Annotated in this window: 46 protein-coding genes, 1 tRNA gene and 3 pseudogenes (1 of these 50 only partly in view); 25 read left to right on the top strand and 25 right to left on the bottom strand. The window is 71.8% G+C overall.

Features of this window, described 5'->3' with window-relative positions; genetic code table 11:
* On the top strand, nucleotides 1-255 hold a 255-nt coding region (locus ACIP4Z_RS05560), incomplete at its 5' end, for a tetratricopeptide repeat protein (RefSeq protein ID WP_401305295.1).
* Between the two features lie 347 nt (nucleotides 256-602).
* Here the strand turns inward: ACIP4Z_RS05560 and ACIP4Z_RS05555 are convergent.
* Nucleotides 603-1,502 (bottom strand): hypothetical protein, encoded by a 900-nt coding sequence (locus ACIP4Z_RS05555; protein ID WP_401305293.1) that lies wholly within the window; start codon nucleotides 1,500-1,502, stop codon nucleotides 603-605.
* 255 nt (nucleotides 1,503-1,757) lie between these two features.
* Between ACIP4Z_RS05555 and ACIP4Z_RS05550 the strand changes: the two genes are divergently transcribed.
* The 3 genes from ACIP4Z_RS05550 (at nucleotide 1,758) to ACIP4Z_RS05540 (ending at nucleotide 4,020) form a co-directional block, all read left to right on the top strand.
* Nucleotides 1,758-2,171: a hypothetical protein gene (locus ACIP4Z_RS05550; RefSeq protein WP_355336547.1), complete on the top strand. Its 414-nt coding sequence runs from the start codon at nucleotides 1,758-1,760 to the stop codon at nucleotides 2,169-2,171.
* A 226-nt stretch (nucleotides 2,172-2,397) separates the two neighbouring features.
* Nucleotides 2,398-3,138, top strand: coding sequence for a class F sortase (locus tag ACIP4Z_RS05545; RefSeq protein WP_401305291.1), 741 nt, complete (start codon nucleotides 2,398-2,400; stop codon nucleotides 3,136-3,138).
* Between the two features lie 396 nt (nucleotides 3,139-3,534).
* The gene (locus ACIP4Z_RS05540) at nucleotides 3,535-4,020 is read left to right on the top strand and encodes a cytidine deaminase (protein ID WP_401305289.1); all 486 of its coding nucleotides are present in this window, start codon (nucleotides 3,535-3,537) and stop codon (nucleotides 4,018-4,020) included.
* On the opposite strand, the gene ACIP4Z_RS05535 is transcribed toward ACIP4Z_RS05540, so the two are convergent.
* The gene (locus tag ACIP4Z_RS05535; RefSeq protein ID WP_391158999.1) at nucleotides 3,980-4,852 is read right to left on the bottom strand and encodes an MEDS domain-containing protein; all 873 of its coding nucleotides are present in this window, start codon (nucleotides 4,850-4,852) and stop codon (nucleotides 3,980-3,982) included. The genes ACIP4Z_RS05540 and ACIP4Z_RS05535 overlap by 41 nt on opposite strands.
* A 478-nt stretch (nucleotides 4,853-5,330) precedes the next feature.
* Here ACIP4Z_RS05535 and ACIP4Z_RS05530 point away from each other — a divergent pair, with 478 nt between their 5' ends.
* From ACIP4Z_RS05530 to ACIP4Z_RS05485, 10 genes are all read left to right on the top strand, one after another.
* Nucleotides 5,331-6,107 carry a response regulator transcription factor gene (locus ACIP4Z_RS05530; RefSeq protein WP_355336754.1) on the top strand — a complete coding sequence of 259 codons (777 nt, stop codon included), beginning with the start codon at nucleotides 5,331-5,333 and terminating at the stop codon, nucleotides 6,105-6,107.
* A gap of 20 nt (nucleotides 6,108-6,127) precedes the next feature.
* The gene (locus ACIP4Z_RS05525) at nucleotides 6,128-7,768 is read left to right on the top strand and encodes a sensor histidine kinase (RefSeq protein ID WP_401305286.1); all 1,641 of its coding nucleotides are present in this window, start codon (nucleotides 6,128-6,130) and stop codon (nucleotides 7,766-7,768) included.
* A gap of 25 nt (nucleotides 7,769-7,793) precedes the next feature.
* Nucleotides 7,794-9,251 (top strand): glycosyltransferase, encoded by a 1,458-nt coding sequence (locus ACIP4Z_RS05520; protein ID WP_401305284.1) that lies wholly within the window; start codon nucleotides 7,794-7,796, stop codon nucleotides 9,249-9,251.
* Entirely contained in the window at nucleotides 9,248-11,476 is a 2,229-nt protein-coding gene (locus ACIP4Z_RS05515) for an ArnT family glycosyltransferase (protein WP_401305282.1), read from the top strand. The genes ACIP4Z_RS05520 and ACIP4Z_RS05515 overlap by 4 nt, the downstream gene beginning before the upstream one ends.
* A gap of 251 nt (nucleotides 11,477-11,727) precedes the next feature.
* Nucleotides 11,728-12,420, top strand: coding sequence for a response regulator transcription factor (locus ACIP4Z_RS05510; protein ID WP_355336540.1), 693 nt, complete (start codon nucleotides 11,728-11,730; stop codon nucleotides 12,418-12,420).
* The gene (locus ACIP4Z_RS05505) at nucleotides 12,417-13,664 is read left to right on the top strand and encodes a HAMP domain-containing sensor histidine kinase (RefSeq protein ID WP_355336539.1); all 1,248 of its coding nucleotides are present in this window, start codon (nucleotides 12,417-12,419) and stop codon (nucleotides 13,662-13,664) included. The genes ACIP4Z_RS05510 and ACIP4Z_RS05505 overlap by 4 nt, the downstream gene beginning before the upstream one ends.
* A gap of 90 nt (nucleotides 13,665-13,754) precedes the next feature.
* Nucleotides 13,755-14,279 carry a hypothetical protein gene (locus tag ACIP4Z_RS05500; RefSeq protein ID WP_401305280.1) on the top strand — a complete coding sequence of 175 codons (525 nt, stop codon included), beginning with the start codon at nucleotides 13,755-13,757 and terminating at the stop codon, nucleotides 14,277-14,279.
* Nucleotides 14,272-15,342 (top strand): efflux RND transporter periplasmic adaptor subunit, encoded by a 1,071-nt coding sequence (locus ACIP4Z_RS05495; protein WP_401305278.1) that lies wholly within the window; start codon nucleotides 14,272-14,274, stop codon nucleotides 15,340-15,342. The genes ACIP4Z_RS05500 and ACIP4Z_RS05495 overlap by 8 nt, the downstream gene beginning before the upstream one ends.
* On the top strand, nucleotides 15,339-16,280 hold the full coding sequence (locus ACIP4Z_RS05490) for an ABC transporter ATP-binding protein (RefSeq protein WP_401305276.1): 942 nt from the start codon (nucleotides 15,339-15,341) through the stop codon (nucleotides 16,278-16,280). The genes ACIP4Z_RS05495 and ACIP4Z_RS05490 overlap by 4 nt, the downstream gene beginning before the upstream one ends.
* Nucleotides 16,277-17,506: an FtsX-like permease family protein gene (locus ACIP4Z_RS05485; protein WP_391042295.1), complete on the top strand. Its 1,230-nt coding sequence runs from the start codon at nucleotides 16,277-16,279 to the stop codon at nucleotides 17,504-17,506. The genes ACIP4Z_RS05490 and ACIP4Z_RS05485 overlap by 4 nt, the downstream gene beginning before the upstream one ends.
* A 58-nt stretch (nucleotides 17,507-17,564) precedes the next feature.
* On the opposite strand, the gene ACIP4Z_RS05480 is transcribed toward ACIP4Z_RS05485, so the two are convergent.
* The 3 genes and pseudogenes from ACIP4Z_RS05480 to ACIP4Z_RS05470 all read right to left on the bottom strand — a co-directional run bounded on the left by ACIP4Z_RS05480 (nucleotide 17,565) and on the right by ACIP4Z_RS05470 (nucleotide 20,510).
* The gene (locus ACIP4Z_RS05480; protein WP_355336536.1) at nucleotides 17,565-18,026 is read right to left on the bottom strand and encodes a PPOX class F420-dependent oxidoreductase; all 462 of its coding nucleotides are present in this window, start codon (nucleotides 18,024-18,026) and stop codon (nucleotides 17,565-17,567) included.
* A 303-nt stretch (nucleotides 18,027-18,329) separates the two neighbouring features.
* A pseudogene (locus tag ACIP4Z_RS05475) lies at nucleotides 18,330-20,015 on the bottom strand (MDR family MFS transporter); the annotation flags it as partial.
* A 12-nt stretch (nucleotides 20,016-20,027) separates the two neighbouring features.
* Nucleotides 20,028-20,510 (bottom strand): MarR family winged helix-turn-helix transcriptional regulator, encoded by a 483-nt coding sequence (locus ACIP4Z_RS05470; RefSeq protein ID WP_355336535.1) that lies wholly within the window; start codon nucleotides 20,508-20,510, stop codon nucleotides 20,028-20,030.
* 263 nt (nucleotides 20,511-20,773) lie between these two features.
* Here ACIP4Z_RS05470 and ACIP4Z_RS05465 point away from each other — a divergent pair, with 263 nt between their 5' ends.
* On the top strand, nucleotides 20,774-20,959 hold the full coding sequence (locus ACIP4Z_RS05465) for a hypothetical protein (protein WP_355336534.1): 186 nt from the start codon (nucleotides 20,774-20,776) through the stop codon (nucleotides 20,957-20,959).
* A gap of 200 nt (nucleotides 20,960-21,159) precedes the next feature.
* Here the strand turns inward: ACIP4Z_RS05465 and ACIP4Z_RS05460 are convergent, their stop codons facing one another.
* From ACIP4Z_RS05460 to ACIP4Z_RS05435, 6 genes are all read right to left on the bottom strand, one after another.
* Nucleotides 21,160-22,008, bottom strand: coding sequence for a hypothetical protein (locus tag ACIP4Z_RS05460; RefSeq protein WP_401305273.1), 849 nt, complete (start codon nucleotides 22,006-22,008; stop codon nucleotides 21,160-21,162).
* Between the two features lie 53 nt (nucleotides 22,009-22,061).
* On the bottom strand, nucleotides 22,062-22,904 hold the full coding sequence (locus ACIP4Z_RS05455) for an RNA polymerase sigma factor SigF (RefSeq protein WP_093712083.1): 843 nt from the start codon (nucleotides 22,902-22,904) through the stop codon (nucleotides 22,062-22,064).
* A gap of 167 nt (nucleotides 22,905-23,071) precedes the next feature.
* Nucleotides 23,072-23,893 (bottom strand): SigB/SigF/SigG family RNA polymerase sigma factor, encoded by an 822-nt coding sequence (locus ACIP4Z_RS05450; RefSeq protein WP_391042301.1) that lies wholly within the window; start codon nucleotides 23,891-23,893, stop codon nucleotides 23,072-23,074.
* Between the two features lie 256 nt (nucleotides 23,894-24,149).
* The gene (locus tag ACIP4Z_RS05445; RefSeq protein WP_401305270.1) at nucleotides 24,150-24,443 is read right to left on the bottom strand and encodes a Dabb family protein; all 294 of its coding nucleotides are present in this window, start codon (nucleotides 24,441-24,443) and stop codon (nucleotides 24,150-24,152) included.
* A gap of 83 nt (nucleotides 24,444-24,526) precedes the next feature.
* The gene (locus ACIP4Z_RS05440) at nucleotides 24,527-24,691 is read right to left on the bottom strand and encodes a hypothetical protein (RefSeq protein WP_188284483.1); all 165 of its coding nucleotides are present in this window, start codon (nucleotides 24,689-24,691) and stop codon (nucleotides 24,527-24,529) included.
* Nucleotides 24,692-24,943: 252 nt separating this feature from the next.
* Complete coding sequence (locus ACIP4Z_RS05435; protein WP_401305268.1) at nucleotides 24,944-26,962, bottom strand: phospholipase C; 2,019 nt, start codon at nucleotides 26,960-26,962, stop codon at nucleotides 24,944-24,946.
* 267 nt (nucleotides 26,963-27,229) lie between these two features.
* Here ACIP4Z_RS05435 and ACIP4Z_RS05430 point away from each other — a divergent pair, with 267 nt between their 5' ends.
* Nucleotides 27,230-28,369, top strand: coding sequence for a Fic family protein (locus ACIP4Z_RS05430; RefSeq protein WP_355336530.1), 1,140 nt, complete (start codon nucleotides 27,230-27,232; stop codon nucleotides 28,367-28,369).
* Here the strand turns inward: ACIP4Z_RS05430 and ACIP4Z_RS05425 are convergent.
* From ACIP4Z_RS05425 to ACIP4Z_RS05410, 4 genes and pseudogenes are all read right to left on the bottom strand, one after another.
* On the bottom strand, nucleotides 28,344-28,952 hold the full coding sequence (locus ACIP4Z_RS05425) for a histone deacetylase (RefSeq protein WP_401305266.1): 609 nt from the start codon (nucleotides 28,950-28,952) through the stop codon (nucleotides 28,344-28,346). The genes ACIP4Z_RS05430 and ACIP4Z_RS05425 overlap by 26 nt on opposite strands.
* A gap of 3 nt (nucleotides 28,953-28,955) precedes the next feature.
* Complete coding sequence (locus ACIP4Z_RS05420; protein ID WP_401305264.1) at nucleotides 28,956-29,198, bottom strand: hypothetical protein; 243 nt, start codon at nucleotides 29,196-29,198, stop codon at nucleotides 28,956-28,958.
* 158 nt (nucleotides 29,199-29,356) lie between these two features.
* Nucleotides 29,357-29,686, bottom strand: coding sequence for a hypothetical protein (locus tag ACIP4Z_RS05415; RefSeq protein ID WP_355336527.1), 330 nt, complete (start codon nucleotides 29,684-29,686; stop codon nucleotides 29,357-29,359).
* 29 nt (nucleotides 29,687-29,715) lie between these two features.
* Nucleotides 29,716-30,126 (bottom strand): annotated as a pseudogene (locus ACIP4Z_RS05410) (transposase); the annotation flags it as partial.
* A gap of 268 nt (nucleotides 30,127-30,394) precedes the next feature.
* Here ACIP4Z_RS05410 and ACIP4Z_RS05405 point away from each other — a divergent pair.
* Nucleotides 30,395-31,000: a Uma2 family endonuclease gene (locus ACIP4Z_RS05405; protein WP_355336526.1), complete on the top strand. Its 606-nt coding sequence runs from the start codon at nucleotides 30,395-30,397 to the stop codon at nucleotides 30,998-31,000.
* 873 nt (nucleotides 31,001-31,873) lie between these two features.
* Here the strand turns inward: ACIP4Z_RS05405 and ACIP4Z_RS05400 are convergent.
* From ACIP4Z_RS05400 to ACIP4Z_RS05380, 5 genes are all read right to left on the bottom strand, one after another.
* The gene (locus ACIP4Z_RS05400; protein ID WP_401305263.1) at nucleotides 31,874-32,035 is read right to left on the bottom strand and encodes a hypothetical protein; all 162 of its coding nucleotides are present in this window, start codon (nucleotides 32,033-32,035) and stop codon (nucleotides 31,874-31,876) included.
* Nucleotides 32,036-32,641: 606 nt separating this feature from the next.
* Nucleotides 32,642-32,731: transfer RNA gene (locus ACIP4Z_RS05395), tRNA-Ser, on the bottom strand.
* A 31-nt stretch (nucleotides 32,732-32,762) separates the two neighbouring features.
* Entirely contained in the window at nucleotides 32,763-33,197 is a 435-nt protein-coding gene (locus ACIP4Z_RS05390; RefSeq protein WP_355336525.1) for a nucleoside deaminase, read from the bottom strand.
* Between the two features lie 32 nt (nucleotides 33,198-33,229).
* Nucleotides 33,230-33,769: a hypothetical protein gene (locus tag ACIP4Z_RS05385; protein WP_355336524.1), complete on the bottom strand. Its 540-nt coding sequence runs from the start codon at nucleotides 33,767-33,769 to the stop codon at nucleotides 33,230-33,232.
* A 271-nt stretch (nucleotides 33,770-34,040) separates the two neighbouring features.
* Complete coding sequence (locus ACIP4Z_RS05380; protein WP_401305260.1) at nucleotides 34,041-34,382, bottom strand: hypothetical protein; 342 nt, start codon at nucleotides 34,380-34,382, stop codon at nucleotides 34,041-34,043.
* 169 nt (nucleotides 34,383-34,551) lie between these two features.
* Here ACIP4Z_RS05380 and upp point away from each other — a divergent pair, with 169 nt between their 5' ends.
* Nucleotides 34,552-35,187 (top strand): uracil phosphoribosyltransferase, encoded by a 636-nt coding sequence (gene upp / locus ACIP4Z_RS05375; protein WP_355336522.1) that lies wholly within the window; start codon nucleotides 34,552-34,554, stop codon nucleotides 35,185-35,187.
* A gap of 273 nt (nucleotides 35,188-35,460) precedes the next feature.
* Here upp and ACIP4Z_RS05370 read toward each other — a convergent pair whose 3' ends face one another.
* Nucleotides 35,461-36,180, bottom strand: a complete 720-nt coding sequence (locus ACIP4Z_RS05370; RefSeq protein WP_401305258.1) for a LytR C-terminal domain-containing protein — start codon at nucleotides 36,178-36,180, stop codon at nucleotides 35,461-35,463.
* Between the two features lie 21 nt (nucleotides 36,181-36,201).
* A complete protein-coding gene (locus ACIP4Z_RS05365; protein ID WP_093712089.1) occupies nucleotides 36,202-36,498 on the bottom strand; it encodes a type II toxin-antitoxin system VapB family antitoxin in 297 nt (98 codons plus the stop codon).
* A gap of 97 nt (nucleotides 36,499-36,595) precedes the next feature.
* Here ACIP4Z_RS05365 and ACIP4Z_RS05360 point away from each other — a divergent pair, with 97 nt between their 5' ends.
* Nucleotides 36,596-38,281, top strand: a complete 1,686-nt coding sequence (locus tag ACIP4Z_RS05360) for a helicase HerA-like domain-containing protein (protein WP_401305255.1) — start codon at nucleotides 36,596-36,598, stop codon at nucleotides 38,279-38,281.
* A 30-nt stretch (nucleotides 38,282-38,311) separates the two neighbouring features.
* Here ACIP4Z_RS05360 and ACIP4Z_RS05355 read toward each other — a convergent pair whose 3' ends face one another.
* Nucleotides 38,312-38,833 carry a GNAT family N-acetyltransferase gene (locus ACIP4Z_RS05355; RefSeq protein WP_355336519.1) on the bottom strand — a complete coding sequence of 174 codons (522 nt, stop codon included), beginning with the start codon at nucleotides 38,831-38,833 and terminating at the stop codon, nucleotides 38,312-38,314.
* A gap of 216 nt (nucleotides 38,834-39,049) precedes the next feature.
* Between ACIP4Z_RS05355 and ACIP4Z_RS05350 the strand changes: the two genes are divergently transcribed.
* From ACIP4Z_RS05350 to ACIP4Z_RS05340, 3 genes are read left to right on the top strand one after another with little or no spacing between them, the layout of a single operon-like run.
* Entirely contained in the window at nucleotides 39,050-39,625 is a 576-nt protein-coding gene (locus ACIP4Z_RS05350) for a DUF5994 family protein (RefSeq protein ID WP_355336518.1), read from the top strand.
* Nucleotides 39,625-40,296: a hypothetical protein gene (locus ACIP4Z_RS05345; RefSeq protein ID WP_401305252.1), complete on the top strand. Its 672-nt coding sequence runs from the start codon at nucleotides 39,625-39,627 to the stop codon at nucleotides 40,294-40,296. Before ACIP4Z_RS05350 ends, ACIP4Z_RS05345 begins: the two co-directional genes overlap by 1 nt.
* Nucleotides 40,293-40,727 (top strand): DUF5994 family protein, encoded by a 435-nt coding sequence (locus ACIP4Z_RS05340; protein ID WP_355336516.1) that lies wholly within the window; start codon nucleotides 40,293-40,295, stop codon nucleotides 40,725-40,727. Before ACIP4Z_RS05345 ends, ACIP4Z_RS05340 begins: the two co-directional genes overlap by 4 nt.
* A 12-nt stretch (nucleotides 40,728-40,739) precedes the next feature.
* Here the strand turns inward: ACIP4Z_RS05340 and ACIP4Z_RS05335 are convergent, their stop codons facing one another.
* Nucleotides 40,740-41,813, bottom strand: coding sequence for an alpha/beta fold hydrolase (locus ACIP4Z_RS05335; RefSeq protein WP_401305250.1), 1,074 nt, complete (start codon nucleotides 41,811-41,813; stop codon nucleotides 40,740-40,742).
* Nucleotides 41,814-42,078: 265 nt separating this feature from the next.
* On the opposite strand from ACIP4Z_RS05335, the gene ACIP4Z_RS05330 reads away from it, so the two are divergent.
* From ACIP4Z_RS05330 to ACIP4Z_RS05320, 3 genes and pseudogenes are all read left to right on the top strand, one after another.
* Nucleotides 42,079-43,749 (top strand): SpoIIE family protein phosphatase, encoded by a 1,671-nt coding sequence (locus ACIP4Z_RS05330; RefSeq protein ID WP_355336514.1) that lies wholly within the window; start codon nucleotides 42,079-42,081, stop codon nucleotides 43,747-43,749.
* Nucleotides 43,750-43,797: 48 nt separating this feature from the next.
* Nucleotides 43,798-44,190, top strand: a pseudogene (locus ACIP4Z_RS05325) (DUF1992 domain-containing protein); the annotation flags it as partial.
* A gap of 162 nt (nucleotides 44,191-44,352) precedes the next feature.
* On the top strand, nucleotides 44,353-44,934 hold the full coding sequence (locus ACIP4Z_RS05320; protein ID WP_355336513.1) for a hypothetical protein: 582 nt from the start codon (nucleotides 44,353-44,355) through the stop codon (nucleotides 44,932-44,934).
* Here the strand turns inward: ACIP4Z_RS05320 and ACIP4Z_RS05315 are convergent.
* On the bottom strand, nucleotides 44,922-45,493 hold the 3' portion of the coding sequence (locus tag ACIP4Z_RS05315; RefSeq protein ID WP_401305247.1) for a hypothetical protein. 502 nt of this gene lie beyond the right edge of the window; the window shows 572 of its 1,074 coding nt (coding positions 503-1,074); its start codon lies beyond the right edge, outside the window — the gene reads right to left on this strand; its stop codon occupies nucleotides 44,922-44,924. The genes ACIP4Z_RS05320 and ACIP4Z_RS05315 overlap by 13 nt on opposite strands.

The raw sequence follows: 45,493 nt of genomic DNA, 5'->3' as shown, positions 1-45,493 counted from the left end.
CACCCCAGCACCCTGAGCAGCCGCAACAACCTCGCCTACGCCTACCAGGCGGCGGGCGATCTGGGGCGGGCCATCCCCCTGTACGAGACCACCCTCACCCAGCACGAGCAGGTTCTGGGCGACACCCACCCGACCACCCGAATCGTGCGCGCCAATCTCGCCGGGGCCCAAGCTGTACAGCAGCGAAGTACAGCAACCTCGTCGACCGCAGCTGACCCGGGACACCCGTCAACAGGCGAGCAGAGACCTGTATGACCACCGTTGACCGTTCCGGCTAGAGCTACGGATCAGAAGGTTGCAGGTTCGAATCCTGCCGAGTGCACCACAGGTCAGAGGCCCTGCGCCCCTTCGGGGGTGCGGGGCCTCTCTCACAATTTCTCACAATCGCCGAATGATCTTGCGTCAGCGCAACAGCTCGGCAAGCTTCTCCGAACCGGCCCGCAGTGACTGAGGGTCAGGGTGCACGTAAGTCCGCTTCGTGAACGACAGATCTGAGTGACCCGCCCACGCCGACACGGAGGTTTCCGGGCGCCGGGCGGGCAGCGGGCGGGCCTCGAAGCTGGGCACTGGGTTCGGGTATTGATGGTGCTTCGGATCGAGGCTCACGACATCCTCGCTTTCAGGTCGCTCTGGATTCGGGTGGCTCGGAGCTGGCCGACGCCGTAGCGGTCCTTGAGTACGCGGATCGACGCCGCGCGGCCCTGCGGGTGGCAATCCGCGTCCACCGGGCACGGGTGATCTGCGCCGCGTCCCGCCGGGCCAACAGCGCCATGGAGAACAGCGCCACCTCGGCGGCGGCGAACATCACCACCCGCTCCGTACCGGACGCTCATGGGGCGCTCCGAGACGGGTCGGAAAGGCCCGCTACGGTGACAGCCATGGAAAAGCGGGGGGACGGGTCGCCGCTGAGCGCGATCAAGTGGGCGTTGGTCACCGGGGTGGTGCTGGCCGCGGGGGCGCTGGTGCCGATGCTGTGGGGCAACGCCACCTGGCCGCAGTCGCGGCACGCGCTCTGGGTCACCGTGCCGGTGCCGGTGGTGGCGGTGCTTGTCGTCAGGCTGGTGCTGCCCTGGCGCGAGCGGCGGGCGGCGGATCGGGCGGCGGATCGGGCTGCGTTCACTTCGTCCTCCGGATCGAATGACCAGTGATTCGCGGCCGGGCCAGCTGGCGAACGCGACGGTGTCGGCGCGGTTGGTGGTCCGCAGCAGGTCGCGGCCGTCGTTGCCCTCCCAGATCACCAGGTGCGTGGTCCGGTCCTCCTCGGAACTGACGTTGACGACGAGCGCCGCGCCCGGCGTGGTGATGTCGGCGAAGGTCGCCTCGCACACCCCTTCCTGGTGCCACACGCCGTCGCAGCCGCCGGGGATGCGGTGCTGGTCGACGGTCTGGTCGACGGCGACCATGTCCGGCCGAGCAACGGTTGCGACGTAGTCGGCGATCCGCGGGTACGTGGCGAACGCCTTGTCGAGCACGGCGGCCTCGTCGGGCAGATAGCCGTTCACGCGGCGCCACTCGTGTCGGCCGTGGCGTTCGCGTGGCGGTGTGAGGTGACGGTCCGGCAGATGTGAAGAGGGGTAAGCACAGTCGGGGGCGGCGGGGGGTGAGCGACGCGCCGGGGGGTGTGGTCTGAACGGGGCAAAAATGCTGTGAAGGTGTGTGAATAAGTCACATTATTCGTATCTATGACTTCGTTGGGCACGTACGTCCCCCTTCTCGGGCCATCAGGGTCCGAGGGCGTGCCCTCGCGAAGGAGTCCCATGCGTTCCGCTCGTGCTCTCGCCGCTCTCGCCATCTCCAGCATTGCCCTCAGCGGCGGCGCTCTGGCGCTCTCCGCCCCGATGGCGTCCGCCGAGACGGGTCCCCACTCGGAGATCTGTGAGCAGGCCCAGGTCAAGACCCATGAAGCGCAGAAGGAGCTCGACCGGCTGGAGAAGCTGCCGAACAAGACGCCGGAGATCCGTAAGCAGATCGCCACGGCCGAGGAGATCCTGGAGCAGGCGCAGGTCGGCGAGCGGGACGCGTGCGCGAGCGTCACCGGTCCGGTGCACGCCGGTTCCGGCGGCCTGGCGGGCGGGATCAGCGGCACCGAGATGACCGCGGGCGCGGCTGTGCTCGCCGTCGCGGCCGCCGGTGGCGTCGTGATGATGCGCCGCCGTTCCGTCGAGGGCTGACCTCGGTTCCACCTCCGCCCCTTGTGGCCGCGCGACCCGCTCGAAGCGGAGCGCGCGACCGCAGGGGGCGTCATACGTCCGCAGCTCGTTCGGCACCAGGCACCAGGCATCAGGCATCAGGCGCTAAGCACCAATCGCCAATCGCCAATCGCCAATCGCCAGGCGCTCATCGCTGGGCCCCGGCCAGAGGCGGACGGACGCAGACTTCGAGAAAGGCCCGCCCCGCATGCAGCACCCCCGCGCCGCCCACCGCCGCCGCCAGGCGGGCCTCGCACTGCTCCTGGCAGGCATGGCCGTGGGCGGCTTCCTCGTGGTCGACAGCGCCTCCGGCACCGGACTCACCCCGCCCAGGCCCTCGGCCGCCGACGCCTTCTCCGGCCCCGCCGCACCGGCCGTCCCGGCCCCCGCGGTGGATCCGCTGCCGCCGTCGCCGCCCACCCGCATCACGATCCCCGAGATCGGCGTCGACGCGCCGATGACCGGTCTCACCACGGACAAGGACCACACCCTGCAACCCCCGCCGCCGGACGACAAGAACCTCGCCGGCTGGTACCGGAACGGCCCCACGCCCGGCAGCACCGGCACCGCGGTCGTCGTCGGACACCTCGACACCCACAGCGGCCCCGCCGTCTTCTACCGCATCGGCCAGCTCCACAAGCAGAACACCCTCACCGTGCGGCGGCAGGACGGCCGCACCGCCGTCTTCACCGTCGACGCCGTCGAGCAGTACGAGAAGAGCGACTTCCCCAGCGAGAAGGTCTACCGGCAGGCCACCCGCCCCGAACTCCGCCTGATCACCTGCGCCGGCACCTACTCCCGGGCCACCAGCTACAGCGCCAACATCGTCGTCTACGCCCACCTCACGAAGGTCGGCCCGCCCGCTCCCGCCCCGGTGGCGTCTCCCGTGGCCACGGCGGCCTCGGCGCCTCCGGCCTCTCCCGCCGCTACGTGGACCGCGCCGTGGTGAACGGGAGGAGCTGAGCCGCGGTCTGCGGCGGCGACGCAGCCGCAGCCGCGGCCTCGTCCGCGTCGACCACTTCGCCGCCGGGGTCGGCTGGAGCCGCGAGCGCCTGTGGACCCGCTACCACGCCCAACTCGGCTTCCTGCCCGAACCGTTACGGCGCGGGCGCGGGCGCGGGCCGTCGCGGCGGGCGAGGTGATCCTCAGTGGCGGAGCCGAACCCGGCGCCCTCGTGGCCTCGTTGACCCGCCTCTCCTACCCCCCCGGCCTCTCCTGCCTCCCCGGCCTCGCCCCGGACGCCGCCCGGACGATCGCCCACCGCCTCGGCGCCCGGCTCCGGCGCGCCGCGTACCGCCCGTAAAGCCCTCGCGTCCCGCCCGACCGGGTCCGTAGCATCCGGCCCGTGCTGACGATCCCCAGTCGGGAACTGACCCCCGCCGACCACGAACTCATCGCGTACGCCCGCGCCATCGTCGACGAGAACACCGACGGCGACGGCGGCGTCCACACCATGGGCGCCGCCGTCCGTGACGCGGACGGACGCATGCACGGCGGCATCAACCTCTACCACTTCACCGGCGGGCCCTGCGCCGAACTCGTCGCCCTCGGCTGCGCCCGAGCCTGCGGGGCGCGGCAGTTGACCACCATCGTGGCCGTCGGCAACCTCGGCCGCGGCCCCGTCGGCCCGTGCGGCCGCGACCGCCAGATCCTCTTCGACTACCACCCGTCCATCCGCGTCCTCCTGCCCACCCCGGACGGCGTCCGGAGCGCCCGCGTCACCGACCTGATGCCCCTCGCCGCCCTCTGGACCCCGGACGAGGGCACCCAGCCCTTCGACCCGGCGCTCTTCACCGACCCCGCGCCGGAGGATCCTCCACCTGGAAGGTGACGCCTTCGGCCTCGGCCGCGCCGCAGACGCGGAGCATGCGGTGTTGCGACGGGGTGCAGCGCACCGTCGTGCCCCGGGGGAGGCGGAGGGTGGTGCCGGCGCAGTGGGCGTCGAGGAAGGAGAGCGGGGTGAGGTCGAGGAGGGCGGGCGGGGGGTCGCTGGTGAAGGCGGCGCGGAGGGCGAGGTCGAAGTGGAGGCGGGTGGCGAGGTCGGCGGTGCCGGTGAGGCGGAGGCAGGAGCCGGTGCGGTCGGCGTGGAGGGTGTCGAGGGAGGGCAGGACGGCGAGCGGGTGCAGGGCGGCGATACGTGAGAGCAGGGGCGCCGGGACGGCGCCGTGGTCGTACTCGCAGATCGCGGTGAAGCCGGTCCTGGCCGAGAAGGGCGTCAACTCCGCTTCGTAGGAAGAGAGTTCGGACTCGGGGAGGCCGGAGTGCGCGGCGGCGGCCCACGTCATGTCGCCGACCACCCGCATGCCGGTGAAGCCGCGCCGCCGCGCGGTGCTGGTGCCCGCCGCCCAGAAGGCCGTACGGGCCGCCGGGTCGAAGGCGCCGGACGCGGGGTCGTAGCCGGGGGCTTCGGAGGAGAGCGCCAACTGCCCGGTGCGCGCGCAGCGTTCGGCGGGGACGCCGTGCGCGGAGAGATGGGCGAGGGCGTCAGGACCGGCGGTGTCCCCGCCGGTGAAGATCATGACGCGCTCACCGAGGGCGAGGCCCGCGACGGTGAAGGCGGCGCGCACCGCCCACCGGTCGTCGTCGCCGTGGATTCCGAGGCAGGCGTGGTCACCGGGGCCCATACGGTCGACCGCGACCGCCCGCGGTATCGCCTCGGCCACCGACGTACACCCGGCCCCGCTCCCGTCATGGCCGCCTGCCGCGACCGACCGGTCGCGCTCCGCGCCCACGGGGTCACCGCGGCCACCCCCGCCGCCCGCCATGCCACCTCCCATGGACCGAACGTACGCCGCCCGCACCAACCTTTCGGCCCGCGCATCGCATATCGGCCGCCGATGACGAAAAGTGCCCAGGAAGATGCCCAGAACGACCGCCGAACCGTCCGCCTCCGACCGTTCACCCCCTGATCGTTCTCCGCGCCCGAGTCGGCACCCGGTCCCGCGCGGCACCCGCCGCCGTGCGCACCGCCGTGCGCAACTCCGTACACACCGCCGTACGGCCCGCCGTGCGCAACTGCGTACGCACCGCCGCGCGCACCGCCGCAAACAACCCTCACCCCGATTCTCAGACGATTCACAGAATCGGCCAAGGCTCCTCTCATAGCGCGCGCACAGGGTGAACACCATGCCTTCCACATCGATGAGCACCGCCACCGCAGCCCCCGCGACCGCGCACGCGGCCACCACCGCCACCGCCACCGACCTCGCGCGCCCCGACGGCTCGCCGGTGCGCGTCCTCGTCGTCGACGACGAGGCGCCGCTCGCCGACCTGCTGTCGATGGCGCTGCGCTACGAGGGCTGGCAGGTACGCACCGAGGCCGACGGCGCGGGCGCGCTGCGGGCGGCCCGCGAGACCCGGCCCGACGCGGTCGTGCTCGACGTGATGCTGCCGGACATGGACGGCCTGGAGGTGCTGGCGAAGCTGCGCCGCGACACCCCGGACGTCCCCGTGCTGTTCCTGACCGCGAAGGACGCGGTCGAGGACCGGATCGCCGGGCTCACCGCGGGCGGCGACGACTACGTCACCAAGCCGTTCAGCCTGGAGGAGGTGGTGGCCAGGCTCCGCGGCCTCCTGCGCCGCTCGGGCGCCGCCGCCGTACGCAACGAGTCGCTGCTGGTCGTCGGCGACCTCGTACTGAACGAGGACAGCCACGAGGTCAGCCGCGGCGGCGACAACGTCCACCTCACCGCGACCGAGTTCGAGCTGCTGCGGTACCTGATGCGCAATCCGCGCCGGGTGCTGAGCAAGGCGCAGATCCTCGACCGCGTGTGGTCGTACGACTTCGGCGGTCAGGCCAACGTCGTGGAGCTGTACATCAGTTACCTGCGCCGCAAGCTCGACGCCGGCCGCGCCCCGATGATCCACACCCGGCGCGGCGCGGGCTACCTGATCAAGCCCGGCGAGCCCGCCGCCTGACGACCCCGGAAGCCGAGACGATGCCCCACGCCTCCCCGCCCCCTACTCCCCACGCCTCCCCGCCCCCCACTCCGCGCGCCGACCCGAAGCCCAACTCCCGTACCCGCAAGCGCCCCTGGTCCCGCCCCTGGTCCCTGCGCCGCAGGCTCGTCGCGTCCTGCGTCGCGCTCGTCGCCGTCGTGTGCGCGGTCATCGGCGCGGTCACCATATTCGCGCTGCACGACTTCCTGTACGGGCAGCTCGACGGCAAGGTGCAGGACGTGGCGGTACGGGCGGCGGGGCCGCACGGCGGCCCCGGGGACGGCCCGGAGGCCAACCGGGCGGCACGGCTTCCGCAGAGTCCGCTCACCGAGCGGCCGTTCGGATTCCTGGCGGGCGGCGGCCAGCCCGGCGAGACCGTCGGGGCGATCGTCGGCGCGAACGGCACGGTCACGCGGGCCGCGGTCAGCGCGACACCGTCCGGCGGCGGCCTGCTCGAAGCGGACCCGCTCACCGCGCGGCAGACCGCCGCCTTCGCCTCCGTACCGAGGGACGGCAAGGCCCACACCCTCAGCGTCCCCGGCCTCGGCACGTACCGCGTCGCGTCGGCGCAGCAGTCCTCGGACGGCAGCACCGTACTGGTCGGCCTGTCCACCAGCGGGATCGAGGACACCCTCAACACCCTGATCTGGGTGGAGTTCTCGGTCGCCGCCGCCGGTCTCGTCGCGGCGGGCCTCGCGGGCGCGGCGCTGATGCGGATCGCCCTGCAACCACTGCGCCGGGTCGCCGCGACCGCCACCCGCGTGTCCGAACTCCCGCTGCACAGCGGCGAGGTGGCGCTGCACGAACGCGTTCCCGACTCCGACACCGACCCGCGGACCGAGGTCGGCCAGGTCGGCGCGGCGCTCAACCGCATGCTGGGGCACGTGGGTTCGGCCTTGCACGCGCGGCAGGAGAGCGAGACACGGGTCAGGCAGTTCGTCGCGGACGCCAGCCACGAGCTGCGTACGCCACTGGCCTCGATCCGCGGCTACGCCGAACTCACCCGCCGGGGAAGGGAACCCGTCGGCCCCGACACCCGGCACGCGCTCGGCCGGATCGAGTCCGAGGCCGGGCGGATGACGACCCTCGTCGAGGATCTGCTGCTGCTGGCCAGACTGGACGCGGGCCGCCCGCTCAGCTTCGCCGAGACCGACCTGTCCCCGCTGGTCGTGGACGCGGTCAGCGACGCCCGGGCGGCGGGCCGCGACCACGTCTGGCGGCTCGACCTGCCCGACGACCCGGCGACCGTGCACGGCGACGCGCAGCGCCTCCACCAGGTGCTGACCAATCTGCTGGCCAACGCCCGCACCCACACCCCGGCCGGTACGACGGTCACCGCCCGCGTCGTACGCGACGGGCCCGGCGTCCTGCTCCAGGTCCAGGACGACGGCCCCGGCATCCCCGCCGACCTGCGACGCCATGTCTTCGAGCGGTTCGCGCGCGGCGACGCCTCCCGTACCCGGACGGCCGCCGCCGCGCGGTCCGGCAGTACGGGGCTCGGCCTGGCGATCGTGCGCTCGGTGGTCACCGCGCACGGCGGCGAGGTGTCCGTGGACAGCGTGCCCGGGCGTACGGTCTTCACCGTCCGGCTGCGCGCCGCACACTCACAGCCGCCGCTCAGGCTCGCCACAACGTCGTGACAGCGCGCCCGCCGAGGGTCGGATCATGCGAACCCAACTCGGCAATCTGCCCGCCCGGCAGCACCTGCCGGCCGCGGGCACAGCTCCGGAACACCCGGCCGGGCCCGGTGCCCAGGCGGCCCCGGTCCTCGATGTCGTCATCCCCGTGTACAACGAGGAGAACGACCTGGAGCCCTGCGTCCGCCGCCTGCACGCGCATCTGTCGGGCACCTTCCCCTACCCGTTCCGGATCACCGTCGCCGACAACGCCAGTACGGACCTGACGTCCGCGGTGGCGAAGGCGCTGGCCGCGGAACTCCCCGAGGTCGAGTCCTTCAGGCTCGAACAGAAGGGCCGCGGAAGGGCGTTGAGGACGGTGTGGTCCGCCTCCGACGCGCCCGTGCTGGCGTACATGGACGTGGATCTGTCCACCGACCTCAACGCGCTGCTCCCGCTGGTCGCGCCGCTGATCTCCGGCCACTCCGACCTGGCGATCGGCTCGCGGCTCGCCCGCTCCTCGCGGGTGGTGCGCGGCGCGAAGCGGGAGTTCATCTCCCGCGCCTACAACCTGATACTGCGCGGTTCGCTGGCCGCGCGCTTCTCCGACGCGCAGTGCGGATTCAAGGCCATCAGGGGCGATGTCGCCCAGCGGCTGCTGCCGATGGTCGAGGACACCGGCTGGTTCTTCGACACCGAGATGCTGGTGCTCGCCGAACGCGCGGGCCTGCGCATCCACGAGGTGCCGGTCGACTGGGTCGACGACCCGGACAGCAGCGTCGACCTCGTCCGCACCGCCACCGACGACCTGCGCGGCGTCTGGCGGGTCGGCCGGGCCCTGGCCACCGGGCAGTTGGCGCTCGACCGGCTGCGGCGGCCCTTCGGGGACGACCCGCGCGACCGCGAACTCACCGGCGTGCCCGCCGGGTTGGCGCGGCAGCTCGTCGGCTTCTGCGTCGTCGGAGTGCTCAGCACGCTGGTCTACCTGGCGCTCTTCTCGCTCTTCCGGCTCGGCACCGGCTCCCAAGTGGCCAACGCCCTGGCGCTGTTGCTCTCCGCCTTCGGCAACACCGCCGCCAACCGGCGGCTGACCTTCGGCGTACGCGGGCGCGACCAGGCCGTACGCCACCAGGCGCAGGGCCTCGTCGTCTTCGCCATCGGCCTCGCCCTGACCAGCGGTTCACTGGCCGCCCTGCACGCGGCGACCGCCCACCCGGACCACGGCACGGAGCTGGCCGTCCTGATCGCGGCGAACCTCGCGGCGACGGTGCTCAGATTCCTGCTCTTCCGGGCGTGGGTCTTCCCCGAGGGCGCGACCGGCGGCGCGGCCTTCCGCGACGGTGAGACGGTCACGGCGGCCTTCCGCGACGGTGAGACGGTCACGGCGGCCTTCCGCGACGGTGAGACGGTCACGGGGGCCGGCCCCGTCTCGTACGAGGCCCGGTCCGCCGACCTCCCGGCCCACGAAACCCCTTCCCCCCGCGACGACTTGAGGAGGGCGCGATGAGCGCGCCGGGCAACACCACAGTGGACACGGACGTGTTCGGGCATCCGGTCGCGGAACCGGCGCCGCGGCCAGCGGGGCACCGGGGAGGGCTCGCGCGGCGGACCTGGCGGGGCCGGGCGGAGGACGCCGCCTGGGTGCGCCCCGCGTTCTTCGCGCTGCTGCTCGGCACCCTGGTCCTCTACCTGTGGAATCTGAGCGCCGCCGGATACGCCAACTCCTTCTACTCCGCGGCCGTCCAGGCCGGGAGCCAGAGCTGGAAGGCGTTCTTCTTCGGCTCCTCCGACGCCGCGAATTCCATCACCGTCGACAAGCCGCCCGCCGCGCTGTGGCCGATGGCCCTGTCGGTGCGGCTGTTCGGCCTCGGCTCCTGGCAGATCCTCGTGCCGGAGGCGCTGATGGGCGTCGCCACGGTCGGCGTGCTCTACGCGGCCGTACGCCGCCGGTTCAGCGCGGGCGCGGGCCTGATCGCGGGCGCCGTCCTGGCGCTCACCCCCGTCGCGGCGCTGATGTTCCGCTTCAACAACCCCGACGCGCTGCTGGCGTTGCTGATGGTCGTCGCCGTCTACGGCGTGCTGCGCGCGCTGGAGGACGCCCGGACGAAGTGGCTGCTGATCGCGGGCGTCGCGCTCGGCTTCGCCTTCCTCACCAAGACCCTCCAGGCGTGGCTGATCGTGCCGCCGCTCGCACTGGTCTACGCGGTCTGCGCGCCGACGACGCCGCGCCGCCGTATCGGCCAACTCCTCGCCGCGGGCGGTGCGATGGTGGTGTCCGGCGGCTGGTGGGTGACGATCGTCGAGTTGTGGCCGACGTCGTCCCGCCCGTACATCGGCGGCTCGCAGGACAACAGCTTCCTGTCGCTGACCTTCGGCTACAACGGCTTCGGCCGCATCACCGGCAACGAGACCGGCAGCGTCGGCGGAGGCGGCGGGGGCCGCGGTGGCGGCGGTGGCGGTGGCGGGATGTGGGGCGAGACCGGCATCGGGCGGCTCTTCAACTCCGAGATGGGCGGCCAGATCGCCTGGCTGCTGCCCGCGGCCTTCGTCCTGCTCGCCGCGGGACTGTGGCTGACCTGGCGCGCCAAGCGCACCGACACCGTCCGCGCGGCGTTCCTGGTGTGGGGCGGCGCGCTGCTGATCACCTTCGCGACCTTCAGCTTCATGTCCGGGATCTTCCACCAGTACTACAACATCGCCCTCGCCCCCTACATCGCCGCCGTCGTCGGCATGGGCACGGCACTGCTGTGGGCCCGGCGCACGCACATCGCCGCCGCGGCCGTGCTCGCCGTGACCGTCGCGGGCACCGGCGTGTGGTCGTACGTACTCCTCGACCGTTCCTCCGACTGGCTCCCGTGGCTGCGCGGCGCGGTCCTGATCGGCGGTTTCGTCGCCGCCGCGGGGCTGCTCGCGGGTGCGATGCCCGGGGTACGGGTCGCCGCCCGGCTCGGCGTGATCGCCGCGTTCGTCGGCGTCGCCGCGGCGCTCGGCGGGCCCGTCGCGTACACCCTCAACACCGTGAACACCGGTCACTCCGGCTCCATCGTGACCGCGGGGCCCGCCGTCCAGGGCGGCATGGGCGGCTTCGGCGGCGGCGGACGTCCCGGCGGCGGTGGCGGTGGCCGCGGCGGCATGCCGCCCGGCATGGGCGGCGGCCCCACCAACGGCCAGGGCCAGGGCCAGGGCCAAGGTCAGGGGCAGGGCATGCCCGGCGGCCAGAACGGGCAGACCGGCCAGGGCGGCCCCTTCGGCGGCGGCCAGAACGGTCAGACCGGCCAGAACGGCCAGACCATGCCCGGCACCGGCCGCACCGGCCAGGACGGCGCCCCGGGCGCCCCCGGCGGCAACGGCGGCGGCATGGGCGGCCTGCTCAACGGCACCCAGGTCAGCTCCGCCATGAAGAAGCTGCTCCTCGCCGACTCCGGCGACTACACCTGGGTCGCCGCCGCGATCGGCTCCCAGAACCAGGCCAGCTACCAGCTCGCCACCGGAAAGCCGGTGATGTCCATCGGCGGCTTCAACGGCAGCGACCCGTCGCCCACCCTCGCCCAGTTCCAGAAGTACGTGGCCGCGGGGAAGATCCACTACTTCCTCGGCGGCGGCCAGGGCGGCGGCGGTGGCATGGGCGGCAGCGGTACCGCGTCCGCCATCACCACCTGGGTCGAGGCCCACTACACGGCCAAGACCGTGGGCGGCACGACGGTCTACGACCTGACCGCGCCCACGTCCTGACGCTCTCGTCCCCCGACCGCGCCGCGGCGGCGCCCCGCACACCCGGGGGCGCCGCCGCGGCGCATTCCTTTACGGCTTCGCAATCCCCCCCATGTTTAGCTGAATCCGGCCCGACGGTTGCGACGGCCACGACGTACCCCCACGCACGCCGTACGCGGCACGCACGCCGTACGCGGCACGCGTGCCGTACGCGGCACGCGTGAGCGCGCCAGGACGTACGGAACAGCGGAACAGGCGGAAGCGAGGAAGCCATGCGGGTGCTCATCGTCGAGGACGAGGTGTTCCTGGCCGAAGCGATCCAGACCGGCCTGCGCCGGGAGAGCATCGCGGCCGACGTGGTGCACGACGGCGACACCGCCCTCGAACACGTCGCGGTCAACGACTACGACGTGGTCGTCCTCGACCGCGATGTCCCCGGCACGCACGGGGACGACGTCTGCGCGCGGATCGTCGCCGACCACCCCCGTACCCGCGTGCTGATGCTCACCGCGGCGCGGACCCTCGACGACAAGGTCACCGGCTTCGAGCGGGGCGCGGACGACTACGTCGCGAAGCCGTTCGACTTCCCCGAGCTGGTCCTGCGGCTGCGCGCCCTGGAGCGGCGCAATCAGCCCGCCGCGCCCCCGTCCCTGGAGGCGGCCGGGGTCGGCCTCGACCCGTACCGCCGCGAGGTGAGCAGGAACGGACGGCAGGTACGGCTCAGCCGCAAGGAATTCGCCGTCCTCGAACTGCTCATGCGGGCCGGCGGCGGTGTGCTCAGCGCCGAGCGGCTGCTGGAGAAGGCGTGGGACATGAACGCCGACCCGTTCACGAACACCATCCGCGTGACCATCTCCAACCTCCGCAAGAAGCTCGGCAAGCCGTGGGTGATCCAGACCGTCCCCGGCAGCGGCTACCGCTTCGGCGCCCCCGTACCCGACGCGACCGACCGGGACCGGCCGTGACCGACAGGACGTCCCCCCTCGGCATGCTGTCCTGGCGCCCGCGGATGACGATGCGCGCCCGCCTGACCCTCACCTACGCGACCCTTCTGACGGCCACCGGCGCGCTGATGCTGGGCACCGTGTACGTCTTCATGCGGTACGTGCCGACGTACGCGATCCTGCCGTCGAAACTGGAGGAGGGCATGTCCGTGCCGGGGGTGAAGGTCGTCCCGTCGCCGGTCAGCCCCACCAACGGTGACGCCGACACGGCCTCGGCCCTGCACCTGAGCAGCGCCTCCGACATCCTCAACACGCTGCTGATCGTCTCGGCCGTCGTGCTCGTCGTCCTCGCGGTGATCGGCGCGGTGATCGGCTGGGTCGTCGCGGGCCGGGTGCTGCGCCCGCTGGCGGCGATCAACTCGGCCGCGAAGCTCGCCGCGACGGGCGCGCTCGACCACCGCATCGGCATGCGCGGCCCCGGGGACGAGGTGCACGACCTCGCGGACACCTTCGACGACATGCTCGAAAAGCTCGACAGCTCCTTCCAGGCGCACCGCAGGTTCGCGGCCAACGCCTCCCACGAGCTGCGGACGCCCCTGGCGGCCAACCAGACGATGCTGGAGGTCGCGCTGGCCGACCGCGAGCCCGATCCCGAGGTCGGCTACCCCGAACTGCGCGAGGTCGCCGAGCGCGTCTACCGGACCAACCGGCGCAACATCGAGACCGTCGACTCGCTGCTGACCCTCGCCGAGATCGGCGCGCGCGGCGTCCGCCGGGACGGCCTCGACCTCGCCCGGATCGCGGCGGACGCGCTGCGCGACCTGCACGACGAACTCGACGCCTCGGGCGTCCGGGCCGGCCTCGACCTCCGCCCCGCCGCGGCCGTCGGCGATCCCGTGCTCCTGCACCGGGCGGTCGCCAATCTCCTCCAGAACGCGGTGCGGCACAACGTGGCGGGCGGCTCGCTCCAGGTGCGTACGGGACCGGCCCCGGAAGGCGGCGCCGAGGTGCGCGTGGTCAACACCGGACCCGTGGTGCCGGAAGGCACCGTCGCCTCCCTCACCGAGCCCTTCGTGCGCGGCACGGGACGTACGGCCGGGCGGTCTGAGGGGCGCGCCGGCGGGCAGCGGCATCACGGCCTCGGGCTGGCGATCGTCGCCGCCGTCGCCGACGTGCACGACGCGGCGCTCGGCATCGCCGCGAACCCCGGCGGCGGGCTCACCGTGACCTTCGCGCTGCCCGCGCGCGGTGTCATCAAAAGCTAAAAGAATCCCTTGACTCCCTCGCAACCGCGCGATCGATGGACTGTCCGGGACGAGCGGCACCACGGGGTGCCGCGCCGAAAGGACGACACCATGTTCCTTACGAAGCAGCGCCGGCGCCTGCTCGGGTCCGTGGCCGCGGTACCGCTGACGATCGTGCTCCTCGGGGCCTGCGGCGGCGGCACCGACGGCGGAGGCACGGCTGACACCGGCAAGCCCACCGCCAAGACGAAGAGCTTCGAGGACTGGCAGCTCGCCTTCTCCACGTGCATGCGCGACGAGGGCATCGACTTCCCCGACCCGGGCAAGGGCGGCCTCGCCGTCACCGAGTCGCAGGACGCCTCGGAGATGGCCGCGCTGGAGAAGGCCAGTACGAAGTGCCGCGGGACGCTCGGCGACCCGCCGCCCGTACCCGGCATGGAGAACAAGACGGACGAGCAGTTGCAGGAGGACGCGCTCAAGAGCGCCAAGTGCTTCCGCGACAACGGCGTGGACGTCCCCGACCCCGGCAAGGGCGTCATCGGCCTGACCGTCCCGCAGGACGCGCCCAAGGACGTGGTCGCCAAGTGCGCGAGCGGCGGCAACGCGGACATGGGGGGCGTGCGCCCCAATGGCTAGGAAACGCTTCGCCGTGACCGGCGCCGCCCTCGCGGTCGTCCTCCTGCTCGGGGGCGGCGGCGCCGCCGGGATCTACGCGTACGGCAGTGACCGCTCGCCCGCGACCGCCAAGGAGACCCCGCACGTCGAGACCGCGCCGGTCGAGCGCGGCACGCTCACCGGTACGACCAAGAACTCCGGCACCCTCGCCTTCGCCGTCGCGCGCGACATCGCGGGCGGCCTGGACGGCGTGGTCACCCAACTGCCCGCCACCGGCACGCGGATCAGGCTCGGCCAGCGGCTCTTCGCGGTCGACAACGTGCCGGTGTTCCTCTTCCGCGGGCCGCTTCCCGCCTGGCGCGCCTTCCGCGCCGGGATGGACGACGGGCCCGACGTCAGGCAGTTGGAGCGCGGCCTCGCCAAGCTCGGGTACTTCGGCCTCGCACCCGACGAGAAGTTCACCGCGCGCACCGCGGAGGCGGTCCGCGCCTGGCAGAAGGCCACGGGCCAGCGCCGTACCGGCACCGTCGAACTCGGCCGCGTCGTCTTCGTGCCGGGGGACGTACGCGTCGCCGCCGTGAAGGTGTCCGTCGGCGACCGGCTCGGCGCGGGCGCGCCGGTCCTCGGCATCACGGGACTCGACAAGAAGGTGGACGTCGACCTCAAGCTCGCCGATCAGCAACTGGCCGTCGTGGGCGGCAAGGTGACCATCGACCTGCCCTCGGGCACGTCCACGAAGGGCACGATCACCGGTGTCGGGGTGCCCACGGAGAAGGAGGGCGGCACCGGCAAGGCCGTGGTGATCCCCGTCGTCGTCTCGCTGGCCGACCCCGCCGCGGTGGGCGCGCTCCAGCAGGCGACGGTGACCGTCAACTTCCCCTCGGCGAAGCGCGAGCACGTGCTGTCCGTACCCGTCGGCGCCCTCCAGGCCCTCGACGGCGACCGGTTCGGGGTCGAGGTCGTCGGACCCGACGGCAGGACCACGCGCGTCCCCGTGAGGACCGGCCTGTTCGCGGGCGGCCGGGTGGAGATCTCCGGCGACGGCGTCGCCGAGGGTCAGAGGGTCGTGGTGCCGGGACTGTGAGCGACACCAGGGAACTCAGCGGCGGCCGCGACGAGTTCGGCGGCGGCGACAGCGGCGACAGCGGCGACAGCGTTGGCATCGTCGTACTGCGCGATGTCGAGCGCGGTTACGGCGAGCCTCCGGTACTCGCGTGCGCGGGAGTGAGCCTGACCGTGCGGAAAGGCGAACTGGTCGCGCTCGTCGGCCCCAGCGGCTCCGGCAAATCGACCCTCCTCAACCTGATCGGGACCCTCGACCGGCCCACCGCGGGCTCGGTCGCCATCGAAGGGGCGGATGTGAACGACCTCTCCGACCGTGCCCTGTCCGCCTTGCGCGCGCACCGGATCGGCTTCGTGTTCCAGCAGTTCCACCTGGCCGACGGCGTCACCGCGCTCGACAACGTGGCCGACGGGCTGCTCTATTCGGGCGTCCCCCGCTCCGAGCGGCGCGAGCGCGCGCGGGCCGTCCTCGACCGCGTCGGGCTCGCCCACCGCCACGACCACAAGTCGAACCAGCTCTCCGGCGGCGAGCGGCAGCGCGTCGCCATCGCACGCGCCGTGGTCGGCGACCCGCCGCTGCTCCTCGCGGACGAGCCGACCGGCAACCTCGACTCGGCCTCCGGCGCGGGGGTCGTCGAGCTCCTGCACGAGATCAACGCCCAGGGCACCACCGTCCTGGTCATCACTCACGACGCCGAGCTGGCCGCCCGCCTGCCCCGCCGGATCGCCATCCGCGACGGACGAGTCCTGTCGGACTCGGGCCCGGCCGGGGCGTCCACAGCGCCCCGGCCTGCCGGAGCGGCCGAAGCGGCCGTGTCTGCCGGAGCTGCCAAAGCGGCCGGAGCTGCCAAAGCGGCCGGAGCGGCCGGTGGTGCGGGAGCCGTTGGGGACAGCGGGCCCTCCGGGGGAGTGGCGCGAGGGGCGTCCTCTGTCGCCTCCGGCGAAAGGGCGTCGGCGTGAGCGCCCAGGCCACGGCGGCGGCCTCTCCACCGCGTCCGGGCCGGAGGCCGCCCCGCTCGCGCCTGCTCGGCCGCGACCTGCTGCGACTCGGCACGGTCGGGCTGCGCACCCGTCCCGCCCGCGCGCTCCTCTCGGCGCTGGGCATCGCGATCGGCATCGCCGCCATGATCGCCGTCGTCGGCATCTCCGCGTCGAGCCAGGCGAAGCTCAACGCCCAACTCGCCAAGCTCGGTACGAATCTGCTGACCGCGCAGGCGGGCAAGAGCCTCTTCGGGCAGGACACGAAGCTGCCGCAGGACACGATCGCGAAGGTCGGCCTCCTGGACGGCGTCGAGAGCACCAGCGGCTACGGCGACCTCAGCGTCCCGGTGTACCGCAGCCACTTGTCCGACAAGGACGCCACCGGCGGCATCACCGCCCGCGCGGCCGACCTCCGCCTGATCGGCACCGTGGGCGCCAGACTCGCGGCCGGATCGTGGCTCAACGCCGCCACCGCGAAGTTCCCCGCCGTCGTCCTCGGCTCGAAGACCGCCGAGCGGCTGGGAGTTGTCTCCCCCGGCTCCCAAGTGTGGCTGGGCGACCGGTACTTCACCGTGGTCGGCATCCTCGAAGCGGTGCCGCTCGCCCCGGAGCTGGACACCTCCGCACTGGTCGGCACCCCCGTCGCGCGCTCGCAGTTCGGCTACGACGGCAGCCCGACCGTGGTGTACGAGCGCTCGGCGGACGCGGCCGTGGACTCCGTACGCTCCCGCCTCGGCCGTACGGTCAACCCGCAGGCGCCCGACGAGGTCACCGTGTCCAGGCCCTCCGACGCGCTCGCCGCGAAGAACGCCGCCGACCAGGCGTTCACCGGGCTGCTCGTCGGGCTCGGCTCCGTGGCCCTCCTCGTCGGCGGCATCGGCGTGGCCAACACGATGATCATCTCCGTGCTGGAACGCCGCCGCGAGATCGGGCTGCGCCGCGCGCTGGGCGCCACCCGCCGCCATATCCGGGCGCAGTTCCTCGCGGAGGCCCTGCTGCTCTCGGCGCTCGGCGGCGTCCTCGGCTCGGCCCTCGGCGTCGCGGTGACGGCGGGCTTCGCCGTCATCAAGGGCTGGCCGCTGTCGGTGCCGCCGGTGACCCTGCTGATCGCGGTCGGCGCGACCTTGTTCATCGGCGCGGTGGCCGGGCTCTACCCGGCGATCCGCGCCGCCCGCACCCACCCGACCGCCGCCCTGAGCGGCTGAGGGCAACGACCGCTCAGGGCGCGGGAGTCGGAACCCCCGACGGGACGGGGAGTGCGCGCTACGCCAGCCGGGCCGGGAAGCCGCCGGTGGCGATGGGGCCCCACCGCTCCGGGGTGACGCGGATCAGGGACTTGCCCTGCCGCACCATCGCGGAGCGGTACTCGTCCCAGTCGGGGTGCTCGCCCGAGATGTTGCGGAAGTACTCGACCAGCGGCTCGACGGACTCGGGGCTGTCGATGACCTCGGCGGTGCCGTCGACCTGCACCCAGGGGCCGTTCCACTCGTCGGAGAGGATCACGAGCGAGGCGCGCGGATCGCGGCGGGCGTTGCGCGTCTTGGCCCGCTCGGGGTAGGTCGACACGACGATCCGGCCGGAGTCGTCGACCCCGCAGGTGAGCGGGGACGCCTGCGGGCGGCCGTCGGAACGGGTGGTGAGCAGGATCGCGCGGTGCCGCGGGCGCACGAACTCCAGCAGCTCATCCAGCGTGACGGACGTATTCGTGGCGATGTTGGGAGCCATGCCAGCACCCTATGTCGGGCACCCGCGGATGCGGCCGCAGGCGCCTTCGGCCGTACGCCGAAACGGCGTCCGACGAGAGGGGGCGGGCCGCCGTGCCGTGACATCGGCTCCGGCGGCACGCCCTTCGTGCTGGGTCCCGGTGGACGGCCTCGGCCGTCCCCTGCTCCGGCCGTCCTCCGGGACCCGGTCCCGTCCGCCGCCCTGGACCTCTCCGCTGTGGGAACAGGACAGTCGGCCGGGAGTTCCTGCGGGCCGGGTGACCGGCCCTCCCGGTTACCGGGTCTGGTCGCCCGACCGGTCCCGGACGGCTTCCGCCTCGGGCGTACCCGTCTGGGTGGCGGCGATGTCCGCCGCGCCGGTCTCGGCCGCCGCCAGCTCCGCGACGGCGACTTCCGCCGCCCGGCCCGTACCCGCCTCAGCCTGCTGCAAACCGCTGCGGGTGCGCAGGGCGGTCTCCTTGACGAAGATCACCAGCAGGAAGGAGAGCAGGGCGAAGGGCGCGGCGTACAGGAAGACGTCGCCGATGCCGTGGCCGTACGCGCTCTCCACGATCCCCCTGACGGGGGCGGGCAGTTGCTCGACATCCGGGATGCCGCCGCCGGTCCCGGCGCCGGTGATGTGGTGGTCGGCGAGGCCCGTGGTGACGAAGTGCGTGACGCGGTTGCCGAGCACCGCGCCGAGCGCGGTGACGCCGACCGCGCCGCCCAGCGAGCGGAAGAAGGTGACCAGGGAGCTGGCCGAGCCGAGGTCCGCGACGGAGACCTGGTTCTGCACGGCGAGCACCAGATTCTGCATCATCATGCCGACGCCGAGGCCCAACAGGGCCATGTAGACGGCGACTTCCCAGTACGGGGTGTCGTTGCGGATCAGGCCGAGGGTCGCGGAGCCCGCGGTGAGCAGGACCGCGCCGGAGACCAGGAACGCCTTCCAGCGGCCGGTGCGGGTGATGATCTGGCCGGAGACGGTCGAGGCGATGAACAGGCCGCCGATCAGCGGGATCGTCATGATGCCGGACATCGTCGGGGTCTTGCCGCGGGCGAGCTGGAAGTACTGGCTCAGGAAGACCGTGCCGGCGAACATCGCGATACCGACGAAGAGGCTCGCGATCGAGGTGAGGGTGATCGTCTTGTTGCGGAACAGCCGCAGCGGGACGATCGGTTCGGCCGCGCGGGTCTCGGTGTAGACGAACAGCGCGCCGAGCACGAGGGACAGCGGCACCATCACGTAGCTCTGCCAGGACACCCACGCGTAGCTCTCGCCGGCGAGCGAGATCCACACCATCAGCAGCGAGACGGCCGCGGTGATCAGGAAGGCGCCGGTCCAGTCGATCCGCACCTTCCGCTTGACCACCGGCAGGTGCAGCGTCTTCTGGAGCACGACCAGCGCGGCGACGGCGAACGGCACACCGACGTAGAAGCACCAGCGCCAGCCGAGCGTGGAGTCGACGATGACACCGCCGATCAGCGGGCCGCCGACGGTCGCGATGGCGAAGGTCGCGCCGAGGTAGCCGCTGTAACGGCCGCGCTCCCGGGGCGAGATCATCGCGGCCATGATCACCTGCGACAGCGCGGACAGACCGCCCGCGCCGACGCCCTGGACCAGGCGGCAGGCGATCAGCATGCCGGGGTTGGTGGAGAAGCCGGCCACGATCGAGCCGACCACGTAGATCACCAGCGAGAGCTGGATCAGCAGCTTCTTGCTGAACAGGTCGGAGAGCTTGCCCCAGATCGGGGTGGTCGCGGTGACCGCGAGAAGCGAGGCGGTGACCACCCAGGTGTACGCGCTCTGCCCGCCGCCGATGTCGGCGAGTATGCGGGGCAGGGCGTTGGAGACGATCGTGGACGACAGGATCGCCACGAACAGACCGAGCAGCAGCCCGGACAGCGCCTCCATGATCTGCCGGTGCGACATGGGCGCGGATTCCTGGCCGCCGTGGCCCGGTTCCGGTGCCTGCCCGTCCCGCTTGCCGGCCTGGGTTGTTGTTGCCATCTTCAGTCCTCTTCAGCCCGTCTGGGCGCGCGATATGTGGTGGGCGCCGCCGCGCGAGGCGGCGGAGCGGCAGTCGCCGAAGCTGTCACGCAGCCGGGCGAGCAGTTCGGAGAGCCGGGCCACGTCGGCGTCCGGCCAGTCGGCCAGATGGTCGGCGACCACGGCGGCGGCCCGGTCGGACGAGGACCGCAGTGTCCGCGTGCCGTGTTCGGTGAGCCGCAGCAGCCGTGAGCGGCGGTCCAGCGGGTCAGGGGCCCGGTCGATCCAGCCGCGCTCGACGCCGAAGGCGACATGACGGCTCGTCACGGACATGTCGACGTCGAGGAGTTCGGCGAGCCTGCTCATCCGCAGCTCGCCGTGGCGGTCGAGGGCGCCGAGCACCATGACCGCCGTGAGCGGGGTCTCGGGCGGCAGCCCCCGGGCGATCTCGCGGCTGACGACGAAGGTGGTGCGGAGCTGGTGTGCGAGTTCCACGCACTGCTCGCGGTCCGCCATGCGACGGTCACCTGTCCTTCCGCTGCGGGAGCTGCCTGTGAGTCCGCTGTGATCTTTGGTTGCCTGAAGCAACTGTAAAGTAGTTGGTTGTGCCAGACAAATTCTTTGCCCGGAATCGCGGCAAAGATTCAGCAAAGGAAACGCCTGTATCCGCCCAAGAGGTACGTGTCCGGGTTGCCTGAACGGCTCGGGCCGGAGGCCGTGTGGCCGCCGGGCGGGCCGGGGGTGCGGGCCCTTCCGTCGAGACGCTAGGGTCAGGCGGCATGTCGAACCCTGAGAACAACTACGACCCGGCCGGCAACACCCAGATGTTCCGTGCCTTCGTCGACGAGCAGCCGCCCGCCGCCGAGGTGCAGCGGGCGCAGGGCCGCAGCAAGGTCGGCCTGGTGATCGGTGTGATCGTGGCGGTGGCCGTGGTCATCGGAGTGGTCGCGCTCGCGATGCGCTGACCGCCCGGCCTGCCCGTCCCTACGCAGCAGGATGTGCCAACGGGGGCATATCGCCACGGATGTCCGTGGACAGGTCGGCAGGCAGGTCGGTGGGCAGGTCCGTGGACGGGTCTTGACGGGTCCGTTGTCGGGGCTGTCCTTGGGTCCACGGGCGGATCGGGGGACAGGCCGGGACCGGGTCGGCGTCAGGACGGCGCCGGTCAGGACAGCGTGACGTCCCTGGTCTCGATGTGCATGCCCAGCGGCACCCGCCAGGCGTCCACGCACAGGTCCCAGGAGGCGGTGCGCGACGCCCCGCCCGCCAGCGGCACCGGCACGGGCTTCGCCGTCTCCACGGTTGCCCAGTCGATGCCGAGCCCGCCGATGATGTGGGTGCCGAAGGTGACCGTGCCCGCCGTCACCGGCAGACCCCCGGCGTTGGTGAAGGTGACGGCGACCTTCTCGCACCAGCGGTCCGCGTCCGCCGTACGCGTGGGCGCGCTCACGGTCAGCCGCGCGGCCGTCGGCGGCGCCGTCGTGGCCCCGCCGGACCCGCCGGACCCGCCGGCCCCGCCGGACCCGCCGCCCGAGCCCGTACCGCCCGGTCCCGTACCGCCTGAACTCGTACCCCCTGAACCCGTGCCGCCGCCCGTAGCCGAGCCCGGTCCCGTACCGGAGTCCGTGCCGCCGCCCGCTTGGGCCGTCGAGCCGCTGGCCGGTCCGCCGGGGGTCGTGGGGGTCCCGTGGGGCGAGGAGGGTGTCCGGGGCGCTCCGGAGGAGGGTGTACGCGGCCCCGTGCCGGTGTCCGTGCCCGAGGGCGTACGGGACGGCTTCGCGGCGCCGGGGGCCGGGCCGTCGAGCGGGACCAGGACCACGTCGCCGTCCGGGGGGACGTCGTGGGGAGCGCTCGGGGAGGGGCCGACGCCGCCGATCGCGACATGGCCGGTGGTGCCGCCGCCCGCGCAGCCGGTGGCCATGACGAGCAGGCCCAGCGCGGCGAGCGCCGGAGCCGTGGTGCGCAGCAGTGCTTGGGTCTTCCTCAACGCGACGTACGAGACCAACGCGACCATCACGTCAGTTTACTGACGGGGTGTCAGGTCGTCATCACCCCGTCAGTGCCACCTCATGCCTCTGCGGTGAGGCCGTCACGGAGCTGTGCGAGGGTGCGGGTGAGCAGCCGGGAGACGTGCATCTGGGAGATGCCGACCTCCTCGCCGATCTGCGACTGCGTCATGTTCGCGAAGAACCGCAGCATAATGATCTGCCGTTCGCGCGGCGGCAGTTGGGCCAGCAGCGGCTTGAGCGACTCGCGGTACTCGACGCCTTCGAGCGCGGTGTCCTCGTAGCCGAGGCGGTCCGCGAGGGTGCCCTCGCCGCCGTCGTCCTCGGGCGGCGGGGAGTCCAGCGAGCTGGCGGTGTACGCGTTGCCCACCGCGAGGCCGTCGACGACGTCCTCCTCCGACACCCCGAGGCAGACCGCCAGTTCGGCGACCGTCGGCGACCTGTCCAGCTTCTGGGAGAGGTCGTCGCTGGCCTTGGTGAGCGCCAGCCGCAGTTCCTGGAGGCGGCGCGGGACCCGGACCGACCAGGAGGTGTCGCGGAAGAATCGCTTCACCTCACCGACGATCGTCGGCATCGCGAAGGTCGGGAACTCCACCCCGCGCTCGCAGTCGAAGCGGTCGATCGCCTTGATCAGGCCGATCGTGCCGACCTGGACGATGTCCTCCATCGGCTCGTTCCGACTGCGGAAGCGAGCGGCTGCATACCGCACGAGTGGCAGATTCAGCTCGATGAGCGTGTCACGTACATAGGTGCGTTCCGGGCTGTCCACCGGCAGTTCCGCGAGGCGCAGGAACAGCGATCGGGACAGCGTGCGGGTGTCGATGGCCTCGCCGTGAAGAGCATCGTGCGGTGCGGTCGCCGTGTCGGGCTTGAGCACCTTGGGACTGCCCACCTGTACGGACATGCCACCCCCTTGAGGTCGCGGACGGGTGTCGCGAGCGACGGTTGTTCCTCCACTGGAATACCGGAGGCCGGCTCGCGACAAACGCGGTACCCGCAGAATGTCACATGTCGGCAACACGCTGTAGCGCCATGTCGACATATCCGTGCAGGTGACTTAATCCTCTTCAGCTACGCTTCGAGCTGGTTTGCGGACCTCAGCCGCGCGAAGCTCCGGGACAGCAGACGGGACACGTGCATCTGCGAAACCCCCAGTTCCGCACTGATCTGGGACTGCGTCAGGTTGCCGAAGTAGCGGAGCAGCAGGATTCGCCGCTCCCGCTCGGGAAGCTGGACCAGAAGATGGCGGACGAGGTCGCGGTGCTCGACCCCTGACAGCGCCGGGTCCTCGTAGCCGAGCCGGTCGAGCAGCCCCGGCGCCCCGTCGCCCTCCTGCGCCGCCTCCAGTGAGGTCGCGTGGTAGGCGCGGCCCGCCTCCAGGCACGCCAGCACCTCCTCCTCGGCGAGCTTGAGCCGCTCGGCGATCTCGGCCGTCGTCGGCGACCTGCCGTGCAGCACGGTCAGGTCCTCGATCGCGCCGCTCACCTGGACCCACAGCTCGTGCAGGCGACGCGGCACGTGCACGGTCCGCACGTTGTCCCTGAAGTAACGTTTGATCTCGCCGACGACGGTCGGCATCGCGAAGGTCGGGAACTGCACGCCGCGCTCCGGGTCGAACCGGTCGATCGCGTTGATCAGGCCGATCGTGCCGACCTGGACCACGTCCTCCATCGGTTCGTTGCGGCTCCTGAAGCGGGCCGCCGCGTAGCGCACCAGCGGCAGATTCACCTCGATCAGCGCGGCCCGCACCCGTGCGTGCTCGGGGGTGCCGGGCTCCAGCTTGGTGATCTGCTCGAAGAGCACCTGGGTGAGCGCTCTCGCGTCCGCCGCGTTGGCACTGGGCGTACGGGTTCTGCCTCGGGGATACGTTGTTGACGCCGTATGGGCCGACACCGGCACACCACACCCCTTATCGGTCCACTCATCCGGCAAAAGCGGTCATAGCATCACAATTCATGTCCGCTTTGTGCAAGCACCGCATATTGCCGTGTTGTACGAACCGGCGGCCCGGAAGTCCCCCGTCCGGCGGTGTGAATCCGGAGCGAAGGGTGCGCGGAGGTGGCGCGCGAGGGGGCTCAAAGGGCGCGAAAACGCCCCCCGCGGGTCGGCGGGGGGCGCGTGAACGCTCGTCGTGCGCTCGGCCGGGAGGTCAGATCTCCAGGTCCGCGATCACCCAGGTGGCGAACTCCGACCAGAGCGCGACGGCCGCCCGGTGCTCCGGGTGTTCGAGATACGCCGTCAGCGCCGCCGCGTCCGCGACGGTGGAGTTGATGGCGAAGTCGTAGGCGATCGGGCGGTCCGTGATGTTCCAGCCGCACTCCCAGGAGAGCGTTTCCGGCACCTTCTCGCCGAGCTCGGCGAAGGCCCGCGCGCCCGCCTGGACACGCGGTTCTTCCTGCCGCACGCCCTCGTTGAGCCTGAACAGGACCAGATGCCGGATCATGGGACTCCCTCGCCGCCGGCATGCCGCCGCGTGCCGCTGGGTACTGGTGGTGCGCCGCCGGAGCGGCCGGGACGGCCCGCTGGTCAGTTGGCCAGGTCGTGCATGAACTTCCCGATGCTCTTCGCGGCGTTCGATATGCCCTGGAAGCCTACCTGGACGAGATCAGCGGCTCGGGCCGGCTGATTGATGATCGTGTAGAGGATGAAGATCACCAGTACGTACATGGTGATCTTCTTCGCCTGCGCCATGCGCCTTTGCCCTCCCCAGCCCGCAGCCCGCACCGACGGTCACAAGTGTGCAATCACGGAAGTCTATCCATCAGATGGCGTAATCAGACGGCCTGTTGTCCCAATCATCCTCTTAGAAGATGAAGGTCGGGCTCGGGTTTGCGGCAGGTCCGGAGCGTGGGATCGGCCTGTCGGCACCGCTTGCTGCCGCTTGCCGCTGCTTACCGCCCCTTGACCTCGCTTTGCCGTCGCTTTGTTTCCGGCCGCCGACCGTCACGTCCTGCGGCGCCGGAGCAGCAGCAGCCATGTGCCGCCCGCCGCCGCCAGCAGCACCACCAGGGCGGACCCGCCGGCGATCTCCGTGCCGGTCAGCCGGGCGTCCCGCCCCGAGGCGGTGGGCGCGCCCGTACCCGGTCCCGCCGTCGTGGCGTCCGCGGCCGACGCCGCGCCCCTGCTCGTACCGCTGCTGGTACCGCTGCTCGTACCCGTGGTCGTACCGCTGCTGGTACCCGTGGTCGTACCGCTACTGGTACCCGTGGTCGTACCGCTCGCCGTACCGCCCGACGCGCCTTCCGGGAGCGGGGTCCTGCGGCCGGGCGCCACTCGTACCGGCACGGTCTTCGCGACCGAGCCGTCCGCGCTCAGCAGCACCGCGCGCTGCTGGGGCCGGGCGAAGTCGAACATCGGGTCGAGCGGGTGCGCGGTCGCGTCGAAGGAGCCGTCGCCGATCCGGCCCGTACCCCAGTTGTCCTCGATGAAGCGCAGGACGGACGACTGGGTGGTCAGCGCGTGCTCGACGTGATCGCGCCGGGTGTAAGGGGACACGACCAGCAGCGGCAGCCGGGGTCCCGGACCGCAGCGGTCGAGGTAGCCGCCTGCCGCGGGCGGGCCGTCGGCGCACATCGCGGTGTCCGCGCCCGCGTCGGTGGAGCCGTTGGTGATCGCGGCGGCGACCTGGTCGTACCAGCCGTCGGAGTCGTCGTACGCCACGATCACCGCCGTGCTCGCCCACTGCGGCGACCGCTGGACCGCGTTGATCTCGCGGACCAGGAAGTGCTGCTCGTCCAGCGGGTCGGAGTAGCCCGCGTGCCCGTCCTGGTACTCGGCCGCCTTCAGGAACGACACCGCGGGCAGATTCCCGGCCGCGAGCGCCGTGTCGAAGTCGGTCAGGTCGTACTGGTGGTTGGCCCGGTCCTGGCGGCCGATCATCGCGGCGGACGTCGGCGGCAGGTGGTGCGGATTCGCCGTCGACTCGTAGTACTGGAACGGCTCGTGGTGCGGCGAGTAGTCCACCGACGCGTTGCCGCCGACATTGGCGTGGGTCGCGCCGCAGACCGCCGTGCCGCCCGGCGAGGACGTCGGCGCGAAGCCGCCCTGGAACCAGCCCCAGCTCACGCCCTTGTCGTTGAGCAGGTCCCCGACGTTGCGGCCGCGCATCGCGGTGAGCTGGCCGCTCGCGGTGTGGTTGTTGTCCGAGCAGTCGTCGTACGCCGGGTCCGGGTCGGTGACGACCGTGCCGACCCCGGTCGTGGGGTCGGGGCTGCGTACGGTCGTGGACCGCTCCACCGGGACCTGCTCGCCGGTCTTCGGGTCGATCGAGACGCCGCCGTGCGTCTGCCCGGAGACCAGGCCGAGCGCGCCGGGCGTGGAGGGGCCGAAGACGTCGCCGAAGCTGTTGTCGCCCAGCGTGTAGTTCTGGGCGTAGTTCCACAGCGCGGTGACGGTGTTCCCGTCGAAGTAGTCCATCGTCAGGCCCGGACTCCCGTACAGGCCCGAGCACTTGTCGCTGCTCGTGTGCTGCACGAATTGGTCCATCGCGCCGCCGTCGTACGCCTGCTGCTCGGGCGTGTAGCTGTGGTTCTGGTCGCAGGTGAGCGCCTGCGACGGGCTCAGGCGGCGCGGCTGGTACTGGTTCGGGTTGTGCGTCAGCAGCCGGGAGCCGTCGCTGAGCAGATTCACCGGGGCCGGGGTGCCGGGGGCGGCAGTGAAGCGCGTGCCGTCGGTGTTCGCGGCCTTCGGATACGTACCGAAGTAGTGGTCGAAGGAGACGTTCTCGTCGAAGATGACCACGACGTGTTTGACCGGCGTGGCCGTCGCGGCCTCGGGTCCCGGAGCGCCGGACGCCCCCGGCGCCACGGCCAGCACGGCGGCGGCGGTCAGGGCCGTCGCGGCCAGCGCGATCCGCCCCCGGTGGGCGTGTCCGCGGTGCGCGTACCCCTGGTGTGCGTGTCCCTGGTGTACGTGTCCGCGCCGGACCCGCCCTCGGCTTCTCGTCCGCTCAGCCAGGTCCATGCTCCCGATCCCACCTTCGCTCTCGTGCCGCCCACACCAGACATATCAGGACACACCGACCGTCGCGCCGTCTTCGTCGATCCGCCCTTCGGTGAACGCGACCCCGACTCCGTACGAACGTACGGAGTCCGCCCCCCAAGGGGAACGCCCCCGCCCGCCCCGGCCGCCCCCCGCGCGACGAGATCAGGCCACCCCGGCCAGCCCCGCGAGGTAGGTCGTGTTGAGGGACGGTTTGACGTATTGACGGGATGATGGTGTCATTGCGTCATGTTGTATGAAACGCCTGGCCTGGACGACGTGGATGAGCGGGTCCTCGGTGAGATCGAGGGGATGCGCGACCGCCTCCGGCTCCACCTGCGGACGCCGCGCCGTTGGGAGGGGCAGCTCCGCCGCAATCTGACAGCGCGGGCGATCGCCGGCTCGAACACGATCGAGGGATACGCGGCGAGCGTCGCCGATGTCGAAGACATCATGCTCGGCGAGGCGCCGATCGAGGCCGACCAGACGGTCTCCGCCGAGATCGAGGGCTACCGGCAGGCCATGACGTACATCCAGCGACTGACGGACGCCGGGCCGGACTTCGCCTACGGCAAGGGTCTGCTCAACGGTCTGCACTTCATGATGCAAGGCCACCACCTGCTCAAACGTCCGGGCTGGTGGAGGTCCGGTGCGGTGTACGTGACCTCACCCGAGGACCCGACCATCGCGGCCTACACCGCGCCTGACGCCGACTCGGTGCCGGATCTCATCGCGGAACTGGTCGTCTGGCTCAACGAGGGCGACCTGGAAGCACCCGCTCTGGTGCGAGCCGCGATGGCGCACCTCAATCTCGTCGCGATCCACCCCTGGGCGGACGGAAACGGCCGGATGTCCCGCGCGCTCCAGACCTTGGTCCTGGCGCGGGAAGGGATCGTCGCGCCGGAGTTCTCCAGTATTGAGGAGTGGCTGGGCCGGGCCCGCAACACCTATCGCTACTACGACGTACTGGCGGAGGTCGGCGGCCCGGTCTGGACGCCGGACCGGGACACCCGCGCCTGGGTCCGGTTCTGCCTGCGCGCCCACCATCAACAGGCCCAGGCCGTACAGCGGCAGGTCGAGACCACCCGCACGGTGTGGTCCGCGCTTGAGGAGGCCGTCGAGCGACAAGGGCTGCCCGAGCGCACGCTGTACGCCCTGTACCCGGCCCTGATGGGAAACCGGGTCCGGCGGGCGACGTACCAGGCGGACGCGGAGTTGAGCGAGCAGCAGGCCCAACGTGACATCCGTGAACTCGTCAGGGCGGGATGGCTGTCGGCCCACGGTGAAGCGCAGGGGCGCTACTACGCACAGGGCCCCGGGGTGCCGGAGGAGATCGTTCGCGGAGTACGTGATCCGCGACCGCTCATCGAGCCGTACTCCGCGACGTGAGGCCCGCGAGGTAGGTCGTGATCGCTTCGGGGGGCCAGGTGTGGGCTTCGCGGAGGCCCGCGGCGAGGTGGGCGAGGTAGGCGGGGGACGGGGGGACCGACCGGGCGTCGGGGGCGTGCCAGGGGGCGGTGAAGGTGAGGAGGGGGTGGGTTTCGAGGTCGCCGAGGTGGAGGAGGGTTTCGTAGCGGCCGGGGCCGAGGCGGTCGCGGCCCTCGGCGAGGACCCGGGTGAGGTCGAGGTCGTGGCCGGGGGCGGCGTACATCTCCTGGGCGGCGATGTCCGAGAACTGACCGAGGGTCAGGAGGTGGGCGCGGGCCCAGGCGCGACCGGGGGCCAGCGGGTCGTAGAAGGCGCGTCCGCCGTGCCAGACCGGCGACCAGGTGGCGAAGTACACCGTCCCCGGCAGCTCGATCCCCACTGAGCGCTCCGGCATCCGCGGGTCGCGGCAACCGGGATACGTACGCCCGCCGCCGTCCGCGGTGTCCTGGGCCGTGCCGCCCGTCAGGTAGCAACGCAGGCGCGCCAGCGACATGTTGGAGCCGTACGACACGTACCAGACCAGGCGCTTCGACGTGGCGGGCATCGGTTACGGGCGGGGGGTCGTCGGTTCCGTCGCGGGCAGGCCGCGCGGGAGGACGTCGGGGAAGAGGCCGAACCTCGGTTCGCCGTCGCCGGGTTCGAGGGCCTGGGGATTGCGCCGGTGCGGGCGCGAGGCGCGGGCCGCGTCACCCGGCACCGCGAGGAATTCGTCGTGCGTCGACCACCCCGGCCACCGCGGCGCGCCCGGAGCCGCGCCTTCGCCGGTCGTGGCGTTCACGGGGGAGGGCATGGCTCCGATTCTACCGGGGGAGCGGGCCGGGTTTACTGAGTAACCGCTGGTCACTGAAGAGGTGAGGCTCGGGAGCAGTGATGTCCCAGCTTCCTACTGCTGTTGTCGATGACTCCGTTCGCGGAAACGGGTTCCGACTCAATCGCCGCGCGCGGAGCTCAGCAGTGGTCCTCGACGTAGAGCATGCGGTGTCCCGGCTCGGCGCGGAACTCGTGAGCCAGGTAGCGGCCGGTCGACCATGTTCCGCCGGGGCCCATGTACTCGTCTTTGATCCGGTCCCAGAGCAGGGGACGTTCGGCCGCCGTCGTGAGCCGGGGGCTCATACCGCCCATGTCTCCCCAGAAGACAAGTGTGGTGGCGTCCTTGACCAGCCGACGGACGATGCGCAGGTCAAGCCGCTTGCGATGAAGAATCCAGCTCGTCCCTTCGTCGTCAAGGAGGGTCAGGGGTCCGCTCAGACTGTCGGGGCTGGCGGAAAAAGACTGCATACGTCGATTCTTCCATGCGCCTTCACCGCGGCGACGTCGGCGAAGGCCGCCAAGGCGTCTGGGAAGTCGAACCTGTCCAGGCTGCCACCGACGGCGGCGAGGAACTCGGCTCCGAGAGTCGTGCCGATGCCCGGGACGCTCAGCACGATGTCAGCGAGCTCGTGCTCGCGAAACCGGTCCTCGATGAGCTTGTCCAGCTCGACAACATGCTCGTTGAGGGCCATCGCCAGCCGAGTGACCCCGGCACGGCGGATCGCATGCGGAGTCTGGCAGCCCGTCAGCAGCCTGAGTGGGCCGGTGTTGGCCATGTCCAGGGCCCTCTCCAGGGCCGGGAACATGGACAGCGGGGTGCCGCGCAGGCGGTTGACCACGCGGGTGAGGACCTCCTGGCCGTGGCTGACCAGCAGCGCCAGCAGCAGCGCGGGCTCACCGCTGGTCACCCCTGGGCGACCCAACCCTACGAATGGCTCGATCAACCCGATCAAGAAGGTAGAGCCGTTTGGGGGGGCGACAGGCGCGCGGCGCGGCTTGGGAGCCATGCGCTCATGGATCGTTGTTCTTCGGCCGGTCCCGGAACGCCGCAGGCCGGGGCAAGTCCGCCTTGGCGATGGCCGCGGTGGCATGCAGACTCGCAGGAGCAACCGCGTCAGTCGGTTGCAGGCGCTTCACTGGCTCGGGTGCCGGTTGAACCCACCGTACGGAGGAGTCGTGACCGAAGCAGCGGACCCGCAGGTCTACGCACGTATGCGGAAGATCGCGGAGGAGCTCTGGCCGCTGGCGGACCGCTTGCAAGGGGCTTGGGCGATCGAGATCGGAGCTGCCGGGGTCGTCGTGATGATGAGCCCGGTCAACCGCCACGAGGCCATCGCCACCCGCGTCGTCCGCCAGCTGAACGCTCAGCTCCCGGCCACGCATCCGGACCGTGACATCGTCGCCCAGTCAGGTGCCGAAGTGGAGCACCCGGCGGTGGGGCGGATGCGCCGACCGGACGCCGTCGTCCTCCCGCTCGACATCCTGGAAGAGCCGAAACCGACAGTCGACCCCGCTGACCTGCTCGCGGTGGTCGAGGTGGTCTCCGAGTCCAACCCGGACAACGACTACGTCGAGAAGGCCGCCGACTACCCCGCGATGGGCATCCCGCTCTACCTGCTCATCGACCCTCGCAAGGGTCTCGTCTTCACCTACGCCGACCCCGCCCCCGGCTCCAGCGGCCCGCACTACTCCACCGTGCTCCCCTACGTCTTCGGCGACCAGGTCCCCTTCGGCCCCTGGACCATCGACACCAGCGACTTCAAGCGCTACGACGACGAGTAACGGCCACGAAGGGTTCCCCGGCGCACGGCCCTCCCCGTCGCCAAAGCGCTGACAACACCGCGCGTGGCGTCGTAGTTCAGAACGTTCCGCACGACCTGGCCCGACACAACCTGTGAAGCGCACGCCTCTCGGCCTCGGGTGCTCACATCGTGCGATGACACGGCCCTGGCACACTTTCGGCATGCTGGCAGGACGCGGGGTACGGCATTTCTCGCTCGAAGAGCTGCTGTTGGCGCTGCAAGCACCCCTGGACGGGTGTGATCTGGGCTACTCCGTTTTGGAGGCTTGCCTGTCGTCTGTCAGAGGGCCCTGGTATAGACGCATGGCTCCGGTGCAGGTAGAGGGCTTTCGTTGTCATTTGGCATATGCCAAGAGCCCTGTGTGGCATAATCAAGCGCGATGATCATGACTGGCATGCCTGGTCGCGCGCGGTATCAGCATTCGATCAGGCCTAGATGCACATGCATTGCGGTGGCATTATGTAGAGGCGTTGGCCATGGGACGGGGCGGTGCCAACCGAGATCAACCGTTCGAGGTATTCCTCAATGGGTGAATTTCTGGTGTTCAAGGCGCCTCAGCGACTGTGATTTGCGTCACAGTTACCCTCTTTGGCCTGCACCGATTGCACTTTGTGCGGCTTTTCCCTAGAGCCGGTTCGTCGCGTGTTCGTGGCGGACCAGGTCTCCGGCAAGGCAGTATGAGAGAGGCGCATATTTTGCGTGACGCAGGTCACATGCGGTGATTTGCGTTGCTGTCGGGAAAACTGCACAAAGAAGGAGCGCCCCGCCGCTGCATGCTTGGTCGGCCGCACGGCGAAGCGCTCCAGTCGCAAGACGTGACCCTTGCCGGGTGACCCCGGTAAGGGTCACGTCGTCACAGGTGCCGGCTGATCACCTCGATCGCGTGCGTGACGTCCGCAGCTGCGGTAACAACCGCGGCGACTGTCACGACGATGCCGACGGCAGTGCGGGCCCTGAGTCGGGTCCATGCCTGCCACTTCTTACGGTTCTTGCCACCCTCACCCTGATCGGGCATAGGGGTCCTGCCTTTCCTCTGCGCAAAGGGCTGCACGGGATCGTGGGCCCCCGGGGGTCACGTTCACCTGGTCGCGGTCCAGCTCAGAGGACGAGCAGTAGCAAGATGTTACTCGGCTCCGACGCGAACTCCCGCGTAACTTCGCGGTCTCTCAGTCGACATGTCGGCTGCTACAACGCCACTGAGTGCAAAGGGCAGTTGAGGTGTAGACCACCCCAAGCCCTTTGGCCTGCAAAGTGCCTGATGGGATCACAGGTTCCGTTACGGCACCCTGTGCCAATGCTTCGCGCAGAGTGATGAACATCGCATCGGGCTGAACCCAACGTGACTGCGACGGGACATCTCGGTGTGGCGTGGGACAGTCCGCCCACATGCCTTGAGATAGTCGCTGCTTCGCCAAAGGACGCGACGGCCTCTCTGTCACCTGATGGCGCAGGTCTGTGCCTGCCAGGGGCAGTCTTGCCGGACATCAACACACAAGGCGCTCGCACGTCATGGCCGCCGATCGTTGGGGCGCTTGTGCAAGTCAAGTTGGGTGGGAACTGAGGCGGACGTGGCTGAGGGCAACATGGAAGTTCCATGTTGCCCTCAGCCACGTGTTGCTCGTGGCGGTAGCGGTGGGATTTGAACCCACGGAGGAGTTGCCCCCTCACACGCTTTCGAGGCGTGCTCCTTAGGCCGCTCGGACACGCTACCGAGAGAGATCCTAGCCCACGCGGGGGGGTGGTCAGAAATCGGTTGTACGGAAGAAGCGGGTGAGGAGGGCGGCGGAGGGGGTGGGGAGGACGTCGGGGATGACTTCGGGGCGGTGGTTGAGGCGGCGGTCGCGGACCACGTCCCAGAGGGAACCGGCGGCGCCCGCCTTGTCGTCGGCGGCGCCGTAGACGACGCGGTCGAGCCGGGAGAGGACGATCGCGCCCGCGCACATGGTGCACGGTTCGAGGGTGACCGCGAGGGTGCAGCCGGTCAGGCGCCAGCCGCCGACGGAGGCGGCGGCGCGGCGGATGGCCAGGACCTCGGCGTGGGCGGTCGGATCGCCGGTGGCCTCGCGCTCGTTGCGGGCACGGGACAGCACCGTGCCGTCGGGGGCCAGCACGACCGCGCCCACCGGTACGTCACCGGTGAGCGGGGCCTGTGCCGCCTCTTCCAGGGCCAGCCGCATCGCGGCGACCCAGGGGTCCTTCAGAGGGTCTGTCAGCGGACCGCCTCCAGCACGTCCCCGCACCCCAGTGCGTCGGCGATCTCGCCGAGCGCCTCACCGGTCAGCGCGCCGTCACCGCTGAGCGCCAGCAGTTCCCTGGTGCTCATGCCGAGATCCGTGAGGATGTCGGTTTCGCCGAGCGGACCGGTCGGCACATGGTCTTCCGAGGGGCCCGCCACGGCGTCCTCGGTCTCGTCGTCCTCGCCGTCCTCGGTGCCGTCGAGGTCCACGAGTTCGTCCAGGTCCTCGGGGTCGCGGCCCAGCACTTCGTCGGTGAGCAGGATCTCCCCGTACGAACTGCGGGCGGCGGCAGCCGCGTCGGACACATAGATCCTGGGATCCTCTTCACCGTCCACACGGATGACGCCGAACCAGGCGTCCTCCTGTTCGATGAAGACCAGAACCGTTTCCTCCTCGTCGCCGGCCGCGCGGGCCAGATCGCTCAGATCGGCGAGGGTTTCCACATCGTCGAGATCGGGTTCGCTCGCTTGCCAACCGTCCTCGGTGCGCGCGAGCAGTGCGGCGAAGTACACCGTGACTCTCCCACAGGGTCTCAGGCCGTCCGGACCGGATGGGGGCCGCTTTCGACTTCCGTTGGCCCCACCCACTCGGCATCGTGGCAGAAACCGGGGCGTTGCGAAGGGTCTTCTGCACCGCGACGTGCCAGGTCTTCGTCACTTCTCTGGAAAGTCCGGCCATCGGGGGCCCGGAACGGTCACCCGTACGGTACTGATCCGTCACGCTGTGTACGCGGCGCGTACGCGGCGTATACGTGATCCGTACCCGGTCACCCGCGCGGCGCGGTCACCAACGGAAGGTGCGCATCCGCATTTGCTGACGGAGCCGGGCGACCCGGGCGCGTCGCGGCTGGACCCGCTCGCGCAGCTCCTTTGCCTCGTTCAGCTCCCGCAGGAACAGCGCGCGCTTGCGGCGCCGCTCGATGTCCGTGTCGCGGGCGGGGGAACGGCCGGGAGACCGGTCGGCAGTACGGTCCGCGGATCGGTCAGCAGTACGGTCCGCGGATCGGTCCGCAGCGCCGGCGGGGGCGCCGTCGGTGGCGCGATCCGGAGTGCGGTCGGTGCGATCCGCGTCACGGTCGATGGCTCGGTCGGTTGCTCGCTCGGCTGCTCGGTCGGGCTCCGGCATCTCGGGCACCATCCCTGGGGCTCGCTTCACCCGGAAGGCACACCGGGCGTATCTGGCCAGTTTCCCTCGTTCGCGCCGTTTACCCCACGCCAGGCGCAGAAGGTGCGCGGAGCCGGGCTGCTCATCGCACTGGCGACGCGCCCCCCACCCGGCGGATACAGTCATATTCATGCGTCTCCATGTTGTCGACCACCCGCTGGTCGCGCACAAGCTCACCACCCTGCGCGACGAGCGCACCGACTCGCCGACGTTCCGGCGGCTCGCCGACGAGCTGGTCACCCTGCTCGCCTACGAGGCCACCCGCGACGTGCGGACCGAGCAGGTCGACATCCGCACCCCGGTCGGCCCGACCACCGGGGTCAGGCTCTCCTACCCGCGCCCCCTCGTGGTGCCGATCCTGCGCGCCGGGCTCGGCATGCTCGACGGCATGGTGCGGCTGCTGCCCACCGCCGAGGTCGGCTTCCTCGGCATGGTCCGCGACGAGGAGACGCTGGAGGCGGCGACGTACGCCACCCGTATGCCGGAGGACCTGTCGGGACGGCAGGTGTACGTGGTCGACCCGATGCTGGCGACCGGCGGCACCCTGGTGGCGGCGATCGACCTGCTGATCGACCGCGGCGCCGACGACGTCACCGCGCTGTGCCTGCTGGCCGCGCCCGAGGGCGTCGAGTCGATGGAGCGGGCCCTGGCAGGCAAGCCGGTCACCGTGGTCACGGCCGCGGTCGACGAGCGGCTGAACGAGCGCGGCTACATCGTGCCCGGCCTCGGCGACGCGGGCGACCGGATGTACGGCACGGTGAGCTGACAATCGGCCCGGCCCGACCCGGCGTGTCGCGGACGCCCCGGAAGGGCTGAACGGTCCGGACGGGCTGAATGACCGAGACGGGCTGAACGGTCCGGACACCCTGAACGCTGTCCGGCCGCTGATCCGACAAGCGGAGGGGCGGGACCTGGCGCAGGTCCCGCCCCTCTCGCACATACGCTGTCGGCCGCCACGAAGGCAGTCACCCGCGCCAAGCCACCCGCGCCAAGCCACCCGCGCAAGCGCCACCCGCCAAGGCGGCGCCCGCCGCGGCGGCTAGTGCTTCGTCGGCGCGCCCGCCTTCGTCGTGGCCCCCGTCTTGCCGGGGGTGGCCCCCGACGCGCTCGGGCTCGGCGTCACGCACACCGGCTTCGGCGGCGGCGGGTTCGCCGCCACGATCCGGGCCTTCGCCACGTCGGTCGGACCGGAAAGCGCCGTGAAGGCCGTGCCGATCATCACATCGACGGTCTTGTCGGTCCGCTTGGGGTCGATCTTCACGGTCGAGCCCGCCACCTGGGTGCCCGCCGTGCGGGCCGCCGCCTCGCCCGCGGGCCCGGCGACGATCAGCGCGGACTCGCCGACCTTCTTGTCGTACGGGTCGGGCGCGTTGCCGAATTTGTTGACCTTGAAGCCGCGCTTGGCCAGCTCGTCGGCCGTGGTCTTGGCCAGACCGCCCTTGGCGGTGGCGTTGAAGACGTTCAGCGTGACGCCCGCGGGCTGCGGCAGCGGGGCCGGTTTACCCGTGGGGGCGGTGGGGGCCACGGTGACGCAGGGGCGGTTCTGCGGTGCCGCGTTCGCCTTCGTGTCGCCGTTGTCGTCCCCGCGGAAGACATGGACGAGTTGCAGCGCCCCGTAACCGAAGAGGCCGAGCACGACGACCGAGGCGAGCACGGCGGTGACGACACGGCCGCGGCGGCGCGGGCGGCGCATCCTCGGGTACTGCTTGCCGGTGACCCGGTACTTCCCGCCCATACCGGAGGGGGTCAGCATGCTCATGAGCGCAGCGTAAGCGGATTGTCAGTCCATCTCCAGGACCCGGGCGTGGAGCACCTGGCGCTGCTGGAGCGCGGCGCGTACCGCCCGGTGGAGTCCGTCCTCGAGATAGAGGTCGCCCTGCCATTTCACGACATGGGCGAAGAGGTCGCCGTAAAAGGTGGAATCCTCGGCGAGAAGTGTCTCCAGGTCGAGCTGTCCCTTGGTGGTCACCAACTGGTCCAGCCGCACGGGACGTGGGGCGACGTCGGCCCACTCGCGCGTACTCACCCGGCCGTGGTCCGGGTACGGCCGCCCGTTTCCGATGCGCTTGAAGATCACACGGAAAGCCTACCGGCCCGGCTTGTCCGGGCGCAGCACCGCTGCCGGGGTGCGATGGTGGCAAAAGCCTCATCGTCGTATGAATCGGGAGCATGTGATGACCGATCCCCAGCCGAATAGTTCCGCCGGTGAGGCCGTCACGGGTGAGGCGGCCGTGACACCGGGGTCGACTCCCGCGCCGTCCGGGCCGACAGCCCCACCGTCCGGGCCATCAGCGGCGCCGTCCGGGCCGACACTGCCGTCCCCCGCCGCCGACATCGCCCGCGGCTACGCCTTCACCGGCCCCGCGCTGGACCTCGGCGCGCTGCTCTGGGAGGGCGAGTGCCACCCCGACGCGCCGGTCCGCATCCCGCTCGGCATGCTCAACCGGCACGGCCTGGTGGCGGGCGCCACCGGCACCGGCAAGACCAAGACGCTCCAGCTCGTCGCGGAACAGCTCTCCGCGCAGGGCGTCCCGGTCTTCCTCGCGGACGTGAAAGGCGACATCTCCGGCGTGTCGGCGCCGGGCCAACCGGGTGAGAAGGTCCAGCGGCGGGCGGCGGAAGTCGGCCAGAACTGGACGGCCACCGGCTTCCCGGCCGAGTTCTACGCGCTGGGCGGCCTCGGCCCCGGCATCCCGGTACGGGCGACCGTCACCGCCTTCGGCCCCGTCCTGATGTCCAAGGTGCTCGGCCTGAACACCACGCAGGAGCAGTCGCTCGGCCTGATCTTCCACTACGCCGACACCAAGGGCCTCGAGCTGTACGACCTCAAGGACCTGCGGGCCGTCATCGCCTTCCTGACCTCCGACGCGGGCAAGCCGGAGCTGAAGGAGATCGGCGGGATCTCGTCGGCGACGGCCGGGGTGCTGATGCGGACGCTGACGGCCTTCGAGGCGCAGGGCGCCGCCGCGTTCTTCGGCGAGCCGGAATTCGACACGAGCGAGCTGCTGCGTACGGCGTCCGACGGGCGCGGGCTGGTCTCCGTGCTGGAGCTGCCCGCCGTGCAGGACAAGCCGCAGCTCTTCTCGACCTTCCTGATGTGGCTGCTCGCCGACCTCTTCCAGGACCTGCCCGAGGTCGGCGACCTCGACCGGCCGAAACTGGTCTTCTTCTTCGACGAGGCGCACCTGCTCTTCAACGGCGCCTCGAAGGCGTTCCTCGACGCGATCACCCAGACCGTACGGCTGATCCGCTCCAAGGGCGTCGGCGTCTTCTTCGTCACGCAGACGCCCAAGGACGTCCCCGGCGACGTGCTCGCCCAGCTCGGCAACCGTGTCCAGCACGCCCTGCGCGCCTTCACGCCCGACGACGCCAAGGCGCTGCGCGCCACCGTCTCCACCTTCCCCAACTCCGCTTACGACCTGGGCGAGTCGCTCACCTCGCTCGGCACCGGCGAGGCCGTCGTCACCGTCCTCAGCGAGAACGGCGCGCCGACGCCGGTGGCCGCCACCCGGCTGCGCGCCCCCGAGTCGCTGATGGGTCCCGTGGACGCGGCCGTGCTCGACTCCGCCGTCAAGTCCTCGCCGCTGTACGGGCGGTACGCCGAGGCGGTCGACCGCGAGTCCGCCTACGAGAAGCTGGCCGCCGCCGAAGCGGCTTCCGCCGCGCGGGCCGAAACCGCCGAGAGCGCGCCCAAGACCGCCCCGAAGAGCGGCCGTTCCTCCGCCAAGGGCGCCGCCGCCGACGCCGGAATCGTCGAACAGGTCGTCCACAGCGGCGCGTTCAAGTCCCTCGCCCGCTCCATGGGTACGCAGCTCGGCCGCGAGATCAGCCGCTCGCTGTTCGGCGTCCGCAAGCGGTAGCGACGCCAGGGGACATGGCGGCGGCGACGCTCACGGGCGCAGCGGGCGGCTCCATGCCTGGCGGGGGCCGTGGGTGTCGCCGAGGTAGGTCCACTCCCAGGCGCGCAGGGCGTGGACGGCGTCGGCGTCCGGCGCGGTGAGGACGGTGACGAGGGCCGCGTCGCTGCGCAGCAGGAGCTGGTCGAGCAGACCGGTCGCGATGCCCTGCCTGCGGTAGGCGGGCACGACCATCAGCTCGGCGAGCGCGAAGACCTGTCCCGAGGCGGTGAGCTCCTCGATGTCCGTGCCGTCGGGCCCCGCGCCGTCGGTGCCCGCGACCGTGAAGTCCCGCCACCAGCCGTCGGCGCGGTCGAGGACGTAGCCGTACGCGACCCCGGTCAGCCGCCGCTCGCTGGCCACGATCATGTCGAAGCCGGGCCGCTGCGTGGCCTCGGCGAAGCGCCCCAGGAAATCCTCCCGGTCGTGGAATTCCTGGCCCGGCACACCTCGGTACGCCTCGACGTAGACATCCGCGACGGCCTCGCGCTGCTGCTCCGCCTGCCATCTGGACATGCGGCGCGTGAAGACCTCGGCCACGTGTTCCCTCCCCCATCGGCCCCGTGTCCCGGCGGTCCGGAACGGTGACCTTCCATCATCGTCCCAGACACCCCGGACGGAGTAGGGTGAACGGACCGAGGGCATTCCGTACACCGGCACTCAAGTCGGCGTCGTTCGCGGTGAGCGACGGTGCCGGACCCGTTCCAGCGGGCCCGTGGACGGATTTGTTCCATGCTCTCCTCTCAGGATTCCGCACACCCCTCGGCGGTCCGTACGGTCCCGCGGCCCCCTCCCGCGCCCCCCGCGCCGCGACTCTCGCTGTCGCCCGGCGTCAGCGCCCTGCGGATCGGTTCGGCCGAGCTGGGCCACGGACCGGGGCCGCTGGACGGCGCCTGGTGGCCCAAGTCCCGTGACCTCTCCCTCGAACTGCCGTCCCTGGTCGGCGCGTTGGACCTGTTGTGGGGACGGATCACCCGGGTCACCGTCAACCCCCTGTACTGGCCGACCGTGCCGAAGAAGGTGCCGGTCGCCGGGCACGTGGTGCATGTCGGCTGGTTCGTCGAGGAGCAGGACCCGCACAAGTTGCTGGTGCTCTCGTACCGTACGGGCCGCTGGGATCTGCTGATCGTCCCGCCGCAGACCCCGGCGGCGACGGCGGCCCGGCTGATGGCCGCGGCGGCGGACCCGGCCAATGTCCGTACCGCGAGCGAACTGATGGCCCAGGCCGACCCCGACCGCGGCGCGGACGCCGCCTGGGAGGCCGAGGGCGGTCCCGCGGGGCTGGCCCGGCCGGAGCGGGCGGCCTGATGGCCCCGCGCGAGAACGAGTCGGGCGAGCCGCGCGCGGCCGGTGCGGGGACGGGGGCCGATCCGCGCATGGCGGGTACGGCCGGGCCGCCGCGGGGCCGCGCCGGGGCCGGGCGCGACGACGCGGCGCGGGACGCGGCGGCGGCCACCGGCTCGGGCTCCGGCTCCGGCACCGGCGGCGCGGAGCGGGCGCTGCCCGCGCCCGGCTTCGCCGAGGTCAGCATCGTGGCCGCGACCCCGGAGGCGGCCCGCAGGATCGCGCAGGTGCTGCGCTTCCGCTTCGCCGCGACCGAGCAGCCGCCCCCCGGCCGCCCGGTGGTGGACGAGGACGGCGGCACCCGGTTGCGGCTGACCGTGGACACCGTCCACTTCCCCGACGCGGGCCCCTTCCAGCTCCGCCTGGTCGGCGGCGAGGAGCGCGTACGGGACGGCACCGGGACGGCCGAGGTCACCGGCGTGACCGGCGTCACCGAGGCCGCCCAGGACGCGGACGCCACTCAGGACCCGGACGTCAGCCGAGGCACGGACGTCACCGAGGGGACCGCCGCCGACGACGTACCGCCGCCCGTACGTCCGCCGTCGCCGCCCCGCCCGCCGCGGCCCGCCCCGAACACGCGCTTGGCACCACCCACCACCCCGGACGAACCGTCCGGAGACAGGCCGACACCATGACGATCACCACCGCGACCGAGACACCGCCGCCGCTGCCCGCCTGCGCCCTGCCGGTCTGGGACGGGCCGCCCGCCCGGCTGTCCCTGATCCACCCGGGCGGCAGCCCCGTACGGATCGACGGCGCCTGGTGGCCGCGGACCCGTGACGTGACCAAGGAACTGCCGCCGCTGCTCGCCGCGTTGAACGGCCGCTGGGGCCGGATCACCGACATCACCCTCGACGCGGCGAACTGGCTCGACGGGCCCTCCGCCCTGCTGCTCGGCGGCCACACCCTCCGTATCCACCGCTCCACCACCACCGGCCACCGCGACTCGGTGTGCCTGCTCTGCCGGGGCGTCGGCCGCTGCGACCTGCTCGTCGTCCCGCCCGAGACCCCGGAGCGCCAGGCCCGTCAGCTCCTCACCACCTCGACGGTCCCCGTACGCGGCTGACCGGGCCCGCCCCTAGACCGCTCGCGCGTACCCGTCCAGCGCGTCCCGTACGTGGCGGGACATCGTGGCGCTGCCCTTGTGGCCCGCGTCGTCCACGACGGTGAGGGTGGCCTGCGGCCAGGCGGCGGCGAGGTGCCAGGCGGTGTCGAGCGGCGAGCTGAGGTCGAGGCGGCCGTGGAGCAGGGTGGCGGGGATGCCCCGCAGCAGGGGCGCGTCGCGCAGGAGGGCGCCCTCTTCGAGCCAGGCGCCGTGCGAGAAGTAGCGGGCGCAGATCCGGACCATGGCGAGCCGGGCGGCGGAGGGGCGGTCGCTGTACGGGCGGGCGGAGCCGCTGGGTTCGAGGGAGAGCACCGCGTCCTCCCACGCGCACCAGTCGGCGGTGGCCCTGGCCCGTACAGCCGGATCGGGGTCCTCGGTGAGGCGCGCGTACGCGGCGACGAGCCCGCCCGCGATGCCGCCCGCCGTATCGGACGCCATGCCGGTCGCTGAGCCGGACACTATGCCGGTCACTGAGCCGGGCGCCGTGCCGGGCGCCGTGCGTGACCCCGTGCCGTCGGACGCCGGACCGGCCGCCGCGCGGAAGGCCGCCCACTGTTCGGGGAAGAAGCGGCCGACGCCCCGGTAGAGCCAGTCGATCTCCGCTCTGCGGGTGGTCGTGACGCCGTTGATGACGATCTCCGAGACCCGCTCGGGGTGCCGCTGCGCGTACGCCAGGATCAGCGTCGAGCCCCAGGAGCCGCCCGTCAGCAGCCAGCGGTCGATGCCGAGGTGGACGCGCAGGCGTTCCATGTCGGCGATCAGGTGGTCGGTGGTGTTGTGGGTGAGGTCGGTCGCCGGGTCGCTCGCGTGCGGCGTACTGCGCCCGCAGCCGCGCTGGTCGAACAGCACCGCCCGGTACCGCTCCGGGTCGAAGTCCTGCCGGTGCGACGGCCTGCACCCCGAGCCGGGGCCGCCGTGCACGACGAGCGCCGGCTTGCCCTCGGGGTTGCCGCAGGTCTCCCAGTACACGAGGTTCCCGTCGCCGACATCGAGCATGCCCCGGTCGTACGGCTCGATCGGCGGGTGGCTCCGCTGCGTCTCGGTCATGGCGGTCCGTTCCTCTCGACGGGCGCGACGCCTCAACCGTCGAAGCGCCGGGCGGCTAATCTAACAGCGCTGTTATATCAGCCCGCGCCCCGCGCCCCCGACCCCGCCGAGCCTCTCCGCCCCCCGAATCCCGACCCCCCCGGCCCCGCCGAGCCTCTCCGGACCCCGAATCCCCGGACCCCCGGACCCCGTAGGACCGGCCGCCGCGCGGCCCCTCCGCCGTCCCGATTCGCGGCCCCGCGACCCTGCGTGCACTGTGGAACAGGTGAACGCGGATGAGTCGCTGTGGCGCGCGCTGCTGGAGGGGACGGCGGCGGGTGTCGCCGTACTCGGCCCCGACCTGCGCTACCGGTACGTCAATCCGGCGCTCGCCCGGATGAACGGCGTCGAAGCGGCCGCGCACATCGGCAGGACCATCGCCGAGACGGTGCCGGGCGTGGACGTGGGCGAGGGCGTCCTGCGGATGGTGCTCGCCGACGGCACACCGCGCGAGCTGCTCTCCAGCGGCCAGACCCGGGCCGATTCGCCGCACACCACGCGCTACTGGCAGTGCACGTACCACCGGCTCCAGGGCCGGGACGGCGGGGTGGGCGGGATCGGCGCGGTGATCATCGAGGTCAGCGAGGACCACGAGGCGCAGCGCGAGCTGGAACGGGCCAAGGAGCGGCTGCTGCTGCTCGACGCGGCGGCCGTCCGGATCGGTTCCACGCTGGAGATGGACCCGACCTGCCAGGAACTGGCCGACCTGCTGGTCGAGGTGATCGCGGACACCGCCACCGTCGAGGTGCTGGACAGCGGCCCGCGCGCCCGCCGCCGCCCCCCGCCGGACGGCGCGCTGCGGCTGCGCAGGGCCGCGATGGCCGCGCGGCCCGCGCTGCGCGAGCGGGTGCGGATCTTCGGGACGCCGGGGGAGTACGTGGTCTACCAGCGCGGCTCGGCGATCCCGACCTGCCTGGAGACCGGGCGTCCCGTGGTGCAGAATCTGCCGCGCGACGAGGAGATCGCCCACTCCGCGCCGAACGCCGAGCGGGTCGCCGCCTACCGCGCGGCGGGCATCCACTCCGTGCTGGTCGTGCCGCTGAGCGCCCGCGGCGACCGGATCGGCACGGTCACGCTGATCAGGGCCGGGACCTCGCCCGGCTTCGACGACGAGGACACCGCCATCGCCCGCGCGCTGGCCGACCGGGCCGCGATCAGCCTCGACAACGCCCGCCGCTACACCCGCGAGCACGGCATCGCGGTGGAGTTGCAGCGCGCCCTGCTGGCCACGCCCGGCGCCCCGCACCCCGGGGTCGAGGTGGCCACCCGCTATCTCCCGGCGGGCGCCACCGACCTGGTCGGCGGCGACTGGTTCGACACCCTGGCGCTGCCCGGCGGCGTGACGCTGCTGGCCATGGGCGACGTGATGGGGCACGGCGTCGAGGCGGCCGTCGAGATGAGCCACTACCGCTCGATGCTGCGCGTGGTCGCGGGCGAGGGCGACGCGCCGGACCGCGTCCTGCGCCGGATGGACGCGCTGCTGGCCGCCGCGGGCGCCCAGCGGCCGGGCACCTGCCTGCTGGGCCTCGCCGACCCGGCGCGCGGCGGCTGCTTCTTCGCCAGCGCGGGCCACCTCCCGCCCGCCGTCGTCACCCCCGACGGCCGCGTCCGGCTGCTCGCCGTACCGCCGGGACCGCCGCTCGGCGCGGACCTGCGGGGCACGTACGAGACGGTGTACGTGCCGTGGCGCGCGGGGGAGACGCTGCTGCTCTACACCGACGGGCTGGTGGAACGCCGTACCGAGGACATCGACGCCTCGCTCGCCCGGCTGGCCTCGCTCGTCCTCCCGCCCGACGGTGAACCGCTGGACGCGCTCCTGGCCCGGATCGTGCACCGCCTGGCGCCCTCCGCCGCCGAGGACGACGTCGCCCTGCTGGCCGCGCGGGCGCGGCCGTAACCTGGTACGTACGCCACCCGCTGCGTGCGCCCACGTGAGGAGCGAGGTATGACCGACCGCAAACCCGCCGGTGTCTCCTTCGAGACGTGGGTGGACAAGCAGATCCGCGAGGCGGAGCAGCGCGGCGACTTCGCCGAACTGCCGGGCGCGGGAAAGCCGTTGGCCTCGCTGGACACCCCGTACGACGACTTGTGGTGGATCAAGGGCAAGATGCACCGCGAGGGCCTGTCCGCGCTGCCGCCGACGCTCGTGCTGCGCAAGGCGGCGGAGGACGCGACGGCCGCGATAGCGCGGGCGCGCTCCGAACGGCAGGTGCGGCAGATCCTCACCGAGATCAACGACCGCATCCGCGAGGCCCTGCGCCGCCCCCCGGAGGGACCGCCCCTCAACCTCGGCCTGTTCGACGTCGAGAAGGTCGTGGCGGACTGGCACGCGGCGCGGGCCGTCGGTACGGGCACGGACGACAGCGCGGATACGGATACGGGTACGGGTACGGCCGCCGATAGCGATACCGAAACCGATACCGATTCCGGCAGGGGCGGGCGGCGGACGGGGTTCGGACGGCTGTTCCGCAGGGACCGTTCCGCCTGATAGGGATGGGCCGTGCGCTTTGACTCCGTGCCGATGCCGCCGACCGTCGAGGTCAGGCCCCGCGATCCGCGCGGCTACCCGGTGCCCGCGATCACCCCGTGGCAGGACGACCAGCCGCAGTTCGCGCTGACCGACTACGACCGCAGCGCCAACTGCGCCCGGCAGCGGCTGTGTTCGGTGTGCGACACGCTGATGCCGCGCGGCCCGGTGTGGCGGGTGGTGGGCGGTTCCGAGAGCGCCGCGATCGGCGAGGCGCTGGCGGCCGGGCGCCCGTACCGCAATCTCGCGCCGACCCTCGAAGGGCCCGGCCACCGCGCCTGCATGCTCTACGCCTCGATGGTCTGCCCGTATCTGGCGCGGCCCAACGCGCGGCGCGGCCTGGACGCGCGGAACCCGGACGACATGACCGCTCATGTCGTCCGGGGCGCGGTGCGCGGCACGCTGGGCGCCGTCGTCGGTTTCGCCGACTACGAGTTCGCGGTCACCTCGTCACAGGTGCTGTTCCGCTTCGTCGACGTGGTGGAGTTCCTGCCGCACGACACCGCCGACGCCCATCTGGAGGCGCTGCGGGCCGAGTTGGCTCAGGCGCGGTAGGCCGGGAGCCCGACGTAGTCGGAGACCTTGACCGGCGCCTGCGAGCCGTCCACGGGCAGCCGCACGATGCCGTTGGGCGTACGGGCCACGACCGTCCTGCCGTTCGGCTCGAAGGCGGGCTCGGTGTAGTCGGTGGTCGCCTGCGGGGTCAGGTCCTTGTACACGGGCGCGCCGTCGTGGGGCGTCTCCAGGAACAGGTGGTCGTGGCCCCCGACGGACCGGACGAAGACGATGCCGTCGTCCTCGGTCGGCCCGATGGCGGGCTCGGACCCCGGGGTGAGCGCGTAGCCCTGCTGCCGCAGGTAGTCGTCGCGGATGTAGACGTTGCCGTCGCCGGTGTTGGCGTAGACGGCGGTGCCGTACTTTCCCGCCGAGCTGGGCCATACGTTGCCGGTCTGGGGCAGCGGCTTCACGTTCTCGTCCGACTCGTGGTTCAGGCTCAGCACCTTGGGCGTGCCGCCGTGCGCGGTGGCCGGGACGCCGTACAGCCGGGCGGTGCCGCCCCGGCGGCCGGCGAAGAGGATGTTGTCGAGGGCGGGAAGGCCGTTCTGCGGGTCCT

It is taken from the genome of Streptomyces sp. NPDC088910, assembly GCF_044749865.1.
Classification (GTDB): Bacteria; Actinomycetota; Actinomycetes; order Streptomycetales; family Streptomycetaceae; genus Actinacidiphila.
This window is presented reverse-complemented; position numbering and strand designations above follow the sequence as displayed.

Excerpts from the sequence above, each read along its gene's own strand:
- ACIP4Z_RS05495 (WP_401305278.1), top strand. The coding sequence starts at position 14,272 with ATGGCTAGGAAACGCTTCGCCGTGACCGGCGCCGCCCTCGCGGTCGTC.
- ACIP4Z_RS05525 (WP_401305286.1), top strand. The coding sequence starts at position 6,128 with ATGCCCCACGCCTCCCCGCCCCCTACTCCCCACGCCTCCCCGCCCCCC.
- ACIP4Z_RS05445 (WP_401305270.1), bottom strand. The coding sequence starts at position 24,443 with ATGATCCGGCATCTGGTCCTGTTCAGGCTCAACGAGGGCGTGCGGCAG.
- ACIP4Z_RS05545 (WP_401305291.1), top strand. The coding sequence starts at position 2,398 with ATGCAGCACCCCCGCGCCGCCCACCGCCGCCGCCAGGCGGGCCTCGCA.
- ACIP4Z_RS05550 (WP_355336547.1), top strand. The coding sequence starts at position 1,758 with ATGCGTTCCGCTCGTGCTCTCGCCGCTCTCGCCATCTCCAGCATTGCC.
- ACIP4Z_RS05360 (WP_401305255.1), top strand. The coding sequence starts at position 36,596 with ATGACCGATCCCCAGCCGAATAGTTCCGCCGGTGAGGCCGTCACGGGT.
- ACIP4Z_RS05345 (WP_401305252.1), top strand. The coding sequence starts at position 39,625 with ATGGCCCCGCGCGAGAACGAGTCGGGCGAGCCGCGCGCGGCCGGTGCG.
- ACIP4Z_RS05510 (WP_355336540.1), top strand. The coding sequence starts at position 11,728 with ATGCGGGTGCTCATCGTCGAGGACGAGGTGTTCCTGGCCGAAGCGATC.
- ACIP4Z_RS05435 (WP_401305268.1), bottom strand. The coding sequence starts at position 26,962 with ATGGACCTGGCTGAGCGGACGAGAAGCCGAGGGCGGGTCCGGCGCGGA.
- ACIP4Z_RS05470 (WP_355336535.1), bottom strand. The coding sequence starts at position 20,510 with ATGGCGGACCGCGAGCAGTGCGTGGAACTCGCACACCAGCTCCGCACC.
- ACIP4Z_RS05340 (WP_355336516.1), top strand. The coding sequence starts at position 40,293 with ATGACGATCACCACCGCGACCGAGACACCGCCGCCGCTGCCCGCCTGC.
- ACIP4Z_RS05515 (WP_401305282.1), top strand. The coding sequence starts at position 9,248 with ATGAGCGCGCCGGGCAACACCACAGTGGACACGGACGTGTTCGGGCAT.
- ACIP4Z_RS05415 (WP_355336527.1), bottom strand. The coding sequence starts at position 29,686 with ATGCAGTCTTTTTCCGCCAGCCCCGACAGTCTGAGCGGACCCCTGACC.
- ACIP4Z_RS05425 (WP_401305266.1), bottom strand. The coding sequence starts at position 28,952 with ATGCCCGCCACGTCGAAGCGCCTGGTCTGGTACGTGTCGTACGGCTCC.
- ACIP4Z_RS05400 (WP_401305263.1), bottom strand. The coding sequence starts at position 32,035 with ATGCCCGATCAGGGTGAGGGTGGCAAGAACCGTAAGAAGTGGCAGGCA.
- ACIP4Z_RS05465 (WP_355336534.1), top strand. The coding sequence starts at position 20,774 with ATGTCGAACCCTGAGAACAACTACGACCCGGCCGGCAACACCCAGATG.
- ACIP4Z_RS05355 (WP_355336519.1), bottom strand. The coding sequence starts at position 38,833 with ATGTCCAGATGGCAGGCGGAGCAGCAGCGCGAGGCCGTCGCGGATGTC.
- ACIP4Z_RS05440 (WP_188284483.1), bottom strand. The coding sequence starts at position 24,691 with ATGGCGCAGGCGAAGAAGATCACCATGTACGTACTGGTGATCTTCATC.
- ACIP4Z_RS05520 (WP_401305284.1), top strand. The coding sequence starts at position 7,794 with ATGCGAACCCAACTCGGCAATCTGCCCGCCCGGCAGCACCTGCCGGCC.
- ACIP4Z_RS05455 (WP_093712083.1), bottom strand. The coding sequence starts at position 22,904 with ATGTCCGTACAGGTGGGCAGTCCCAAGGTGCTCAAGCCCGACACGGCG.
- ACIP4Z_RS05460 (WP_401305273.1), bottom strand. The coding sequence starts at position 22,008 with ATGGTCGCGTTGGTCTCGTACGTCGCGTTGAGGAAGACCCAAGCACTG.
- ACIP4Z_RS05390 (WP_355336525.1), bottom strand. The coding sequence starts at position 33,197 with ATGCGGCTGGCCCTGGAAGAGGCGGCACAGGCCCCGCTCACCGGTGAC.
- ACIP4Z_RS05480 (WP_355336536.1), bottom strand. The coding sequence starts at position 18,026 with ATGGCTCCCAACATCGCCACGAATACGTCCGTCACGCTGGATGAGCTG.
- ACIP4Z_RS05420 (WP_401305264.1), bottom strand. The coding sequence starts at position 29,198 with ATGCCCTCCCCCGTGAACGCCACGACCGGCGAAGGCGCGGCTCCGGGC.
- ACIP4Z_RS05500 (WP_401305280.1), top strand. The coding sequence starts at position 13,755 with ATGTTCCTTACGAAGCAGCGCCGGCGCCTGCTCGGGTCCGTGGCCGCG.
- upp (WP_355336522.1), top strand. The coding sequence starts at position 34,552 with ATGCGTCTCCATGTTGTCGACCACCCGCTGGTCGCGCACAAGCTCACC.
- ACIP4Z_RS05335 (WP_401305250.1), bottom strand. The coding sequence starts at position 41,813 with ATGACCGAGACGCAGCGGAGCCACCCGCCGATCGAGCCGTACGACCGG.
- ACIP4Z_RS05380 (WP_401305260.1), bottom strand. The coding sequence starts at position 34,382 with ATGCCGGAGCCCGACCGAGCAGCCGAGCGAGCAACCGACCGAGCCATC.
- ACIP4Z_RS05350 (WP_355336518.1), top strand. The coding sequence starts at position 39,050 with ATGCTCTCCTCTCAGGATTCCGCACACCCCTCGGCGGTCCGTACGGTC.
- ACIP4Z_RS05530 (WP_355336754.1), top strand. The coding sequence starts at position 5,331 with ATGAGCACCGCCACCGCAGCCCCCGCGACCGCGCACGCGGCCACCACC.
- ACIP4Z_RS05370 (WP_401305258.1), bottom strand. The coding sequence starts at position 36,180 with ATGAGCATGCTGACCCCCTCCGGTATGGGCGGGAAGTACCGGGTCACC.
- ACIP4Z_RS05430 (WP_355336530.1), top strand. The coding sequence starts at position 27,230 with ATGTTGTATGAAACGCCTGGCCTGGACGACGTGGATGAGCGGGTCCTC.